This is a genomic window from bacterium, from assembly GCA_024226335.1.
GTDB lineage: Bacteria > Myxococcota_A > UBA9160 > SZUA-336 > SZUA-336 > JAAELY01.
The window spans coordinates 1-54,640 of record JAAELY010000358.1 but is presented as its reverse complement, the minus strand read 5'-3'; the positions used below and the strand labels follow the sequence as shown (position 1 = coordinate 54,640).

General features: G+C 61.6%; 48 protein-coding genes and 1 pseudogene. 17 read left to right on the top strand and 32 right to left on the bottom strand.

The window, feature by feature from the left end:
* From GY725_18930 to GY725_18920, 3 genes are all read right to left on the bottom strand, one after another.
* Window positions 1-2,272 (bottom strand): cytochrome C (locus tag GY725_18930; protein ID MCP4006263.1); only part of this gene is annotated, 2,272 nt, incomplete at its 3' end.
* On the bottom strand, window positions 2,269-3,852 hold the full coding sequence (locus GY725_18925) for a cytochrome C (GenBank protein MCP4006262.1): 1,584 nt from the start codon (window positions 3,850-3,852) through the stop codon (window positions 2,269-2,271). The genes GY725_18930 and GY725_18925, both read right to left, overlap by 4 nt.
* A complete protein-coding gene (locus GY725_18920) occupies window positions 3,827-4,651 on the bottom strand; it encodes a hypothetical protein (protein ID MCP4006261.1) in 825 nt (274 codons plus the stop codon). The genes GY725_18925 and GY725_18920 overlap by 26 nt, the downstream gene beginning before the upstream one ends.
* Before the next feature lie 290 nt (window positions 4,652-4,941).
* Between GY725_18920 and GY725_18915 the strand changes: the two genes are divergently transcribed.
* The gene (locus tag GY725_18915) at window positions 4,942-6,168 is read left to right on the top strand and encodes a VWA domain-containing protein (protein ID MCP4006260.1); all 1,227 of its coding nucleotides are present in this window, start codon (window positions 4,942-4,944) and stop codon (window positions 6,166-6,168) included.
* 34 nt (window positions 6,169-6,202) lie between these two features.
* Here the strand turns inward: GY725_18915 and GY725_18910 are convergent, their stop codons facing one another.
* Window positions 6,203-7,438, bottom strand: a complete 1,236-nt coding sequence (locus GY725_18910; protein MCP4006259.1) for a phytanoyl-CoA dioxygenase family protein — start codon at window positions 7,436-7,438, stop codon at window positions 6,203-6,205.
* Window positions 7,439-7,587: 149 nt separating this feature from the next.
* Between GY725_18910 and GY725_18905 the strand changes: the two genes are divergently transcribed.
* The 3 genes from GY725_18905 (at window position 7,588) to GY725_18895 (ending at window position 10,854) form a co-directional block, all read left to right on the top strand.
* Window positions 7,588-8,862 carry a hypothetical protein gene (locus tag GY725_18905; protein ID MCP4006258.1) on the top strand — a complete coding sequence of 425 codons (1,275 nt, stop codon included), beginning with the start codon at window positions 7,588-7,590 and terminating at the stop codon, window positions 8,860-8,862.
* A gap of 141 nt (window positions 8,863-9,003) precedes the next feature.
* Window positions 9,004-10,023 carry an NADP-dependent oxidoreductase gene (locus GY725_18900; GenBank protein MCP4006257.1) on the top strand — a complete coding sequence of 340 codons (1,020 nt, stop codon included), beginning with the start codon at window positions 9,004-9,006 and terminating at the stop codon, window positions 10,021-10,023.
* An 87-nt stretch (window positions 10,024-10,110) separates the two neighbouring features.
* On the top strand, window positions 10,111-10,854 hold the full coding sequence (locus tag GY725_18895) for an acetoacetate decarboxylase family protein (protein ID MCP4006256.1): 744 nt from the start codon (window positions 10,111-10,113) through the stop codon (window positions 10,852-10,854).
* Here GY725_18895 and GY725_18890 read toward each other — a convergent pair.
* Entirely contained in the window at window positions 10,842-11,288 is a 447-nt protein-coding gene (locus GY725_18890) for a methylmalonyl-CoA mutase (GenBank protein ID MCP4006255.1), read from the bottom strand. The genes GY725_18895 and GY725_18890 overlap by 13 nt on opposite strands.
* The gene (locus GY725_18885; GenBank protein ID MCP4006254.1) at window positions 11,288-12,907 is read right to left on the bottom strand and encodes a hypothetical protein; all 1,620 of its coding nucleotides are present in this window, start codon (window positions 12,905-12,907) and stop codon (window positions 11,288-11,290) included. Before GY725_18885 ends, GY725_18890 begins: the two co-directional genes overlap by 1 nt.
* A 213-nt stretch (window positions 12,908-13,120) precedes the next feature.
* On the opposite strand from GY725_18885, the gene GY725_18880 reads away from it, so the two are divergent.
* Genes GY725_18880 through GY725_18865 form a run of 4 tightly spaced genes read left to right on the top strand, consistent with a single transcriptional unit; the run spans window position 13,121 to window position 16,794 of the window.
* Window positions 13,121-13,777: a PaaI family thioesterase gene (locus tag GY725_18880; protein ID MCP4006253.1), complete on the top strand. Its 657-nt coding sequence runs from the start codon at window positions 13,121-13,123 to the stop codon at window positions 13,775-13,777.
* A 21-nt stretch (window positions 13,778-13,798) separates the two neighbouring features.
* On the top strand, window positions 13,799-14,392 hold the full coding sequence (locus tag GY725_18875) for a DUF4136 domain-containing protein (protein MCP4006252.1): 594 nt from the start codon (window positions 13,799-13,801) through the stop codon (window positions 14,390-14,392).
* A gap of 36 nt (window positions 14,393-14,428) precedes the next feature.
* Entirely contained in the window at window positions 14,429-15,961 is a 1,533-nt protein-coding gene (locus tag GY725_18870) for a M48 family metalloprotease (GenBank protein ID MCP4006251.1), read from the top strand.
* A gap of 50 nt (window positions 15,962-16,011) precedes the next feature.
* Window positions 16,012-16,794, top strand: a complete 783-nt coding sequence (locus tag GY725_18865; GenBank protein MCP4006250.1) for an SDR family oxidoreductase — start codon at window positions 16,012-16,014, stop codon at window positions 16,792-16,794.
* 107 nt (window positions 16,795-16,901) lie between these two features.
* Here the strand turns inward: GY725_18865 and GY725_18860 are convergent.
* From GY725_18860 to GY725_18840, 5 genes and pseudogenes are all read right to left on the bottom strand, one after another.
* Window positions 16,902-17,584: pseudogene (locus GY725_18860) on the bottom strand (RNA degradosome polyphosphate kinase).
* A 198-nt stretch (window positions 17,585-17,782) separates the two neighbouring features.
* Window positions 17,783-19,441, bottom strand: coding sequence for a Na/Pi cotransporter family protein (locus GY725_18855; GenBank protein MCP4006249.1), 1,659 nt, complete (start codon window positions 19,439-19,441; stop codon window positions 17,783-17,785).
* A gap of 32 nt (window positions 19,442-19,473) precedes the next feature.
* Entirely contained in the window at window positions 19,474-19,965 is a 492-nt protein-coding gene (locus GY725_18850; GenBank protein MCP4006248.1) for a universal stress protein, read from the bottom strand.
* A 23-nt stretch (window positions 19,966-19,988) separates the two neighbouring features.
* On the bottom strand, window positions 19,989-20,657 hold the full coding sequence (locus GY725_18845) for a TIGR00153 family protein (GenBank protein MCP4006247.1): 669 nt from the start codon (window positions 20,655-20,657) through the stop codon (window positions 19,989-19,991).
* Between the two features lie 4 nt (window positions 20,658-20,661).
* Window positions 20,662-21,873, bottom strand: a complete 1,212-nt coding sequence (locus GY725_18840) for an inorganic phosphate transporter (GenBank protein ID MCP4006246.1) — start codon at window positions 21,871-21,873, stop codon at window positions 20,662-20,664.
* 294 nt (window positions 21,874-22,167) lie between these two features.
* Between GY725_18840 and GY725_18835 the strand changes: the two genes are divergently transcribed.
* Window positions 22,168-22,863 (top strand): Crp/Fnr family transcriptional regulator, encoded by a 696-nt coding sequence (locus GY725_18835; protein MCP4006245.1) that lies wholly within the window; start codon window positions 22,168-22,170, stop codon window positions 22,861-22,863.
* 160 nt (window positions 22,864-23,023) lie between these two features.
* On the opposite strand, the gene GY725_18830 is transcribed toward GY725_18835, so the two are convergent.
* Both GY725_18830 and GY725_18825 read right to left on the bottom strand, forming a co-directional pair.
* A complete protein-coding gene (locus GY725_18830; GenBank protein MCP4006244.1) occupies window positions 23,024-23,233 on the bottom strand; it encodes a hypothetical protein in 210 nt (69 codons plus the stop codon).
* A gap of 90 nt (window positions 23,234-23,323) precedes the next feature.
* On the bottom strand, window positions 23,324-23,875 hold the full coding sequence (locus GY725_18825) for a histidine phosphatase family protein (GenBank protein MCP4006243.1): 552 nt from the start codon (window positions 23,873-23,875) through the stop codon (window positions 23,324-23,326).
* 125 nt (window positions 23,876-24,000) lie between these two features.
* On the opposite strand from GY725_18825, the gene GY725_18820 reads away from it, so the two are divergent.
* Window positions 24,001-24,459 (top strand): hypothetical protein, encoded by a 459-nt coding sequence (locus GY725_18820; protein MCP4006242.1) that lies wholly within the window; start codon window positions 24,001-24,003, stop codon window positions 24,457-24,459.
* On the opposite strand, the gene GY725_18815 is transcribed toward GY725_18820, so the two are convergent.
* From GY725_18815 to frdA, 4 genes are read right to left on the bottom strand one after another with little or no spacing between them, the layout of a single operon-like run.
* On the bottom strand, window positions 24,456-24,806 hold the full coding sequence (locus tag GY725_18815) for a fumarate reductase subunit D (protein ID MCP4006241.1): 351 nt from the start codon (window positions 24,804-24,806) through the stop codon (window positions 24,456-24,458). The two genes, GY725_18820 and GY725_18815, sit on opposite strands and share 4 nt — an antisense overlap.
* Window positions 24,807-24,810: 4 nt before the next feature.
* Window positions 24,811-25,200, bottom strand: a complete 390-nt coding sequence (locus GY725_18810) for a fumarate reductase subunit C (protein ID MCP4006240.1) — start codon at window positions 25,198-25,200, stop codon at window positions 24,811-24,813.
* Window positions 25,197-25,943, bottom strand: a complete 747-nt coding sequence (locus GY725_18805; protein ID MCP4006239.1) for a succinate dehydrogenase/fumarate reductase iron-sulfur subunit — start codon at window positions 25,941-25,943, stop codon at window positions 25,197-25,199. Before GY725_18805 ends, GY725_18810 begins: the two co-directional genes overlap by 4 nt.
* A complete protein-coding gene (frdA, locus tag GY725_18800) occupies window positions 25,936-27,702 on the bottom strand; it encodes a fumarate reductase (quinol) flavoprotein subunit (protein MCP4006238.1) in 1,767 nt (588 codons plus the stop codon). The genes GY725_18805 and frdA overlap by 8 nt, the downstream gene beginning before the upstream one ends.
* Window positions 27,703-28,084: 382 nt before the next feature.
* Here frdA and GY725_18795 point away from each other — a divergent pair, with 382 nt between their 5' ends.
* Both GY725_18795 and GY725_18790 read left to right on the top strand, forming a co-directional pair.
* The gene (locus GY725_18795) at window positions 28,085-29,734 is read left to right on the top strand and encodes an acyl-CoA synthetase (protein ID MCP4006237.1); all 1,650 of its coding nucleotides are present in this window, start codon (window positions 28,085-28,087) and stop codon (window positions 29,732-29,734) included.
* 154 nt (window positions 29,735-29,888) lie between these two features.
* Window positions 29,889-30,626 carry a hypothetical protein gene (locus GY725_18790; GenBank protein MCP4006236.1) on the top strand — a complete coding sequence of 246 codons (738 nt, stop codon included), beginning with the start codon at window positions 29,889-29,891 and terminating at the stop codon, window positions 30,624-30,626.
* A gap of 124 nt (window positions 30,627-30,750) precedes the next feature.
* On the opposite strand, the gene GY725_18785 is transcribed toward GY725_18790, so the two are convergent.
* The gene (locus GY725_18785) at window positions 30,751-30,993 is read right to left on the bottom strand and encodes a helix-turn-helix transcriptional regulator (protein MCP4006235.1); all 243 of its coding nucleotides are present in this window, start codon (window positions 30,991-30,993) and stop codon (window positions 30,751-30,753) included.
* 204 nt (window positions 30,994-31,197) lie between these two features.
* Window positions 31,198-33,414: a DUF3604 domain-containing protein gene (locus GY725_18780; GenBank protein ID MCP4006234.1), complete on the bottom strand. Its 2,217-nt coding sequence runs from the start codon at window positions 33,412-33,414 to the stop codon at window positions 31,198-31,200.
* 139 nt (window positions 33,415-33,553) lie between these two features.
* Between GY725_18780 and GY725_18775 the strand changes: the two genes are divergently transcribed.
* Window positions 33,554-35,164: a DUF4038 domain-containing protein gene (locus GY725_18775; protein ID MCP4006233.1), complete on the top strand. Its 1,611-nt coding sequence runs from the start codon at window positions 33,554-33,556 to the stop codon at window positions 35,162-35,164.
* A gap of 84 nt (window positions 35,165-35,248) precedes the next feature.
* Here the strand turns inward: GY725_18775 and GY725_18770 are convergent, their stop codons facing one another.
* A complete protein-coding gene (locus GY725_18770) occupies window positions 35,249-35,683 on the bottom strand; it encodes a hypothetical protein (GenBank protein ID MCP4006232.1) in 435 nt (144 codons plus the stop codon).
* 247 nt (window positions 35,684-35,930) lie between these two features.
* Between GY725_18770 and GY725_18765 the strand changes: the two genes are divergently transcribed.
* Window positions 35,931-37,607 (top strand): glutamine--tRNA ligase/YqeY domain fusion protein, encoded by a 1,677-nt coding sequence (locus GY725_18765; GenBank protein MCP4006231.1) that lies wholly within the window; start codon window positions 35,931-35,933, stop codon window positions 37,605-37,607.
* Window positions 37,608-37,611: 4 nt separating this feature from the next.
* Here the strand turns inward: GY725_18765 and GY725_18760 are convergent, their stop codons facing one another.
* Window positions 37,612-38,490 (bottom strand): hypothetical protein, encoded by an 879-nt coding sequence (locus GY725_18760; protein ID MCP4006230.1) that lies wholly within the window; start codon window positions 38,488-38,490, stop codon window positions 37,612-37,614.
* Window positions 38,491-38,591: 101 nt separating this feature from the next.
* Between GY725_18760 and GY725_18755 the strand changes: the two genes are divergently transcribed.
* The gene (locus GY725_18755) at window positions 38,592-38,945 is read left to right on the top strand and encodes a hypothetical protein (protein ID MCP4006229.1); all 354 of its coding nucleotides are present in this window, start codon (window positions 38,592-38,594) and stop codon (window positions 38,943-38,945) included.
* A 21-nt stretch (window positions 38,946-38,966) separates the two neighbouring features.
* Here the strand turns inward: GY725_18755 and GY725_18750 are convergent, their stop codons facing one another.
* From GY725_18750 to GY725_18740, 3 genes are read right to left on the bottom strand one after another with little or no spacing between them, the layout of a single operon-like run.
* A complete protein-coding gene (locus GY725_18750) occupies window positions 38,967-42,227 on the bottom strand; it encodes an efflux RND transporter permease subunit (GenBank protein ID MCP4006228.1) in 3,261 nt (1,086 codons plus the stop codon).
* Window positions 42,224-43,402 carry an efflux RND transporter periplasmic adaptor subunit gene (locus GY725_18745; protein ID MCP4006227.1) on the bottom strand — a complete coding sequence of 393 codons (1,179 nt, stop codon included), beginning with the start codon at window positions 43,400-43,402 and terminating at the stop codon, window positions 42,224-42,226. Before GY725_18745 ends, GY725_18750 begins: the two co-directional genes overlap by 4 nt.
* Entirely contained in the window at window positions 43,399-44,019 is a 621-nt protein-coding gene (locus GY725_18740) for a TetR/AcrR family transcriptional regulator (GenBank protein MCP4006226.1), read from the bottom strand. The genes GY725_18745 and GY725_18740 overlap by 4 nt, the downstream gene beginning before the upstream one ends.
* A 358-nt stretch (window positions 44,020-44,377) precedes the next feature.
* Between GY725_18740 and GY725_18735 the strand changes: the two genes are divergently transcribed.
* Window positions 44,378-45,898 (top strand): hypothetical protein, encoded by a 1,521-nt coding sequence (locus GY725_18735; GenBank protein MCP4006225.1) that lies wholly within the window; start codon window positions 44,378-44,380, stop codon window positions 45,896-45,898.
* 3 nt (window positions 45,899-45,901) lie between these two features.
* Here the strand turns inward: GY725_18735 and GY725_18730 are convergent, their stop codons facing one another.
* The 3 genes from GY725_18730 to GY725_18720 are packed head-to-tail and all read right to left on the bottom strand — an operon-like array spanning window position 45,902 to window position 48,246.
* Window positions 45,902-46,273 carry a hypothetical protein gene (locus GY725_18730; GenBank protein ID MCP4006224.1) on the bottom strand — a complete coding sequence of 124 codons (372 nt, stop codon included), beginning with the start codon at window positions 46,271-46,273 and terminating at the stop codon, window positions 45,902-45,904.
* On the bottom strand, window positions 46,270-46,866 hold the full coding sequence (locus GY725_18725) for an NUDIX hydrolase (GenBank protein ID MCP4006223.1): 597 nt from the start codon (window positions 46,864-46,866) through the stop codon (window positions 46,270-46,272). The genes GY725_18730 and GY725_18725 overlap by 4 nt, the downstream gene beginning before the upstream one ends.
* A 21-nt stretch (window positions 46,867-46,887) precedes the next feature.
* A complete protein-coding gene (locus GY725_18720) occupies window positions 46,888-48,246 on the bottom strand; it encodes an aminotransferase class III-fold pyridoxal phosphate-dependent enzyme (GenBank protein ID MCP4006222.1) in 1,359 nt (452 codons plus the stop codon).
* Window positions 48,247-48,335: 89 nt separating this feature from the next.
* Between GY725_18720 and lysA the strand changes: the two genes are divergently transcribed.
* Window positions 48,336-49,571, top strand: coding sequence for a diaminopimelate decarboxylase (lysA, locus tag GY725_18715; protein ID MCP4006221.1), 1,236 nt, complete (start codon window positions 48,336-48,338; stop codon window positions 49,569-49,571).
* A 1-nt stretch (window position 49,572) separates the two neighbouring features.
* Here the strand turns inward: lysA and GY725_18710 are convergent, their stop codons facing one another.
* The 5 genes from GY725_18710 to infA all read right to left on the bottom strand — a co-directional run bounded on the left by GY725_18710 (window position 49,573) and on the right by infA (window position 54,413).
* Window positions 49,573-51,000, bottom strand: coding sequence for a sodium:proton antiporter (locus GY725_18710; GenBank protein ID MCP4006220.1), 1,428 nt, complete (start codon window positions 50,998-51,000; stop codon window positions 49,573-49,575).
* A 130-nt stretch (window positions 51,001-51,130) separates the two neighbouring features.
* Entirely contained in the window at window positions 51,131-52,093 is a 963-nt protein-coding gene (locus tag GY725_18705; protein ID MCP4006219.1) for a calcium/sodium antiporter, read from the bottom strand.
* Window positions 52,094-52,103: 10 nt separating this feature from the next.
* On the bottom strand, window positions 52,104-52,631 hold the full coding sequence (purE, locus tag GY725_18700; protein ID MCP4006218.1) for a 5-(carboxyamino)imidazole ribonucleotide mutase: 528 nt from the start codon (window positions 52,629-52,631) through the stop codon (window positions 52,104-52,106).
* A gap of 42 nt (window positions 52,632-52,673) precedes the next feature.
* A complete protein-coding gene (nhaA, locus tag GY725_18695) occupies window positions 52,674-54,014 on the bottom strand; it encodes a Na+/H+ antiporter NhaA (GenBank protein ID MCP4006217.1) in 1,341 nt (446 codons plus the stop codon).
* A 159-nt stretch (window positions 54,015-54,173) separates the two neighbouring features.
* The gene (infA, locus tag GY725_18690) at window positions 54,174-54,413 is read right to left on the bottom strand and encodes a translation initiation factor IF-1 (protein MCP4006216.1); all 240 of its coding nucleotides are present in this window, start codon (window positions 54,411-54,413) and stop codon (window positions 54,174-54,176) included.
* Between the last annotated feature and the right edge of the window lie 227 nt (window positions 54,414-54,640).

Below are 54,640 nucleotides of genomic sequence, written 5' to 3'. Positions count from 1 at the left end.
GGCAAGTGGTGCAACCGCTCGTGATGCCCGCGTGGCTGAAGGCTGCGGGGAGCCAGGCCGAAGTCGTGTGGCATTGCTCGCAGGTGTTCGAAGTCTGGATATGCGTAGGTGTCTTGCCCGTGGCTTGCACACCGTTGTGGCAGCTCGAGCATCCGCTCGTAACTCCGGAGTGGCTGAAGCTCGCCGGAATCCAGGCTTGGGTCCCGTGGCAATCCTGACAACTGTTGGTGCTCTGGATGTGAGTTGGCGTTTTGCCCGGGGCCTGGACACCGTTGTGGCAAGTGGTGCAACCGCTCGTGATGCCCGCGTGGCTGAATGCGGCGGGGAGCCACGCCGAGGTCGTGTGGCATTGCTCGCAGGTGTTCGAAGTCTGGATATGCGTAGGCGTCTTGCCCGCGGCTTGTACGCCGTTGTGGCAAGTGGTGCAACCGCTCGTGATGCCCGCGTGGCTGAATACGGCGGGGAGCCACGCCGAGGTCGTGTGGCATTGCTCGCAGGTGTTCGAAGTCTGGATATGCGTAGGCGTCTTGCCCGCGGCTTGCACGCCGTTGTGGCAAGTAGTGCAACCACTCGTGATGCCTGCGTGGCTGAAACCAGCGGGAATCCAGGACGCCGTATTGTGGCAATCCTCGCAGGTATTGGAACTCTGGATATGCGTAGGAGTCTTGCCTGCGGCCTGGCTGCCGTTGTGGCAGCTGGTGCAATCACTCGTGATCCCGGCATGGCTGAAGTTGCCCACGATCCACGAGCTGGTGCTGTGGCAATCCTGGCAGGCATTCGAACTGGTAATGTGACTATTCGTCTTCCCAGTGGCTTGAATACCGTTGTGGCAGTTATTGCAGCTGAGCGTGTTGCCTGTGTGATCAAAACTTCCGCCGTTCCATGCGGCCGTCGTGTGGCAACTCTCGCAGTCATTTCCGCTCGGAATGTGGTTTGCAGACTTGCCTGTTCCCTGGATGCCATTGTGACAACTGCTGCAACCGTTGGTGATTCCGCTGTGAGAGAAACTACCGCCCGTCCATGCAGCCGTCGTGTGGCAACTCTCGCAGTCATTTCCACTCGGAATGTGGTTTGCAGACTTGCCCGTTCCCTGGATGCCGTCGTGGCAACTGCTGCAACCGTTGGTGATTCCGCTGTGGGAGAAGCTGCCGCCCGTCCATGCAGCCGTCGTGTGGCAGCTCTCGCAGTCATTTCCACTCGGAATGTGGTTTGCAGACTTGCCTGTTCCCTGGATGCCATCGTGGCAACTGCTGCAACCGTTGGTGATTCCGCTGTGGGAGAAGCTGCCGCCTGTCCATGCGGCCGTCGTGTGGCAGCTCTCGCAGTCATTTCCGCTTGGTAGGTGGCTTGGGGACTTGCCCGTTCCCTGGATGCCATCGTGGCAACTGCTGCAACCGTTGGTGATTCCGCTGTGGGAGAAGCTGCCGCCCGTCCATGCGGCCGTCGTGTGGCAGCTCTCGCAGTCGTTTCCGCTTGGTAGGTGGCTTGGGGACTTGCCTGTTGCAAGAGTTCCTTCGTGGCAGGTGGCACATCCGGTCGTGACACCTGTGTGGTCGAAGCCTTCGGCTGTCCAGGAGGCGGTGGTGTGGCAACTCTCGCAGTCATTTCCGGTCGGAATGTGCGTGGCGGATTTGCCGGTCGCCACGACTCCGTCATGGCAGTTCAAGCAACCCGTGCTCGTGCCGCTGTGGTCGAAACTTCCGCCGGTCCAGGCGGCCGTTGTATGGCAGTCCTGGCAGTTGCTCGAACTCTGAACATGCCCTGGCGATTTCCCTCCCGCATTGACTCCATTGTGACAACTCGAGCAGCTGCCACTGGTGCCGGCGTGGTCGAAGCGGCCAACCGCGAAACTCAGCGTTCCGTGGCAAGTCTCACACGCTTCAGAGCTCTCGACGTGGGTCGGGCCCTTGGCCTTTGCGAAGATCCCGTTGTGGCATTTCGCGCAACTCGCGCTGATTCCGCCGTGATCGAAACGGGCGTCGCTCCAGGCCATTGTGCGATGGCAGTCCTCACAGCCGCGATTCGTGGGGACGTGAGAGACGGTCTTGCGCGTAGTGGCCAATTCGCTGGCCGTGCCGTGGCAAACAGCACAATTCGTGGGTGTGCCTTCGAAGACTCCCCTCACGTGACAGGACTCGCACGGCACGCGCTCGTGTACACCTGTGAGCGGGAACTGAGTTCGAAAGTGGTCGAAGTCGCTGGCGGTACGCTCTTGAGCGAATGCAGAGAGGGTCCAGATCAGGCACGTCAGCGTCAGCGAGACGAACTTCACCGAATTCTCCGGATGACGTTCCAACGCTCATTGGTGTGACAGCGAGCGCAATCGATGCCGAAGCGGCTCAGGTGAATATCGTCGTCTCGGTGACAGCTATTGCAAGAAGAAGAACGCGAGAGCTTGCCCTGGACCCTGGTCGTGTGGCAGTCGTGGCAGAGTCGGCCTTCGTGCGCACCGTCCAGTGCGAAATCCGTCTGCTGCGCATGGTCGAAAGTCCAGAAGTTCCATCCATTGGGGTTGTGGCAGTGTGAGCACTCGGAGCCCATGGTGCCCTTGTGGAAGTCATGAGATGCGTGGCATTCCTGGCAACTCGTCGAAGTATCCTGGAAGCGGGAGTTCGTATGGCACTCCTCGCAGGCGGCTGCGGCGTGGACTCCGAGCAGCGGAAACCGGGTCAGGTCGTGTTCGAAAAAGACACGTTTCGTCCAACCTTCCGCGTTGTGGCATTGCTCACAACTCTCTCCCTGCTGGCCTGCGTGCACATCGTCTCCGGGATGACAGTTCTGGCAGGTCCGGGTGACTTCCGCCTTTTCGAGGACGCCCGTATGGCATCGCAAGCAACTGACGGAGCGGTGGGCTCCGTGCAGGGGGAATACCGTCTGTCCGTGATCAAACTTTTCGTCCTTCCACGATTTCTCGCTGTGACACTCGACACAGTTCTCGCCAAAGCGTCCTTTGTGTTGATCATCGGCCCGGTGGCATGTGGCGCAGCTTCGTTCCAGCTTGTCTTGAATTGAAGGGCCGGTGTGACACGAATCACATGCGAGGGAACGGTGGCTTCCGCGCAGTGCGAAGTCGGTATCTTTGTCGTGCTGAAACTCGATTCGATCCCAGCCATGGGCCGTGTGGCAGGTTCGGCAGTCCCGGCCGTAACGTCCAGCGTGCGGGTCGTGAACGCCGTCGTGACACGAAATGCAGTCCGTTGGCGTCGGGGAATAGTGCTCATCAGGGTGACAGGAGACACAGGGCACCTTGGCGTGACGACCGATCAGAGGGAACTCGGTCTTCGAATGCTCGAATTCGGCCTTTCTCCAACTCGACTCGTCGTGGCAATCGGCGCAGGTCTCTCCGAGTGCCCCGCGATGCGGATCGTCTTCTCCGTGGCAATCGGAGCATTTCGCGGGTGCTTCCCGGTGAGGCCGACCCGTCTCGTGACATTTCGCGCAGGAAGCAGTCCGGTGTCGGCCGCGAAGTGCGTAGTCTGTGAGTGAATGGTCGAAACTGCTCGGGTCGAGTCCGACGACGTCTGCTTCGCGGCCGATGTGCTCGGTATGACAGCGGCTGCACTCTACCGAGCGAACTGTGGCGCCGCCGTGGAATCCCGCAAGGGCATTGATGTCGTCCGCGATGGGAGCGTGATCGTGACAGTCCAGGCAGAGTTCTCGCTGCTCGAGTTTGCGAAAGGGTCGATGGCATTGGCTGCATTCACCTTCGAACTCTGCGTGGGCTTCGATCACCGGACCCGGCATGATCAGGCGTTCCCAGTTCTGAGCGGCCACTGCCGGAGCGTACAGCCACAAGACCGCGACCAGGTACGCACTGCCCAGGCGCCTAATACATGTGGACGGCGACGACATGGATCGCTAGCGAGAGGATGGTGGTTACGAACAATGGGACGTGCACGGCATGCCAGAGCCGAAACAAGCGCTCATAGCAGGCAAACTCACCGACGCGGCCCGCGAGACGCAGATACTCGCGAGCGGCCGCTCGCTCTTCTCCGAGTGGGGCTTCGAGCAGCCGATCGCATCGTTCGCGCGTGCGGCGCGAAGCGGGGCCCAGTCTGGCCAATTGAAGACCCGCTGCGGATGCGCCGGGAGGCGAACTGCTGAACTCCCGCTCGAATTCTCGCAGCGGTCCCATGACTTCCGGAAACGCGTCCAAAAGTGGGCGCAGCTTGCCGTTCGCCTCCGTGAACTCCGCCAGTTTCTCTCGCAGGTGCAGGCGGCGCCCGTATAGGCCGTAGTGGATCTTCGCGTAGATCACGCGACCGACGACACCGCTACCCGCGACCAGGAGCATGGCCAGAAGCGCGATCGAACTATTGAGTGACCCGAACTTGAACCCACTGTGCAAGATGATGAGCAGCGGACCCGCGAGACCGAGCCACATGTGGATGCGGAACCAGGTTCGAAGTGGGCCGGCAGAACTCAACCAGCGCGCCCGCTTGCGCACCGAGTAGAGCAGAAGGAGCAGCATCATGGACGCACCCAGAACACCGAGTGCATAGCCGAGACCGGCCTCGGCCTGTACGTAGCGCTCATCTCGTACCCACCACGCAAACGCGAGCAGGGCGAAGCAGAGAGCTATCAGGATTCGCGAACCAGCCCCCGCACGGGCCGGGGCTTCGATCGAGTCCGCGTCCATTCTCACCACCATCTGAGTCAAACTACCGAAAACTCGCCAGTCGTCGACGTGACCACCGTCACTGTCGCTTCGTCGAAATCCGGAATGAACTCGTGATGTCACTCACGCCTCAAGATTGTGTAGCCGCTTCGACTCAGCGGAAGAGGCTCATTCAGATGGCCGCGGTGCTTTCGGCGATCTAGTATCCTGTTGTCGTGTCTCGTCGCAGATGTCCATATCCACCCTCGGTGTTGCTGATCTGTTTTCTGGCAGGTGCGGCTTCATGTATTCTTAATCCCGGCTTAATCTCTGCGGATCCGAGTTTGAGGCTCGTGGTCGAAACGCCGGAGAGTGGGGCGAAGATCGATAGTGACCAGGCGCTCGCCTTCGTCTCCGGGCGCGCTCTACGTCTGGCGGATGGCAATCCGTCGAGCTGGCTGCAGGCGTTCGAAGTCCTGATCGTCATCGACACCTCGGCCAGTACCCGCGCACCATCGGGTGCGGACGTCGATGGAGATGGACGGCTGGGCCGGATGCCCTTTGCGCAATGGCTGCCGTTTCTGCCGCGCTTCATCTCGCTGGAAAGTGATGACCTCGGCGACAGCATACTGGCCGCCGAGGTCGCCGCAGCCCGCACGCTGCTTTCGCAACTCGAACCCGATACCTCGCGTGTCGGCATCGTTGCGTTCGCAGGAGACGACTACAGTGAAGAACCGGATGCCTTCACGGTCGTTCCGTTGACCGATGACTACGCACAAGTGGAGGACGCGCTCGACCGCCTGCTCGAAATGGGTTCAGCGGGCATGACGAATATTCCGAATGCGATAGATGTTGCCGTTGCCGAGCTGTCGACCTTTAGCCGACGATCGAGCGACCCCGAGTATCGCAGCCGCAGGGTCGTTCTCTTCATGACTGACGGACAGCCAACTCTCCCGGTGCCGAACCGTCCAAGTGAGAATGCTCGTCGTGCGCTCGAGGCCGCGGAGCGCGCAGCTCTCGAGACCGTTCGCCTGCACGCCTTCGGTATCAGTCCGGAATCGACGGAGCAACCCGAAGTCCTGGAGGCTTTGGCTCACCTCACAGGCGGAACCTACACGGCCGTACGGCATCCCCGCGACCTGGTTGCGACCTTCAGTGACATTCGCCTGGCCGAGATCGCCGAGATCGAGATCGTGAACCGCACCAATCACGTTCCCGCCGAGTTTACTCACCTGGCTGCCGACGGGAGTTTCTCTGGCGTCGTCGAATTGACCGAGGGAGTGAATCAGGTCGATGTTCGCGCTCTTTCGAGCGATGGTCTCGAAGCGATGCAGACGATTGATGTGCACCTCTTGTCCGGGGCGGGACGTCAACGCCTGACCAGCCGGTTGCTCGAACGGCGGAGACGGCTGCTCGAGAATCGTCTGGACGAACTCGGTGAGGAGTTTCGCGACGCGCTTGCAGCTCAGATGGAGCGCGAACGCGCAGAAAGGCGCAGAGAGAAGCAGTTGGAGGTTGAGCTCGAAGAGGATGAATCCGGCGCGATACAGCTTCCAGCGGAGATGGAATAGAGCGATTGTCAGGTGACTCCCGACCCCCCTTGCTTCAGCCCGACTCGGCCTGGCGCGCTTCTTGAGCTGCTACATCCGAGAGATGTTCGACCTGACCGTCGTCGCGGCCCAGCAGGACGTCGTTGTAGGCACCTTTACGAGGGTTCGAACGCGCTCCCTCCCGGATGAAAGAGGTGAGAGCGCTGATGCGGTAGGTGCCCGGACCGTGGCCCCGCGGCGTAGGAGCCGCGTGCATGCAATCGCCGTAGTGCAGCGAAACGTCACCCGGTTCGGCAGCGATCGCGACGCCTCTGGGAGCCTTCGGATCGTCGGCATCGATCGGAACGCAGGAGCCATTCTGTGAACCCGGAAGCATTCTCAATTCGCCGGTCTGTTCGTTCAGGGGTTGCACGAAAGTCGACGTGATGATGAGGGGACAGTTCAAGGCGTGTCCTCCCATGCCGCAATCGCGATGCCAGGGCAGGTTGGAGAGTCCTTCCGCCATGTCCGGGTTCTTGAAGATCACCGTCGCGCAGTCGTCGCCGGCCTTTTCTCCGCGCGATTCGAGCTTGGTGTCGGACAGATCGATCAGGCCCGTGATGCGGGGGTCCCGATAGAGGCCTCTGAAGGAGTCGGCCCTTCCGGCGTTGGTCACGCGACACAGCACGGAATCTCCCGCCGCGTTCTTGCCCCACCAGGATTTCCGGTCCCCCTGAACTGCTGTGCGCCGGAGTTCTTCAGCTTGCTCCTGAAAGAGACTGACTTCTTGTGCGGAGAAGACCCGTTTGACGACCAGGTAGCCCGCATTGCGCAGGAAGTGCGTCATGTCGGTGCGATCGTCATCGAGCGTGAATGCAGTCGCGGGATCGAGGGGGGCGCCGTGACGGTCGGTCAGTTCGAACTCTTCTGGATTGAAGATCGGGCGGCCGTTGTAGATCGCGCGTAGAGCGGGTTCCCAGACCACCAGGCGGATCGCCTTGCCTCGAAGGCAATTGATTTCTCCGCGATACAACAGTCCAGGCGCGGTCTGAATCTCGTGAACGATTTCCTGCCAGGCTTCATGGCTCAGTTCGAGAACGGTTCGAGCGGTCTCGTCACCGGGCAGGATGTCGATTCCGTTGGAGCCGGTCGTGTAGGTGTACGCGCTGCCGCCGGCGATACGGAAGGCGAGTGAGCCGCGACGCTTTACTTCTGCGAACGCTAGTGCCCCGTTGCCTTCAGCCAGAAGCCTCGGGAGTTCGACCTGGTGGTATTCGTCGAAGTCGAGTTCGGAAAAACCGTCGGGCAACATCTCGTTGTTTCCAATCCATGTGTTGCAGGGATCATGTGTCGCGGATGTGAATTCATCCTATCACGCACGATCACGGGCGAACCTGGATCTCGATATCCCCGCAAGTGCAGAGTCTGGCGTGATACTCTCGGCCCATGTGTGATTCAGTCGTGGCCAGCGGAGCAAATACGAAGAGCAGACTGACACTCTTCGGCAAGAACAGTGATCGCAAAGCGGGTGAGATCCAGCCCTTTGTCCAGTTTTCCAGAGCAGAACATCTGCAAGGCGCCGAACTTCGCTGTACCCATATTTCGATTCCACAGGTACCCGAGACCTACAGGGTGATGGGCCATTCGCCCTGGTGGGTCTGGGGATTCGAGCACGGTGTGAACGAGCATGGAGTCGCGATCGGCAATCAGTCGGTGTTTTCACACCAGGAAGTCGAAGAAACTCCTGGGTTGATCGGCATGGATCTCGTGCGTCTCGCGCTCGAGCGCAGCGGTGATCGCAACGAAGCACTCGACTGTCTCACGAGTCTGCTCGAAGCCCATGGCCAGGGCGGGCCGGGATTCGCGCCGGGCGGGGGCGGCTATCACAACAGCTTCAGTATCGCCGATCCGAACGGAGCGATCTTTGTGGAAACTTCGGGCCGGCACTGGGTCGCGCGACAGGTCGAACTCGATTCGCTGTCGAACCACATCTGCACGGGCTCCGACTGGGATCGCTGCTCCAAGGACTTGGATAGCTATGTCCGCGGCGAAGGCTTCTGGAGCGAAGTGGGTCCGGTGCATCTGGAACGCGCCCTGCGCAACCCGCACGTTCCAGCACGTCTGTCAGAGGGTCGCTTGCGGCGATCTCGGGAACTTCTACACGAGGCGAAGGGTGGACTCGACGTCGCTGACATCCAGCGAATTCTGCGAGATCACGGTGATGGTTCAGCCATACCTTCGGCCGACGCCACAAGCGAAGATGAGGAGTTCTTCACACTCTGCATGCATAACGATCCGCCGGGACAGACCACCGCCAGCATGGTTGCCCTACTGCCCCAAGACCGTTCACGGCCTTGGCCGGTGTGGATCTCCTTCGGAATCCCCTGTAGTGGCGTCTTCCTTCCCGTCTATATCGATGGGACGCTGCCCGCGTCAATGGCCCGCGGAGCCGAAGAGGATGAAGCCGCTGGAGTTTCGATGTGGCTGAAGTTTCAAGGGCTCGAACTCGCGGCGGCGAAGAACCTCGAACGCAATATTCCCTTTTTGCGCGACACGTGGAAGCCTTTTGAGGCGAACCTGGAACTGGAGCGAAACCTGGCGGAGAGAGAAGCTGGTGCGCTCGTCGGTGAAGGGGATGAGAACGGCGCATCGCGTCGACTCACCCGTTTCATGGAAGAAACAGCCGCGCAGGTTATTCGGCTCGTAGAAGAACTCACGCAAAAATGCCGCGGCTAGTGTCTCGTCCTGCGGATTGTCAAGCAACCCAGAGGTTTGTCGACGATCTGTGAAACTGCGTCCGCGAGCGTTTCCCGAGACACTCTGGCCGGGGCGATGAAGTCCCGATGACGAAACCCCAATGAGAGTGGAAAACTACCGATGACCGAACGCATCAATCGTCAGTGGCTTCTGGCCCGCCGGCCTGTTGGTATGGTGAGCCCTTTGGATTTCGAGTTCAGGCAGGAGCCGATTCCCGAACTCGCCAAAGGTCAGTACCTGGTTCGCAATCTCTACATTTCCTTCGATCCCACGATGCGCGGATGGATGGAAGACCGAGAGAGCTATATGCCGTCGGTATCGATTGGTGAGGTCATGCGCTGCAGCGCGGTAGGGCAGGTCGTCGAGTCGAAGAACCCCGCGTTTGCAGAAGGCGATATCGTCAGCGGTCTGCTCGGAATGCAGGAGTACGCGGTCGCTGGGCAGGGTTTCGTTCACGGAGCTCCGGTGCCCGATGGGACCCCGTCGACCTGGCCACTCGGAGTGGTGGGTATCACCGGGATGACGGCCTATTTCGGTCTACTCGAAATCGGCAAGCCCGCGCCCGGTGAAACAGTGCTCGTCTCAGGCGCCGCCGGGGCGACCGGCTCGGTCGCCGCGCAGATCGCGAAGCTCGAAGGCTGTCGCGTTGTCGGGATCGCGGGTGGCCCTGAGAAGTGCGCGCTCTTGATGGATGAGTTCGGTCTGGACGGCGCGATCGACTACAAAGCCGAGGATGTAGGGCGACGCATCAGAGAGCTCTGCCCCGAGGGTGTCCATGTCTACTTCGACAATGTCGGCGGTTCGATCCTCGAAGCGGCCCTGGCCCATCTTGCGAGAGGTGCGCGGGTCGTTCTCTGCGGTGGCATCTCTGGCTACAGCGAGACGAGCCCACCGCCCGGACCCCGCAATCTGATGAACCTCGTGCTTCAACGCGGTCGCATGGAGGGTTTCATCATCATCGACTACGTGGCGCGTTTTCCCGAGGCCACAGCGAAGTTGGCCAAATGGGTAGGCGAGGGGAAGATCATCCACCACGAGGATATCCAGGAGGGAATCGAAAACGCTCCCGAGACCTTCCTTCGTCTGTTCCGAGGCCAGAACACTGGCAAGCAGCTGTTGAAGGTCGGCGACCCGATGTAACGAGCGGCGGGCCGCCTTTGGACGGCGGGCGGTATTCTGGCGAACTCGATAGTCGTTTTCTGTCTGGTGCAACGAAGGGAGAGTCACATGGCCAAGAAACGCGCGAGCCACCCGAAGAAGCGAGGCTATAGCATGCCTGAGCTATCCGGTCTCTACGGCAAGCCGCCGTTTGAGTACCGAGAAGCCAAGCAAATCACAGTCGAGTTTCAGACCGATCCCCGCGTCCTGCGAAAACTGGTGCCGTCGCCTTTGACTCCAAACAGGGACGCGAAGATGTTCGTTTCATCCGCCGAGTTTCTGTGCTCCGGATTCGGCCGCTACCTCGAAGCGCACGTCTACACCCATGCTACCTTTCAGCGCCGACTCGTCAATTTCAGTATCTATCTCGTTCTCGACAGCGACGTGGCCATCGGAGCGGGACGCGAGATCTGGGGTTTCCCGAAGAAGTTCGGACGTCTGAGCCTGGACATGAAAGACGATGTCGTCAGCACCCGCGTCGAACGCGGTGGACGCACGATCATCGATGCAGCTGTGCACCTCGCCGAACTCGGCACGGCGGAGGACCTGGGCGGCACTCCGGAGTGGATTGCGCACCGCTTCATTCCAAACGTATCGCTTTCGGCGCCACCCGATATCGATCAGCTGACTTCGACCACGCTGACCAACGTCGTCACCCATGACGTTCACAAAGGCGCAGCGACACTCGCGTTCGGTTCCTCACCCGCCGATCGGCTCGAGGTGATTCCGATCCATAAGGTCACCGGTGGGTTCTATTCCGACTATCAATTCACTCTAGGCGACGGCGAAGTCATCCACGATTACCTCGCCTGATCCTGCCGCCGGGCCTCGTCCTGCCGGTGTCGGCGGACTTTGGCGAGACTGCGGATCTGCTCCACGATCTCGTCAGCGTCGGCCCCGGGGCCGAATGCTGCGGCGACACCTTTCGCCTGGATCTCGTTCTTGTCGTCCCGAGAAAGTACCGACCCCCCAACCACGACGGGGATATTCAGTGCACGGCTGGTAAGAAGTCCGAATAGTTCATCGAGGTAGTACAGATACTCCCACGAGTGGCACGACAGCCCGATGACGTCGACACCTTCTTCGAGGGCTGCAGCAGCCACCGATTCCGGTGTCGCGAAGCGGCCCAGATAGATCACTTCCATGCCCGCATCGCGCAGCAGTCGCGCAACCGCGAACGCGCCAGCTTCGTGCTGATCGAGTCCGAGGATCGCGAGCAGAATTCGCACCGGCCGGTCGGCTGTCATCAGACAGGAGGCTCCATGTGGCCCAGCGGATCGTAGGCTTCACCGACGCCGAGGCGTAACGCTCCGGCAATTTCACCCTGGGTGAGGTCGGCTTCGAGCGCATCTGCAATCGGCTCGATGAGCCGGGTATCCGTCGCCGCGCCGGCCTCTCGGATTCGCGCGAACTGCTCGGCCACTGCGCCCGCATCGCGACTGTCTTTGAAAACTCGAATCTCGTCGATGCGGTCCCAACAAGGTTCGATCTTTGCCTCGCTGGAGTCGCGGAGCAATCTGTCCTGGTCTTCGGGGATCGAAAAGGCGTTCAGCCCGACCTGGGTTTCCGAACCGTTCCGGATCGCCTCCGCGCGGCGGGTCATCGCATTCTGAAATAGCTGACGAAACCAACCGCTTTCCGATACTTCTTTCAACGTGCCCGCTGACTCGATCTTCGCCACCATGTCGAGGATGCGTCGCTCCAGTTCATCGGTTAGAGATTCAACGAAGTACGAGCCTCCGAGCGGGTCGGCCACGCGGTCGGCACCGGCTTCGAGTTGCACGATCTGCTGAGTGCGAAGACTGACCATATGAGAATCGTGACTGGGCGTGCGGTAGGCCTCGTCGAAACAAGAAATTTCAACCGCCTGTACACCGGCTAGTGCGAGCGCGAGTCCCTGAATAGCACCGCGCGCGACATTATTGACCGGTTGGGCCATCGTCATCGAAAGGCCAGAGGTGTGCGCCGTGATCGCACAGGACCAGGAACGCGGGTCTTTGGCCGCGAACTCCTCGCGCATCATGCGCGCAAAGATGCGTCGGGTTGCGCGGATCTTTGCGACTTCTTCGAACAGGTCCATCCGACAGTTGACCAGGATGGCGATGCGCGGCGCGAATGAGTCGACGTCGATGCCTCGGTCAATCAGAGCGCGCACGATCTCGCGGATTTCAACGAAGCCGAGCGCCATCTCCTCGACACTGTTCAGGCCGCCATCGCTGATGTAGTAGGTGTCTTCCAGGAATGCGTGAAAACGCGGCATCTCACGTGCGGCGAACTCGATCGAATCGAGCGCGAGGCGCATTCTCAGATCGTAGGGCATGTGGATCTGGTAGCTGCAGTCTTCGCAATATGCGGGCAGTAGAATGGTCGATCCGCGCAACTCCCTTGGATCGAACCCGCGCCGCCTGGCCACCCGGTGGAGGGATGCAATCGCAAACGCACCCGGTGGCAGAGAGTGGGAGAATGTCAGTTCATTCAATGGCAGATCCGCGTAGAGATCCTCGAAGTCTCGAAGTCGGCAGATTGAAACCCCGGTGTTGCCCACGGCGTGCTGCGCCAGTGGGTGATCGGGATCGATCGCCGACATTGTCGGCGCGTCGCCGATCACATCCAGACCGCGAGCGCCCTTTTCGATCAGTTCGTGAAACTGTTCATTGGAACGTCGGGCGGAACCCTCACCGGATAATTCCTGCGAGATCCATGAATCCCGGGATCGGGGATTTGCCAGTCGGCCGCGCGTAAAGGGATATTCTCCCGGGTCATTGAGACGTTCTTGCGCGGCTTCGTCAGCGCTATCGGTGGACACATCGGCGGTCGTATAGAACGGCTGTAACGGAAGGCCAGATTGGGTCGTGCGCTCGGTCATATCGAGAAGTTATCACTCCGCATGGCACGGCAGGGTATCAGTGTAGCGATCATCCCAATCGGCAGAGACACATACCGAACAGCAGTAAGGTCGTGGGCGTATATCGGGCGCCGGAGAGACGCTCCTGATAGACTGCCGCTCGTGCCGGAAAACAAAGACCCCGACAATTCATCCGGGAGCTACTGGGACACCACCAAGTCGTCGGAGAACGGCATGTGGGAGCAGAAGCGTCGCCTCGCCCGGGCGATGCGCGATGTGATCGAACGGCTCGTTCCCAGCATGGCGCCGGAGGCGGAGCTCGCGGCCGCAGCTGACGCCCTCGAACGCTACGCGGAGCGGCTCAAGCGGCATCCCCGTCTGAGCAGTGTGCTCGGACATGCGGAGTCCGCCATGGCGGGTGATGTCGGGGCGTTCTTCGACCAAAGCCCCATGATCGGTCTGGCCAATCCACTTGCGCCGCCCCTGCGAATCTTCGAGACCGGCGAGCGCACGGCGGAAGCGCTCGGCACCTTCGGTTCGGCTTACGAGGGACCTCCCGGTTCCTTGCACGGTGGTTTTGTCGCCGCGGCTTTCGACGAAGTGCTCGGCTTCGTCCAATCGCTTTCGGGCAGTCCTGGTTTTACCGGGACCTTGACCGTGCGCTACCGCAGCCCAACGCCGCTACACACCGAGTTGCGGTTCAAGGCCGAGTATTTGCGCATGGAAGGGCGCAAGATCTACACCGAGGCACAACTGTTTGGCGAAGGGGTTCTGTGCGCGGAAGCCGAAGGCCTGTTCATTTCGATGCGACCCGGCGGAGTGGATGAACTGAACGAGCGCCGGGCGAAACAGGAAGCCAGGCTATCCGGAGCCGCTTCTGAGGATGACTAGAGAGGGGAGGAGGCCGAGGTGATGGAAGCTCGCGCCCCTCGGTTTTCCCGAGAGGGTCTTTCGCATCCAATCCCGAGCCCCGCGCTCTGTCGTGTGTTAGGTCTGTCACTCTGTGTACTTCTATCGGGTTGCGCGCGGCTCGTGGTGTTTACGGACTTCGATCCGAAGGCGGATTTTGCCTCACTGCGCAGTTTTGCCTGGCTGAGTGCGCCTGCGTCCGACACTCGCGATCGACTCGATCAACCGCTCTTGAACGACGGGATCCGTGCAGCGATCGAACGCGAACTTCTGGCAAAGGGTTTCACGAAGATCTCCGGTGGACGACCCGACTTCCGGGTTGGGCACCATCTGTCCCTGGAGTATCGGGTCGAACCGGAGAGTTTGGATCGGCGTTTTGGCTATGGGCCCCATTGGCACAGCGACGGCCGTCCATTTGCCAATCAGGCGGATTTCAAGCTCGGGACATTCGCGATCGACATCATAGATACCCGGAAGAACCGGCTCGTCTGGCGAGGTGTTGCACCCGGTGGATTGCCCCCGCCGCATTCGCGTCGGGATGGAGTCCGAATAGATGCAGTCATAGCCGAAGTGCTTTCCGAGTTTCCTCCTCGTTGACGCTCGACCTGTAGGAGAGATCGTGCGAAGACCGGGTTGTTCTGGCCGCAACGCGAGGCCATCTTGATGGGAATGGATGCCAGGTGGACGGTCGGCACGGCCGCGGCGATTGCGGGTGGGTTGACTTTTCTCGTACTCGGCTGCGCGATCAACCCGGTATCGGGTCGGCCGCAGGCCGTCCTGGCCAGCGAGGCTTCAGAGATCGAGAGCGGGCGCAAGGCCGCCCTGGAACTGGAGAGCGCACTCGGTCTGGTCGAGGACCGCACCCTGACCGCGTACGTGGCCGCGATCGGACAGCGACTCGTCGTTCACTCGTCGCGCTCGCAACTACCCCATCGCTTTCGCGTGCTCGATATCCAGAATTCCAACGCACTGGCTCTGCCCAGCGGTGACATCTATGTATCGCGCGGGCTGCTGGCACAGATCAACACAGAAGACGAACTCGCCAATGTTCTGGCGCACGAGATTGCGCACGTCGCGGCCCGGCATGCGGCTTCGCAACGCGTACGCGAAGCCGCCTTCCTTCCCGTTCAGATGGCCGCGGCCGTTGCTGGAATGGCCGGCTCGATCCTGAGCCCGAACCTCGGGCGCGCGGTGTCGGGTGTCGCCGAGTTTCCAGGCAGGTTCCTGTTCGCGCAATACAGTCGCAATCAGGAAATCCAGGCCGATCGCCTCGGACAGCGATTCGTTGCTGCGGCCGGTTGGGATCCCGCGGGCCTGTCCGGGATCATGACGACGTTCGCGCGTGAGGAAAGCCTGCACTCCAGTCGCCCGCGAGCGAAGAGCTTCTTTTCTTCGCATCCAAACAGCGAAGAACGCAGCGCCGCCGCCGCGCTCAACGCCGATCAGCTGAATCGAGCCGGTGGACCGTCGATCGCGACGGATCGGCAGAATCTGCTCGCGCGACTGGAGGGACTTGTGGTCGGTGCGAGCGCGCATCAAGGAGTGATGGTTGGCAATCGCTTTCTTCATCCGGAGCTTCACTTCGCGGTGACGTTCCCGGAAGGCTGGGAAACGCGCAACAAGCGCAGTGCCGTGATCGCCCGCTCTCCGGACGGGAAGCGCTTTTTCACTTTGACGTTGCCTGGAACAGGCGACGATCCGCTGCTTCCAGCTCGAGCCTTCGAGCGTCGACGTGGCCTGCGGCACTCCCCACAGAGTCTGCGCATCGGCGGTTTTTCCGCGGCCCATGGCGTCCACGTGCCCTCGCGTGATCGCCAGGGGCCGGCGTTGCACCTGACCTGGATCGCGTATCGGGGAAGGATCTATCAGTTGACCGGAATCAGTCCTCGGACGTCGTTCCCGGGTGACGTCGCAATCTTCAATCGCGTCAGCCGCAGTTTCCGCAGGCTCGTGCGCGGTGAACGCAACGAGGTGCGCGAGTGGCGGCTGCGCTTCACGGAGGCACGACGGGGGGAGCCTCTGGCCCGGCTGTTGGCCCGAGCGGGTAGTGAGTGGACGGCCAGGGAGGCGGCCGTGGCCAACGGGCTGGAAGCCGATGTCGTTCTGTTCCGCGGCCAATACGTGAAGTTCCCTCGACTCGAACTCTACGGTCACCAGGGACCGTAGCATCGGGTACAGTGGTCACCGGCCTACAATCCAGGCCGTGGAGGCATGGGGTGATTCTGCAGGACAAGACAGTGATCGTCTCCGGTGTGGGACCGGGACTCGGCGGTGAGGTTGCACGACTGGCTCTGCGCGATGGAGCCAAAGTGATGATCGGAGCCCGTACCGAGACGCGTTTGAAGGAAATGGCCGAGCGTCTCGATCCCACCGGTGAGCGCGTCGGGTTTTTCGCGTTCGACATTACAGATGAGGCAGCCTGCGAAAGCCTGGTTGCAGCCGCGGAACAGCGCTTCGGTGGCGTGGACGCAATGGCGCAAGTGGCCGCCCTCGACGCTTTGTTCGGAACGCTCGATAGCACACCCGCGGAAGACCTGCGCAAGGCGATGGAGGTCAACCTGATTGGAAGCCTGCAACTCGCGCGTGCGGCGGCGCGGGCGATGAGGAAGTCCGGCGGCGGGTCGATTGTCCTGGTCGGCTCACAGTCTTTCCAACAACCGCCCCCGATGCAGCAGATCGCCTACGCTTCCTCGAAGGGAGCGCTGATCTCGGCCATGTATCATATGGCCGCGGAATTGGGTCCACACAAGATCCGTGTAAACACCGTGATTCCCACCTGGATGTGGGGGCCGCCAGTCGAGATGTACGTGAACTGGCAGGCGAAAGAACGCGGTGTTCCGGCCCGGGAAGTAATCGCCGAGATTACCGCGAACATGCCACTCGGAGAGATTCCGCCGGACGAAGATGTGGCCGAAGCCATCGTGTTCTTTTGCTCGGATCGTGCGCGCATGATTACCGGGCAGTCATTGCGCGTGGATGCGGGCGAGGTGATGGGGTAGGAGTCTGGGTGCCTGGTCGACTCAGTAGGTGGAGTTTCGTCCGCGCAGGCCCGTGGTTTGCGTCGCCTCAGCCGGGTCGCCTCGTGCAGGCGCTTCTCGGCGCGGTCGATTGCCATACCGGGAAAGAGCAGGTCCAGATTGTGAGCCATCACGTTTTCGAGGCTCACGAAGACATTCCGATCGCCGAGTTTCAGCAGGCGCGGGATATCCGCGCCCACGGGAACCTTGACGCGTGCGAGTGAGGCCACAGATTCGTTCGGGTAGCGCAGAGTTACGACGATATTCAGGGAGAGGTTCGAGACGAAGGGGAATGGATGCGTCGGATCGGTGGCCTGCGGAGTGACGAGCGGAAAGGTGTTTTCGCAATAGTAGTTGCGCAGGTAGTCCTGGTCTTCGCGGGAAAGATCGGAATAGGTGGTGAGGAGAATGTCGTGCTTGCGCAGATCGTCCCAGACTCGAAGCAGGGCGCGGCGTTTGCGCCCCTCGAGTAGAGCCGCGAACTCGTAGGATTCACCGATCTGTTGCTCGGCGTTCGACCACCTTTGGCGGGTTCCCGAAAGCCGCGTCCGACCTGTTGCTTCAAGCCGCCGATGGGCTTCATGAAGAATTCGTCCTGGTTTGAACTCGCGATTGCCAGAAACTTCACCCGCTCCAGAAGGGGCGTTCGATCGTCCTCTGCTTCGCGCGGAACACGGAAGTTGAAGTTGATCCAGGTCAGTTCGCGGTTCACGAAACACTCGGGTGCGCTCAAGTCGAACCCACCGGGCGCATCTGCTTGCGGTGACGAGATGCGGTCGGCGGGCGTTTCCGCGCCGTATTCCCATGCGGATTCCGGCTCACGTTCTCCGCGGGTTCCTCTTCCCTCAGGCTCGGTTCCGCAACCTCCGCAACCGACGAGGAAAGAGGGGCAATTCACCCGGGCATGGACTGAACTCGCTCTTGGACACGGGGTCTGTGCTCGGGAGGTTCTCGGGCTCTGAGGCCGACATCAATCCGTCTCTGGAGGAGGCTCAGTGGGAACGACGACCCGGGCCATTCGCTTGCAGAAGTAGTAGATGCGTTTCAGGTTCTCGAGGATGTCGATTTCCAAGGTGTAGGCCGGAAGCCGATTCGGTTCGGTTGCCACCAGGCGTTTCGCCTCGTGCATCGCCGCAGAATCTGCGAGTCGGTTGATTTCCCGTTTCATGTCGACGACGACGCGCGCGGCTTCCTCGTTCTTCTGCGTGATTGCGAGCAGGGATGCTTCGAAGGCCTTGGTGACACTGGCGTGGAACTCGTTGATCACTTCCCGGGTCGCTTCGCTTACGCGGACGTCGGTCGTGAGACGGCCGATCCCGAGTGCGACCAGGTTGGTTTCGATGATGTCCCCGATGTTCTCGAGAGCGTTGACGGCCTCCATGAGTTGCAGGAGTTCTTCAGTCTGCGAGGCGTTCAACTGCACCTGACTGATCTGACCCAGGTAGGTGATGATCTGGCCATGCAGGGCATCGACCGAGTTGTCCATCTCTCCGACCTCTTCGACGGTTTCGCGCGGGCCGTTCAGTACGGCGGGGAGAATCGAGCGGAGCATCTCTCGAACCAGATCTCCCATGTGCAGGATCTCCAGTCGGGCCCGGTCAAGCGCGAGCGACGGCGTGTCGAGGAGGTCGAGATCCAGGTACTTGGCCCGCACCTCTTCTTCCTCTTCGATCGGTCGGTCGGGAACCAGCCACTCGATCAGGCGAGCGAACTGTGTGGAGAAGGGAAGGAAGAGGAGCGCGTTGGCGACGTTGAAGACCGTGTGTGCGTTGGCGATCTGTCGGGGTGTCTCGGCCGCGGATTTTGCGAGTCCGGTAATGCCGGAGTCGGCCCTGGGCGAGAACCACGCGACCAGGTCTGCGAGCGGGTCGATGAAGGCAATCCAGAGGAGCACTCCGACGACCTTGAATACGACGTGCACGACGGCGGCTCGCAAGGCCTCTCGAGGTCGACCGACCGCCGCGAGAATGGCCGTAATGCAGGTGCCGATATTCGCTCCGAAAATGAGGGCGATGCCCGCCGGCAGGGTGATCAGACCCTGGCTCGCCATCACGATCACGACGCCTGTGGTCGCCGACGACGACTGGATCACCGCCGTAAAGAGTGCTGCAGCCAGGACTCCGTACAGAGGACTCTCCATTTGAGACATCAATGCGAGGAAGGGTGGATAGCTGCGAAGGGGATCCATGGCGTCGCCCATCACGCCCATCCCGAAGAAGATCAGACCAAGGCCCATCACTCCCGCACCGTGCTGTTTCCAGTTCTGACTCTTCGAGAAGAACATCACCGCAAAGCCGCTCGCAACCAGGAGCAGTGCGTACTTGGTGACCTTGAAAGCGATGATCTGGGCCGTGATCGTCGTGCCTATGTCGGCTCCCAGGATCACGCCGATGGACTGCGAAAGGGACATGAGTCCCGCAGAGATGAAACCGACGACCAGAACAGTGGTGACCGATGAGGACTGGATCACGGCGGTCACGAAAGCACCTGTGAACAGCCCCATCACGCGGTTAGTCGTGAGCTTGGCCAGGATGTTCTTCATCTGGTCACCGGCGGCCAGCTTCAAGGCGTCGGCCATTTTCTCCATTCCGTACAGGAACAGAGCCAAGCCGCCGAACAGGCCCATCATCAACTGAAAGACCGGAAGCTCTGGCGGTTCGATCACTCGAATTCCTCGAGCGGAGTCGCTGATTTCACGATCGTGACCGGGATTGGAGAGAGCTGGGCGACGCGTTCGGCCTTGGAGCCCAGCAAGAGATGAGCGAGCCCGGTGCGCCCCTGACTGCCCACCACGATCATGCTGGCACCAGCTAGCTCCGCCACCTCGAGGATGCGATTTGCCGGCAGGCCCACGACCAGTTCACTGCGGAATTCCTTCACGTCCTTGAATTCCGGATGGTCATGGCGAACTCGCGCGATGAATTCGTCGAGCATCTCCCTGGCGCTGTCCTCCAGGCGTTGCAGATGACCCTCGTCCTGCTTCTTGGAGTAGTAGCCCGGCGCGGCCTCGGGATCGTGGACTACGTGCAGTACGATCAGTGGGACGTCGAAGCTCCGTGCGGCCTTTGCTGCCCATAAAAGCGCAGCCTCGGAGTGGTCCGAAAAGTCCACAGCTGCGAGGATGGCACCCGAGATCGTCTGAGAATCGACCACGTGGTTTCCTTCATCACCTGGCGTCAAGTGGCCACTAGCAGGCGCAGTCGATTTCCGCACTTCTCTGCGTAGTCTGCGAGATCTCCGATCCAGTGACTCATCTGGTACCAGAGCATGATCGAGACGGGTGACATCTCCCCCTCGAGTTTGAAGAGTTCCCGGGTCAGAGTTGCACCCAGGCGATCGGTCTCACTCTCCATGTTTCCGAGGGTCACGATCATCGAGAGCACGTGATCCGCCTCGCGCCCGCGGAAACCCATCTCGACCAGTTCGTCCAGTTTCTCTATCACAGCACCGGCCTGCTGACAAGCCTTTGCCACGGAGCGCACCAGTTCCATGAGTGAGTACTGCAGGCTTTCAGGCACGCTCATATCGCGTTCGTTGAGCAGTCCGGCGATGTCCTGTGCGGTATCTGCGATCGAGTCCTGCATGTCGAGCATTTCGAGCAGGTCGCGGCGATCGACCGGAAGAAACAGCCGCTTGGGCAGGTGTTCGCGGATCTCATTCTTCTTGGTGTCGGCTTCACCCTCGAGGACGTCGATCTTCTGCTGAAGTTCCCGCAGGCGCTCGGTCTCCCCGGCGCAGAGCGCTTCGAATAGCGGCACGACCTCGAGCACGCACAGCTGGACTGTGCGCATGTGTTCCTGGAGCGGTTTGAAGGGGGAACGGGCGAACATGTCGAGAAGTGCCATCTCACTAACCTCCGTGGGACAAGAGTAGTCCCTTGAAGAAGTAGAAGAAGAAAATCGCCAGCCCGGCTCCGGCTGGAAGCGTGACTATCCACGATACGACGATTCGACCCACGACGCGGAAATCGAGGGCCGCGATGCCGCCGGCGAGACCGACCCCGAGGACGGCGCCGACCAGCACATGCGTGGTCGAGACCGGGATTCCCAGGCGACTCGCGAGTACGATCGTCGCCGCGGCCGCTGCTGTTGCCGCGTAGCCGCGCGTGGGCGTGAGTTGGGTGATTCGCTCGCCGACCGTCTCGATCACTCGATAACCCCACATCGACAAGCCGGCAACGATACCGACCCCGCCGATCACCAGGACCCATGTCGGTACGGGCGCGGCCGCTTCAAGAGTTCCTGTGCTGGAGATGTGCAGTACGGCGGCCAGGGGGCCGATGGCGTTGGCGACGTCGTTCGAACCGTGCGCGAAGGCGATCGCGCAAGCGCTCACGATCTGCATGATGCCGAACATCCGCTCGACCGTCGCGTAGTGAAAGTCCCGATCGGCTTCCGGATCGACGCGCACCCGGCTCACCAGTGGATAGGCGATCAGCGTCGTGACCAAACCGAGCATTCCCGAGAGGGCAACGGCTGTGCCGAGCTCGAAGTCGAGTCCGAGGTTCTTCAGGCCCTTGTACAGTGTCACCAGGCCCAGCACGACCACGAGAGAGAAGATATGGGGTGGCCCCCAGCGTTTGACCTGCGCAATCGGATCTGGGTGCTCGAGTATGGTGCTTCGGATCAGGACGAAAAGCAGGAAAGAGGCTGTTCCCGAGAGCAGCGGCGAGAGGACCCAGGACGCGACGATCGGGACCAGGCGGTCCCACTCCACAGCGTCCATTCCCAGCCCGACTGCGCCGAAGCCCACGATCGCGCCCACGATCGAGTGTGTGGTCGAGACTGGCCAGCCGGCGCGGGTCGCGAAAACAAGCCAGGTGGCAGCGGCGCATAACGCCGCGAGCATTCCGTATATGACGGTCTCCGGTGCTGCCGCCGCGATGGTCGGATCGAGGATGCCCCCGCGAATCGTCTTGGTGACGTGTCCTCCGACCAGAAAAGCTCCTGCGAACTCCAACACGCCGGCGACTACGACGGCGCCCCAAAGCGTCAGGGCGCCCGAGCCCACAGAGGTGCCCATGGCGTTGGCGACGTCGTTCGCACCGATGGCCCAGGCCATGTACAGCCCGAGCACGAGTGCGAGCACGACGGGCAGTTCATACCCTCCCACACACCTCTCCCAAAACGAAAGAACTCCGCGGCGTGTTGAACCTCAACATGTCACGGTCGAGCACTCGATTTCTGATAGGGACACTATTTCTAGCGGTTCCGGAGCGATCTGGATGTCACCGGGCCGACAGATGGTGGATTATGTCAGAGAGTTTCAGTCGGGGTTCAGCCGATCCCAGGGGCGCACCCGAGGGGGGGGCGCGGGAGAACAACGAGTCGGCAATCGTCGGAGAATGGCCGCCACATGAGCGATGCCCGACAACTCATTGGCTTCGACTGGCTGACGGGGCTTCCCGCCGAGGATCTGACGGCGCTGCGCGACGCCGCCACCGACCGCGACTACAAACCCCACCAGGTGATCTTCGCACCTTCAGCTGAGCCGAGGTCCGTATACCTATTGGAGAGCGGACTCGTGCGCATCTATCGGCTCTCGGAAGAAGGCGCGGAGATGACCTTCGGCTTTGTTTCGCCGGGAGAGGCTTTTGGCGAGTTCGCCGCCTTCGGTGACTACCAGCGCGAGAGCTTTGCCGAGGCGGTCGCATCCAGTTCGGTGATGAAAACCCGCAAAGGTGCGTTCCTGAAGGTGTTTGCCGACAACCCTGAACTCGTGCTCGAGCTGGCCCGGCAGATCGGCGAGCGCTTCAAGCGCATCGAGAGCCGTGTCGAGGACCTCGCCTTTCGCAATGTGCGGGCGCGCGTGGCTCACGTCCTCCTCGAACTAGGCGAGGACTTCGGAATCCCCGAACCGGGTGGGCTGGCACTCGATATCCACCTCACGCAGGCCGAACTTGCCACGCTCGTGGGAACCACCCGGCAGACGGCCAACACCGTTTTGCAGGAACTCGATCACGAGGGTCTGATCAAGCTGAGGAACCGGCGCACCGTAATCGCCCAGGGCGATGAATTGCACGCCACGGCCGGGCAGACGATCGGAAGCTGAATACCGCAAGAATCTTTCTCGGTGTCGGCTGCGTGACGGCGTCGGTCCACGTGTGGCGCTAGCGTGGCGGCGTAACAACCGACACGGCGGATCCGAGATGCCGAACGCCCTCAGCGAAGTCGAGTCTCAGCTGCCTTTTCCGCCGGCGTCCCGGGTCCCGCTACGCCTTCTGGACGGAGATCAATCCGGACTCGACTACGCGGGGCACCCGCTTGATCTGGCGACGGATTCCGCCCTCGCGACATCCGAACGCGTCTCCCACCTCCTGAAGTTTCGCCTTCACCTCGATCCGACAGAGCGCGAGGGGCTCTCGGGTGTTTTCGAGGACGAGATCCTCTTCATGCTGACGCCCGTGGCTCTGGATTCCCACCGGCCGACCTCGTCCCATTCGCGCGGACATAGTCGGGCGGCTTTCTCAGGCCGGGGATTGCTCGCACCAGAGTACGATCGACCGCCTCCTTCATGTTTTCGGCAACGCGCGCGGGCGCATCAGGGCGATCAGTTGTGCGGCACCCGGTCGTAGATCACTCCAGTCCTCGGGCAAGCGCAGCAGCGCGGCGGCGCCGGTCGGGAAGGTCTTGCCGACCGGCGGAAGTTCCAGCGGTTCACCAACCAGGAACGTGGTGAGTTGCTCGAGTCCGGGACTGTGCCCGACGATCAATACCCGGGCGCGCTCTGCCGGGCAGTCCTTGAGGACGGCGAGCAGATCTTCGAGGTCACCGAGGTAGAGGCGCTCGTCCGAATGGATCAAGTCCGGTTCGCTCTCGAGTTCCTCCAGAACGGTCACGGCCGTCTGCTGGGTGCGGTTGGCCGGCGAACTCAACACCAGATCGGGCACCAGCCCGCAGTCCTTCAGCCAGCGGCCCATGTGCAGACTGTCCCGTTTGCCACGCTTTGCCAGCGGTCGCCCCAGATCGGATGACGTATCCGTGTCCCATGTGGACTTGGCGTGTCGAAGCAGGATCAGTTCGCGTGTCGCGCTGCTCTTTTCGACTTTTTCAGCGCTCGTGATCACGATCGAACTCCCACTCGCGGCTTCCAATAGGATATCGGATGTCGGGGAGATGAGGGCTCTGAGTTGCCTTCTCTCTGGGGTGGTAGACTCGCGAGCCGAAGTGCTGAAGAGGAAGCAATCAGATGGGATTTCATTTCGACACGGATCATATCGAGTGGCAGACGATCGTCGGTCCACCTGACTTCGACGAATTCAAGCTTCGCTACGACTACTCGATCCTCGGTTACGATCGCAAGAGCGGCTCGCTGGATATGATGATGCGCTGGGCGGGGGATGGCGGACATTGTGAGCGTCACCGCCACGTCGGCATTACCTCGACACTGGTTCTCCAGGGCGAACAGCACCTGGAAGAACTGCTTCCCGATGGAAGCGTGAGGCACAAGGTCCGCAAGGCCGGGGACTACGCACTCTCGCTCGGTGTCGAACCGCCGCATCTGGAACGCGGCGGACCCGACGGCGGGATCGCGCTTCTATCCCTGCAAGCGGCGAATGGTCTGCTGTTCGAATTACTCGACGCCGATCTGAAGGTTCTTGCCGAGGTCTCGCTAGACGTTCTGGTTGCTCGCTGGGATGCGCGTTAGATCGGAACGATTGTAACGATCGCGAGGATCGAGCAGACCAGGGCAAAGCCGTAGCAGACTACGCCGAAAGCCGTCTTGGCTCCATGCGGGCCCAGGTCGACCATCACGGCGCGGAAGCGGTGAGCGCAATGCCAGAGGGGCAAGATCACCAGGCCCAGGAGGATCAGTTTGCCGAGCGGATTCGCCGCAAACGCATGAGCGCGTTCGAAGCCGATGGCATCGCTGCCAATGACGCCCAGGGGAACGGTGATGCCGGTAATCAAGATCAGCACCGGTGTGACCAGGGCCGAGATCATGCCGCCGGCGGAAAATAGCGACCAGACCATCGGTTCGTTGGATTTCGCCATTTCGTTACCTCCAGACCACGAGGGCGATGACCACTAGCGAGACCACCACCCAGGCGCCGTAGGTCGCGCCGGCGACGATCGCCGGTGCGACCTTGTTTTCGCCGATCTGCAGTGGCAGCGCTGCCGGTGCCGCGAAAAAGAACGTGGCGGAATGAAGCACTGCAAAAAGCAGCGCAAGCACGTGAAGCCCGATCGCCAGGGGCGAGGTCAGCGCAGCCAGGAACCCTTCGTAGGCAGCCTGGCCTTCACTCAGGCGTATCAGGCCAAGCAACATCACCACCGCGTATCCGCCGACAAACAGGCTCGTCAGTTCGCGGAGCATGTAGACCGTGTATTCCGGTTTTTCCAGCCACCACGTGTTCGACATCGGGCGGACATAGGGTTTGCGACTCATTTCTTCCCCCATGGCATCAGCTTTTCTTTCATCCAATCATTCGTGGCTGCGATCTTGATCTGCTGGATCGCGCCCGCCGGATCGACGTCTTTCGGGCACGCCCGCGAACAGGCGCCTACGAACGTGCAGCCCCACACGCCTTCCTCGGCCGCGAGTACCTCCATGCGTTCTTCACGGCCTTCGTCGCGGGAGTCGTTGTTATAGCGATGAGCCATCGACAAGGCCGCCGGACCGTAGAACTCCGGATTGAGTCCGTACTGCGGGCAGGCCGCGTAGCACAGCAGGCAGTTGATGCACATCGTGAACTGTTTGAACTTGATCAACTCAGCTCGAGATTGCTTGTACGTGCCTTCATCGATCGTATTGTGGTGTTCGCGGATGATGTACGGCTTGATGTCCGCGAACTTGTCGATGAAGTCGTCCTGATCCACGACGAGATCGCGTTCGATCGGGAAGTTGGCCAATGGTTCCACCCGGACCTTGTTCGGGTAGTAATCGCGGATGAACGTCTTGCAACCGAGATGGGGTTCGCCGTTGACGTTGTATCCGCAGCTGCCGCAAACCGCCATATGACACGACCAGCGAAAGCTCAAAGACTGATCGATGTTGTCTTTGATGTGGTTCAACGCATCCAGAACGACCCAGTGCTCTACGTACGGGACTGTGAAAGTCTGAAAATGCGGCTCGGAATCCTTGTCCGGATCGTAGCGCAACACTTCGATTTCGATCGTTTTCTCAGACATCCTCTGTCTTGCCTCCATAAGAGCGCACGGCCGGTTGCGAGCGGGTAATCACGACGGGTTCGTACTCGATCCTCGGCGTGTCCTTGCCGTTGTAATGCGCCAGCGTGTGCTTCAGGAAGTTCTCATCGTCGCGTTCCGGATAGTCCAGGCGCTGATGGGCGCCGCGGCTTTCCGTGCGTGCGACGGCGCCTTCCGCCAGTGTCTGGGCGACGTCCAGAAGATTGCCCAGTTCCAACACGGAGAAGAGATCGGTGTTGTAGACGTTGCTCCGGTCTTCCAATTTCACGTTCCCGTAGCGTTCACGCAGTTCGGCAATCTTCGCGCAGGTGGCTCGGCTGGACGCGTCGTCGCGATAGATGCCGACACCTTCCTCCATGGTCTCGTGCATTTCCTTCTTGATGGTGACCGGGCGCTCATCGCCATCGGTCTTGCGCACCCAGGAGAAGACACGTTCTTCCGCGTCTGCGGCTTGTTTCAACAACACGGATTCGTTCGCCTGGCCCGCCTTTTCCTTCGCGAACTCGGCAGCGCTCTCTCCACACTTCAAGCCCATGACCGTCAGTTCCGTGAGCGAGTTCGATCCGAGTCGATTGGCTCCGTGCAGCCCGCTGCTGGCACATTCGCCCACTGAATAGAGGCCCGGCATGGGGGTCGCTCCGGTGAGATCTGTCTTGATGCCTCCCATCGTGTAATGCACGACGGGCCGTACGGGAACGGGTTCGTCCACCATGTCGACACCGATATAGGTCTTGGCCAGCATCCGCACCATCGGAAGCCGATCTTCGATCTTCTTCTCGCCCAGGTGCGTCATGTCCAACAGGACGCAGTCGCCGAACTGGGTTTCGACTGTCCGGCCCTTCTTCTGCTCGTGGTAGAAGGCCTGGCTGAGGCGGTCGCGGGGCCCGAGTTCCATCGTCTTGGGTTGGGGATCACCGAGCGGAGTTTCCGGACCCATTTCGTAGTCCTGGAGATAGCGATAGCCGTCCTTGTTGCGAAGTACCCCGCCTTCGCCGCGACAGCCTTCGGTCAGCAGAATGCCCGTACCCGGAAGCCCCGTCGGGTGGTACTGAATGAATTCCATGTCGCGCAGCGGCACGCCCGCTCGATAGGCCATGCCCATGCCGTCGGCCGTCTTGATGCCTCCGTTGGTGGTAAACGGGAAAATCTGACCCGCGCCACCGGCCGCCATGATGACCGACTTGGCGATGAAGAGTTTCATCTGGCCCGTGCGCATCTCGATCGCCACCACTCCCTGACAGCGCCCGTCGTCGACGATCAGGTCGGTTGCGTAGTACTCGTCGAAACGCCGGATCGACTCGAACTGGATCGAGGTCTGAAACAGTGTGTGCAGCATGTGAAAGCCGGTCTTATCCGCGGCGTACCAGGTTCGCGCGATCTTCATGCCACCGAACTTGCGCACGGATACGCCGCCATCGTCATCTCGGCTCCAGGGACAGCCCCATTGTTCGATGCGTGTCAGCTGGCGCGGTGCTTCCTTCACGAACATGTCGACCATGTCCTGGTCGCACAGCCAGTCACCACCGGAGACCGTATCGTTGAAGTGGTTATCCAGTGTGTCGATGTCCTGGGCCACACCGGCGGCGCCGCCCTCCGCTGCAACCGTGTGGCTGCGCATCGGGTAGACCTTGGAAATCAACGCAATGTGTAGCGACGGATCAGACTCGGCCACTGCAATCGCAGCGCGCAGACCGCCTCCGCCAGCGCCGAGGATTGCGACATCGGTCTTGATTACTTCCATGCTCGATACTCCACATGACCCGGGGGGGTCTCAACAGGGGCGGATGCTCCCGTGCCCCCGGCCATCAGTCGTTGCTCCGCCTCACCCGATCTGAATTCGGAGCCTACAGTAGCCCATCAGCGTCGTCCGGCTTGGCTGCGTACCCGCCACTTGTGGCTGCACGGGTCGCCACGCGACCCGGACCGGGCCGGCCTTCCGAATCGGCTCTTTTCCGCGCAGGGGATGGACTGGGCCAGAGGTTCAGAATGTGGCAAATTCCACACAGTCGATCTTCTCGGTCTCGCACCGGGGGATCGGCGCCAGTAGTGCCATCAGTCTAGAATCCCCACCCGGAGTCGTTTTCGGCGCTCCCTTCCACTTGCCCCAGGAGGTACGCACGACCATGGAATTCAGCTTTGCAGAAGTGCACGAGGCGATTGCCGACGCGGTTCCCGAGCGCGAGGTGATCGTATTTCGCGATCGGCGCTTTACCTACGAGCAGTTGCGGAATCGCAGTCGACGTCTGGCGAACTACTTGCTGAGCCGCGGGCTGAAGGTCCATCGGGATCGCAGCGAACTCCAGGGTCACGAGTCCGGGCAGTGCCACCTGGCGCTCTACCTCTACAACGGCAACGAGTACCTCGAAGGCATGCTCGGCGCGTTCAAGGCGCGGTTGGGCCCGCTGAATGTGAACTATCGCTACGTGGAAGAGGAACTGCTCTATCTGTTCAGGGACAGTCAGGCGCGGGCGGTGATCTACCACGCCGAGTTCGCGCCGAACATCGCCCGTCTGCGCGATCAGCTTCCACAACTCGAAGTTCTGATCCAGGTCGCCGACGATTCGGGCAACGAACTTCTGGAGGGAGCGGTGGATTACGAGGAGGCGCTGGCTTCTTCCTCAGCGGATCTACCCGATATCCAGCCTTCTCCTGACGATCTCTACCTGCTGTACACCGGCGGTACGACGGGCATGCCCAAGGGCGTGCTCTGGCGTTCGGCCGACATCTACTGCGCAGCCATGGGTGGGCGCAAGGTCGACCACAGTGAGTTCGAGTCACTGGAAGAGGTCAAGCAGGCGACTGCGTTCGGAGCGGACATGCGCGCGCTAGTCGGTCCACCGATGATGCACGGAGCGGCGCAGTGGGTCAGCTTCATCGGGATGGGCGTCGGAGGGACGCTGATCTTCGGAAGTGAGAACAAGAAGCTCGATCCAAAGGACTTCCTGACGGTTGCCGCGCGCGAGCGCGTCAATACGATCATGATCGTAGGCGACGCGTTTGCCCGACCGATCCTGGACGAAATCGAGGCGGGGGACTACGACCTGTCGAGTCTGCGAATCGTCGGGTCGGGCGGTGCGGCACTTTCTACCGCGAACAAGAAAGCCTTTCTCGAGCTTCTGCCCGATGTGACCATCATGGATTCGATCGGTTCCTCGGAAACCGGAGCTCAGGCCAGCAATCCCAGTACCAAGGACTCCGGGGTCTCGACCGGAGCCTTCAAGCCGAATGCCTGGGCCTGCGTCGTTTCTGCCGAGATCGATCGCGTTCTTCAGCCGGAGGACCGCGACATGGGCTGGTTTGCTCAAACGGGTCGGGTACCACTGGGCTATCTGGGGGATCCGGAGAAGACCGCCAAGACCTTTCCAACGATCGGGGGCGTGCGCTACGCGGTACCCGGAGACCGGGCGCGTTACGCCGCCGACGGTTCGATCGAGGTGCTCGGTCGAGACTCCGTCACGATCAACTCCGGTGGCGAGAAGATCTTCGCTGAAGAGGTCGAGCAAGCCCTCAAGCAACACCCCGAGGTGTTCGACACCGTGGTCGCGGGGCGTCCCAGCGAGCGCTGGGGAAACGAGGTCGTGGCGATCGTGCAATTGCGGGAGGGGTCGAGCATCGGCGATGTCGAGTTGCTCGAAGAAGCCGCGCGGCATATCGCGCGTTACAAACTCCCCAAGGTGTTTGTGTACAAGGACCGCATCCAGCGCAGTCCGAGTGGCAAGGCCGACTATCGCTGGGCGAAGGAACAGGCGACCGGCCCCGAACAAGGGAAATAGCTCGGGACGGGAATCCCGTCGGCCCGCAGTGGAGTTCTGTGGAGAGTTGCGTGCGCACGAAGGTTTGGGCGCTCGGGTGTTCTGATCGCGGATGGTGTTCTGATCACTGAGGTTGAGTGGGTGTACCGCCGATAGGGTCAGCGGGGTACCTATCTTGCGCAGAACTCACTGGACCACAGCCGCCGTATGTGTAGCGGTCGCAATTACCGCCCAGGTGGGCTTCATAGGCGTGCGCGAAAGCCGACGCTCAGGAGAGCTGGAGCAGGAACTCGCCGAGTACGATTCCCGCAGCCGGCGTTCCCTCGAATTGGTCCAGGGTCGCCTGGAGCAGGAGCGCGACGTCTCGGGTCAGCTTCGAGCTCAGCTTCTCGAGGCGGAGGTCTACACGAATCTCCTCAGTTTCGAACTCAACGAGGCGACCGTCCGAGCGGCCCTGCTGGAGAACATGGCCGATGAACCTCCCGCTCTCGAGGTTGCCATTACACCGCTCGAGGGACTCGAGCGTTTCGTCGCCTGGGCGCGAAATCCGGGCAATCGTCCGATTCGCATCGTCGAGGCGGAAGGTTCCGTCTGGATCGATGGAGCTGCTTCGGGTTTCGGTCGGACCGCTGAGACCATCTCGATTGCTCCGACCAGCGATGCCGAGTTCTTCGAGTTCAGCCTCTTCGGTCGCGAGCCCATTCAGGTTGCGGGTGGAGAGGCGCTTTTCCGCGGCGCACTCTGCCTGACGTATGAACGCGACCTGGGTGAGTTGACGAGCGCGTGGTCCGCTCTTTACTGGTTCGAGTACAACCGCGACGTCAAGCGCATCGCAATTCTCGCCCGTGACGGATGGGCGATCGAAGCACCCGGGCAAGGCTGCGATCTACGCTCGATCGAACTTCCCTGGTAGTTTGCGCGCCGGTTGGACCGGTACGGGGAAGACGTACCGGTCCGTGTAGGCAGAAGGGGTGTGTTCGGTCTCTGGCTCCTCCTCTTTGACTCCGCGTAACGGTCAGAGCGGAACTCGATCTCGCCTAATAATCCGGGAAGACTTCATGTCGCTCGTCGAAACTGCGACCGAGAGCCACTACGATCTTGCGCTTGGTCGCCATGCGACAGATCTGTCCTTTTTCGACCGAGTGAATCGTTCGCAAGGCGAGTTGCGCTTTGTACGCGAGCTGCTCCTGGGTCATCAGTTCCTTCATTCGCAGCTCTCGAACGCGATTGTGTCGGGTCTGGCCAGCGTCCCGGTTGATTCCGTAGGTTGCCATGTCCATGTCTGCTCCTCTGCTGGTGATGCTCAACGGGTCCATGCCTGCAAAAAGAGCAACTGCCGTGCCAACTGCGCCACGAGGCGACAACTGGGCGTTCGAGCTGGCCTTTTCGGGATTCCAGAGACAGCCCGATGCCCCGTCGACCCGTAAACTCCAGGTTGCGCCTGGAACGCGAGGTGGACACGATCACCACCGCTTGCGCTTGGCTCAGGCGCCCCAGTCCACCCAGATCGGTGACGACCACGCCCGCTCCTCTGTGAGCGAGAGACAGTTGTCGCCGACCGTCGCTGCGGAACCGCAGCGATCCAGGCTCGTGCAGCGGCCCTGTTCATCATACGTGCAGCGCAATCCACCGCCATTGACCGCGTTGCTCGGCGCTTCGATCGCGCGCACGTAGTAAAGGGCGGTTCGTTTCCCAGCCCTGAACTCCGTGTCCTGGAACGTGACGGAACAACCGGAGGGATCGGGCTTGCAGCCGTAGATGCGCCACGGATCTTCAATCAATTCGGAGAGGTCCTCGTCGGGGGAGTTCTGCGGGCGAATCCGCACGACTTCGATGCGTGCGATCTGTCTGCGCCGATCCGACGGGTGGTAGCACTCACTGCGACATAGACGCTCCAATCGGTGAGGGGACAGGCCGGTCGCCACGTAGTCCGGGCAGCCCGACTGCTGTTCCAGCGATCCGATCGCGCGTGCGCGGAACACGGGCACATCGTTGCTGCGCACCGCTGTGCCCATGGGTAATGCCGTTCCCGAAGCGGTCAGGAAGTCGAACCACAGCAGGATGCGGGGACCGCTGGTTGCATAGACCTCCTTGCGTTCGAGTGCTTTCCAGATGGCGTCCCGATCGCGCCCGCTCGCGTGTGCGGCAACCAGTCCTCCGGTCATGAAGAAGGACGACTGGCGCTCCATCTCGAGCATCTGCAGGCCGCGCAGCTTGCTGGTCGCTCGCTCAAAGGCTCGCGCCTGGGGTTCCGCGGGAGTCGCCGGTGCACTGAACATGGACGGCACTTCGTTGCGCGATTCGCTCATCGACGTGCGGCCGAATTCCTTGTAGCCGGTGCCCGGTCGCGCCGTGTGGGTGTCACTCGATGCCAGGAAACCCAGGCGGAAATGTTTCGGCTTTTCGGGCTGATCGAAATTTCCGACGGCCGAGATGAACTGCGCGGAGCCGCCGGGACGGTGGTTCATGGCGGGCAGGGTGCAATCCTTGCACTGGCCGGCGTCGAGCCAGTCCTCGACGGATGTTCCGCCGACCGTCAGGTGAGCCTGGGCGGAGGCCTCGGCGGCGAGTTGGCGTGCTTCCGCAGCGCGGCGATCGCATTCGAACTGGTCGATACCTGCGACCTGGCAGCGTTTCTCCACGATCTGTCCGGCTCGCTGACAGGTCGTCAGGTGACCGGCGCGTTGAGCCGGGCAATGCGGTTTGCCTTCGGCGTCGAACTCGACCGCGTGGAAGTCGCGGTATTCCTCCGCGTTGCCGTGTCCGGAATAGATTTCGATCAGCTTCTGTCGAGAGGGATCGTGCTGCGCGGCGACCAGCTGGTTCTGCCACGTCGAACCCGGCGGAGTGTAGAGACCCCATGTGGTTCCGTGGGGAATCACGATGGAGTCGTGGCCCCAGTCGTTCAGCTTGGCAAACAGATCCCGGGGAGTTTCCGCCCATTCCGAGCAGTTTGCGGGCAGATCTCGCACAGGTACACCCGCCGGGCAGTTCACCCTCTCGCCGAGTTCCTGGAAATACCGGGCGAGATCGAACATGCGTTTGTGTCCGCCTGAAGCCAGCGCGAGTAGCGCGCGTTGCAACGGTTCGGGCCCATTTGAATTGCGACCCTCGATACGGCCGGCTGCGATCGGACGCGCGGGAATGCGCGCTTCGTCCAGATTTCGCAGCACCACGTTCTTGTGACCGTAGTGGTTCTGAGGAAGCGTTCCCGACTGAGACCACTCCCAGCCCAGAAAAGGCACGACGTCGGGATTGTTGGGATCTCCCGAGATCTGGTCGCATCGCCGCATCGTCTCGACAGTTTCACGCCAGTGCTGCGGCGTAAGGCTCTCGGCGTGGTCGTTGATCGACCAGAAATCGAGGGCCGAGCAGAATCGCGCGAAGTCGCAAGCGTCTGCGGGAGGGTGCGCACCTTCCCCGTTGCTGATCGGCAAGCTCCCGATGAAAGCGTCGCTCGAGAATGTGCTGTGGACGTGAAGATCGCCGAAGAGAATCTGCTTGGGCTTCTCGATCTCGATCGAACTCGTCGCCAGGTTCTGGGTGACGGCCCTGGCGCGGACTGCGCCCGTGGGTAGCGCCACGCCTTCGATGGTGCCGGGCCCTTCGTGATCGCCCATCCAGCCCAGGCCGATTGCGTAGACCCCCGAAAAGACGAATGCGAGGATCAGCGCCAGTCCGATCAGAATACGCACGTGCATAGAGTTCTCCGCGGGGGGCGATCACCGTAGGCAATATCAGGTCCCCTGATCAAGCAGCGCAGGGCTTTGAAGATCCCATCCCGCAGCGGGTTCGCTTTCCAGGTGCTATCTGATCGGAGATGCCTACACCGCGCGATACATGCGGCTGCTGATTGCCGCCCTGGCGGTGATCTGCGTGGCGTGCGGCGAAGCTGAGTCGCCGCGATCCGCTCAAGGTTCTTTCGAAGGCATACCGGGGCGGCTCGATAGCTCGGATCCAAACGTCCCTCTCTTCGGAGTGTTCGAGCTGGCGCTGGGTGCGCAAAACCCGGGAACTCAGCCGTATGTGGACGGTCCCGAGGTCAGCGCACGTTTCGAAGGTGCATCGGGGCCGGCCAAGAGCAGCTACTTTGAAGTGCAAGGTTTCTGGGACGGGGACAACGTCTGGCGGATCCGCTTTTCGCCCATTCTTGAAGGCGACTGGATCTGGGCGACGAGCAGCCAGGACATGGGCCTCGCTGGCGTTTCCGGCCGAATCCACGCGCTCGCTCCGGATGAGGCTGCGCTGTCGGGAAACCTCTTGCGGCGCGGTTTTCTGGAGCGTGACGGCTACGGGTGGGAGCTTTCCGATGGCAGTTCGTTCCTGCCGGTCGGTGAAGTGCAGTGGGGATTTGCGGAGGAGTTTTCTCTCGAAGAGGTGAAGAACTGGATCGACGCGCTCCACGAGTTCGGACTGAATGGATTCCTGGGATCGGTGTGGCGGGCCCGGTCGGACCGGGGAGGTCTGCAGCCATTCGACAATGCCGACCCGAAGACTGAACGGGTTGAACTGGCCTACTTCGAGCGTCTAGATGCGATCGTTCGCTACGCGAATCAGCGAGGTGTGATTCCGGGACTCGCGATCGGAGGCTTTCCCGGCGACTCGGACTGGTATGCGAAGTTCGGTACGCAAGAACGCCACGACCGCTGGTTTCGCTACGTCGTGTCGCGCTATGCGGCTTTCAATGTGCGCTGGATCTTGTTTGGCGATGTCGATGCGGTGAATCCCCCTTGGGATTCTACCTGGCAGGAGAGTGTCGCCTACTACGCGCGTCTGGCGAAGGATGTCGATCCCTGGGATCATCCACTCGGAAGTCATCACAGCAAGATCGATTCGAGCAGCGCAAGCAATCCCGATATCGACTATGTCCAGGTTCAGACTTCGAGCAGCGGCGGAGACCCACTCGAGAACCGACGTTGGGGAAAGCCGATCTGGTCGACGGATCGGCCGGACGGAGGGCTCGAAGATCCGAACGCGCTCCGGCAGGCACTGAGAGCCACTCATCGGCACTTCGTGGCTGGGCTCGCCTTTCCGACACTCGGCAGTCGCATGAACGTGCCTGTCGCGAACCCGCAGTTTCCGCCGGCCCGCGCGGTCCAGCAGGGAGTCGAGCTTCGGGATTTCCTATTGGAATACGATCTCGGCTTGCGCCGACTGGCCGAGTTCAAGCGTTTCTACGAGGAACTGGATCGTCGACATTTTGAGCCCGCGGCCGAGCGTTGTAGTCGCGGAATCTGCGGTCGTTTTGGTGAGAGCCTGGCACTGATGCTCGAGGGGGGCGGGAGTGTTTCGGTCGATCTGCGCGACATGCCTGGCCAATTCCGCGTCCGCGCGCTCGAGATCTCGACTGGGCAGCTACGCACACTACCGCGCATCCGGGGGGGCGAGGTGCGCACGATCGACACGGGATCAGACCGGGACACGGCCCTTGTCCTGAGCCACCAGGGGTAGAGGTCGGGGCGAGTCTCCTGGGCTTTCTCTCCTGGGCATTCAAAGAGGCTCAGCGGTTCGCGACGCTCTGTGAAACCGGCTGCGTTATTCCAAAGGCGGCGCGGCGCGCGCGCTCCGCTTCAGGTGATGCAGTTGGCGCCGTACGGTGCGCAGTCTGCGCGGATCCTTTGCCTCGCTCGCGTCGCTGCGCTCGAGTTTCAGCTGGCGGATCATCTCCTTGATCTGGGACCTGTGGAGTCCACGGGTCTGTAGGCGACGTACGCCCAGACTCCGCCGGCCGCCTGCAGGGGCGAGCTTTCTCGCGCTCTTCCGGGCAGGGCTCGAACTCGTGGCCTGCGCTGGAGTCACTGGCGTGTCGGCAGTACTCGCGCTCGATCCGCGCGCGTTCGCCAGGGCTGCGACCAGCTCGCCTTTGCGCATGGAGCGGAAGCCCTTCAGGGCATCGTGCTCGATCTCCGCCGCGAGGTCGCGTAGCTCGGCGACCTTCTTGCCGTTCAGTTCCTCGATCGAAAAACTCATGCATTCCCCCTGTTCACGCCGCAGGTCTTCAGGGGGCATAGCCTCCGGCAGGTTCCAGAGCCTATCACTCCTTCGGGTGAAAGCCCGTGCCCCGGGAGTGTCACGGTCGCCAGACGTAACCCCCTGTGTTCGGAAGGGTCCGAGAGTCCAGCCCCGGCCGCATTCCGCACCGCGCTGGGAAACGCGAGCCGGGGGGACTCCACACGACGGGTCGCTATACTGCTCGCTCAACCGGGAGTTCGTCGGAATGGCTGAGATCGAGAATGCGCCGCCCCTGCACTTTGTTCGCGCCATCGTCAAAGAAGATGGCGAGACGGGGAAGTTCGACGGTCGGGTCGTCACGCGCTTTCCTCCCGAGCCCAACGGCTACCTGCATATCGGTCACGCGAAGGCGATTTCGCTGAACTTCGGGATCGCGAACGAGAACGATGGCGTGTACCACCTGCGCTTCGACGATACGAATCCGTCCCGGGAAGAAGAAGAGTTCGTCGAGTCGATCAAACGCGACATCCGTTGGCTGGGTTTCGATTGGGGCCAGCACCTGTTTTTCGCATCGGACTACTTCGAGCAGTTGTACGAGTACGCCGAACAGTTGATTCGCGCGGGAAAGGCGTATGTCTGTGACCTGGATGGCGATCAGATCCGGGAATACCGGGGTACGTTGACCGAGCCGGGTCGCAACAGCCCTTTTCGTGAGCGCAGCGTGGAAGAGAACCTGGAACTGTTCCGGCGCATGCGCGCCGGTGAGTTCGAGGAAGGATCGCATACGCTGAGGGGCAAGATCGATATGGCTTCCCCGAATATCAAGCTGCGCGATCCTGTCTTCTATCGCATCCAGAAGGTGACCCATCACCGCACTGGAGACCGCTGGCCGATTTATCCCATGTACGATTTTGCGCACGGGCTCTCCGATTCGATCGAGGGCATTACCCACTCGCTCTGCACGCTGGAGTTCGAGGACCATCGGCCGCTCTACGATTGGATTCTCGACGAACTCGCCATCTATCACCCCCAGCAGATCGAGTTTGCGCGACTGCGCCTGACCCACGTCATGATGAGCAAGCGCAAGCTGCGCGCGTTGGTGGAAGAGGGCATCGTTTCGGGTTGGGATGATCCGCGCATGCCGACGCTTTCGGCGATGCGTCGGCGCGGCTACACCCCTGAGGCTATTCTGGATCTCTGTGATCGCGTCGGCGTGGCAAAGCGCGAGGCGACCAATGAGTTCTCGCTACTCGAACACTGTCTCCGCGAGGACCTGAACCGCCGTGCCCCGCGTGTGATGGCGATACTGCGCCCGCTGCGCGTCGTGATCGAGAATTATCCCGAAGACCAGGTCGAAGAACTCGACGCGATCAACAATCCGGAGGACCCGAGTGCGGGCAAGCGCAAGGTTCCGTTTTCCCGCGTCATCTACGTCGAGCGCGAGGACTTTCGCGAGGATCCACCGCGCAAGTTCTTCCGTTTGTCACCGGGCCGAGAGGTGCGCCTGCGCTACGCCTATTTCATCACCTGCAAGGAAGTGATCAAGGACGAAAGCGGAGAGGTGATCGAGTTGCGCTGCACCTACGATCCCGAAACGCGCGGCGGCGATTCGCCCGATGGTCGCAAGGTCAAGGGAACCCTGCACTGGGTGGCCGAGGCGACGGCGCTCAACGCGGAGGTCCGGCTCTACGACCACCTCTTCAGCGCCGAGAATCCCGATGACGGTGATTTTCACGACAATCTCAACCCGAACTCGCTGGAAGTGTTGAGCGGTTCTCGCGTCGAACCAGCCCTCGCGGACGCGGCATCGGGCATCACCTATCAATTCGAGCGACAGGGATATTTCTGTATCGACAGTGCTGACTCGACGCCGGAACACCTGGTGTTCAATCGCGCCGTGACGCTGCGGGATACCTGGTCCAAAGTCCAGAAGAAGGGCTGATCCGTCAGTCCAAAGGCTCCGGGCGCATTCTGTGCGGTTTGACCGACACGCCGATGGGGCCTCGCGGTATGTACAGCGTTTCTCGCTTGCCGCTTCGCCAGATGATCACGCGCACCAGGTCGCCGACGCGCCCGCGAGTGGTGATATTGAGCAGATCCGTCTGCGTGAAGATGCTCTCCTGAGCGTAGCTCGAGATTACGTCTCCGTTGCGGATGCCGGAACGCCAACCCGGTGAGCTTTCGAGCACCCTGCGAACGGCGATGCGATTGGGTCGCCCGCTGGCGTACAGCATCCAGTCGTAACTCTCATCGCCCAGTTCCTCGCGCAGGGTGAGCAAGCGATCGGCGAGTTTCTTGGCTTCGCGTGCGTAGCGTCCGGATTGCCTCCAACCTTCACGGGCGGAGCGATTCCCGAGATTGAGCCGCTCCATCTCGAGTTCTTCGTAGTTGGAGCGGATGCCTTCGATCTCCGCTTCCCCGAGGCCCGAGCCCGCCAGAACTTCGAGATCGAGCCAGGTGATTCCGGGTCGATGAACCTGCGAAGGAGGAAGCTCGCCGGCTTCATCCCGAAGGTCCTCCAGTTCCTCGACCAACTCGTCGACGCGTTCACTCAGTCGATCGACCGCCGAGCTCAATTCTGTGCGTCTGGCGCGTTCGGAGTCGAGTTCTTCCCGCAACGCCAGTAACGCTTCATCGCGCCCCGCCCGTGGTGCGACCGACGCACTGACCGGTGGGCTGGTCGGCGTACGGGCGATCCGTTCTTCGACTCGGCGCGGGGGTTCCACATCGGTGCGGGCGCCGAAATACCAGGTCGAAGCGGCCACTCCGGCCAGGACGGTGGCGAGGGTCGCCACGGGCAGCACACCTCGTTGTAGCGTCGGCACAGATCCTCCAGATTGGATTGCCTCGCAGCCAGGGAGTATATCGTGATACGCTCCCGGCCGGCTAATCTGTCGAGCGATCGATCCCTTGGGAGGGCAATCCGATGCAATCAAGTATGCGTTTTCTGGCCGCTGGTCTGGCTTTGGTCCTGCTGGTCTCTTTTGCGACTCCGGCGCGCGCCGACGGTGTGAACAACTTCCTCGCAGGTATCATCGGTCTGATGACCTTCCCGGCCGATCCTGTCATGGATGTGATCACCCCTCCCGACGATTACGAAGATCTCCCGGCCTTTCCGGTAACCGGCCGCATCGTAGGATTTTTCCAGGGCACGCTCCTCGGCGTCTACCGGGCTCACATGGGGATTTTCGATGTCGTCATGTCCCCGCTGTGGATCTTTCCGACGATGAGTCCCGAGGCCCGCTGGGAGATCATCGAGGGCATCGAGTACGAAGAGTAGTTCCAGAAGCGGAGTTCTGGATCAGCCGAGCGAATCGAAGCTCGCGCCTGCGACCTGGCCTTCCAGAGGCCCGTCCTGCGCGCCGCCGAAGTTCTTGCGCCCGAAGAATCCGCCCACGCGATCGAGCCCGTGGATCAAAAGCGTGTAGAACAGTGGAACGCAGAAAAGCGTTCCCAGCATGCCGACCATGAGGCCGAAGCTGATTCCAACGGCGAATGGGCCGTAACTCTTCGAAGAGCCCGCCAGTCCGAAGGCCATCGGCATGAGGGCCAGCACGGTCGTGAGGGTCGTCAGGAGAATAGGGCGCACCCTGGCGGCTCCCGAGTTTTTCACGGCTTCGAGTAGAGGCATTCCCTCGGAGCGGGCTCGATTGATGAAGTCGACCATCACCAGGGAATCGTTGACCATGACACCGGCCAGTCCGATAAACGCGTACAAGAGCATCATTCCCACCGAATACCCGAATATGTGCAGTCCTACAACGATTCCCATGAAGGCGAAGGGGACTGCTGTGATCACGACGAACGGCTGCACGTAGCTGCGGAAGACGGCGGCCAGGATCATATAGACCAGCAGTAACGCGATTGGCAAAGCGGCCAGCATGTCCGCGAACGCCTTTTCCGTAGCCTCGAACTCGCCAGCGAAGGTCACGCTGACTTCGGGGTAGCGCAAGCTGATGTCGGCAAACTCGACGGAAAGCGCCGTGTTTGTCGATTCCGACGTCGCCTGCTCGTGGTCGACGTCCGCGTAGACGGTGATCGCGCGTTCGCCGTCGTGATGCGAGAGTGAAAGCGGGCTGCGACGGACCTCGAGTTCGGCGACGTCTCCAAGACGCACCAGGTAACCCGCAGGAGTGCGCACCTGAGTCTGCAGGATATCCGTTGCTCCGCGGCGATCTTCCCTGGACAGTAGAACGCGGATGTCCCGGTTCGCGTCCGAATCCTTTTCGCGGAAGCTGGAAGCGATCACGCCCTCGTTTGCGCCTCGCAAGGCCAGCGCCAGATCGCGAAACGTCAGCCCATGTCGATGTGCGCGTTCGGTATCGAGTACGAGACGAACCTCCTCGGGGCCGATCTCGAAGTTGTCTTCGATATTGAACACACCCGGAAGCGTGTGCAGATAGGCCTGCATTTCCAGGGAGATGGACTTGTTGCGCTCGTAGTCGTCACTCTGGATGCGGGCCGAAACGGGACGGCCGACGGGCGGACCGGATCTCGGGATGGGAACCCGCAGATCGACGATCCCCTCCGGATGGGCCTTCCGGTACTCCTGGAGTTTCTTCGCGATCGTCTGCAGGGCGTGTTCGGGTCGCAGTCGGTTCTCGAGTGTATCCGTCATCGTGACATAGGACATCGCGAGGTTTGCAGCTGAGTGCTGCATATCAGCTCCCGAAATGCCGCTGCCCACATAGGTCGTGTAGTTCTGGGCCACGCTGCCGAGTTCGCCGTCGAGTACATTTTTCTCGATGCTGCTGACGATCTCGTCGGTCTGCTCCAGGCTGAAAGCTCGAGGTGTCTTCAGACTCACGAAGAAGTTGTCGAACTCGGTCGGGAAGAGGTTGACCTCGAGTTGTGAAGCCGCGCCACAGGAGAACAGCCAGGAACACAGGATCAGTGTCGTGAAGGCTGCACGATGGTTCAGTACGACATCGAGTGCGCGCACATACCAGGCACGCAGATGCCCGATCCCCCGATCGACATGTAGATGCAAGCGGCTGAACGTGCGAACCATCCTGATGCTTGTCTGGACAAGGCGTCCGGCGCCGCTCGGTGCCTCGGGCATCTGTCCCGGTAGCCGCCGACTTCCGAAGTCCAGGTAGTGAGCGGGAAGGATGATCAGGCACTCGAACAGAGATGCGGCCAGGCAGATGATCACAGTCTTGGGCATGATCGAGAAGAACTCGCCCGACGTACCGGAGATCAGCAGAAGCGGAGCGAAAGCTGCGGCCGTCGTCGCGACTGCGGCGATCACCGGCCACATGACCTCTTCCGTTCCTTCCACGACAGCATCGCGCAGGTCCTGACCCGTTTCGATCCGGCGATAGATGTTCTCCAGAACGATGATTGCATCGTCGACGAGCATGCCGGAGACCAGAAGCATGCCGACCAATGTAATCGCGTTGATGGTCATGCCCATCAACGGAAAGAGGATCATCGCAAACAGGAAACTGAACGGGATCGCGATGACCGTCAGGGCCGCATTTCGGAAGCCAACGGTGAACCAGAGGATGGCCATGACAAACGCGATACCCGTCACCAGATTGCTCGCCAGCACTCCCATGCGCGATTTCACATAGCGCGAGGTGTCCAGGGTTTTGACCACGTCGATGCCCTCTGGCAGGAACTCAGTGGCCGTAGCGAGCCATTCATCGACCCGGCCGGCCATTTCGATCAGGTCCGAGTCGTTCTTCTTCGCGATGTTCAGGATCAGTGCCGGCTGGCCATTGAAGCGGCCGCGGAAGCGCCGCTTCTCGAGGTCGTCTTCGATGGTTGCCAGTTCCGATAGTCGTACAAGCGAGCCGTCCCGGTTTCTGCTCACCACCGTGCCTGCCAACTCTTCGAGGCTGGAGAAGTTCCCCGTAGCCCGCAGAGTCGTTTCACCACGATCGCCGCTGTTGAAGGTCCCGGCGGGCAGGTTCAGATTGGTGCTGTTGATTGCATCGGCGATATCGGCGACGACGAGTCCGTGACGTGCGGCGGACTCGCGGTCGACGTGCACGCGCACCTCGCGTTCGTGCTCGCCGCGGACGATCACCTTGCGAACGCCTTCGATCTTTTCCATTCGCCGGCGCACCCGATCCGCGGCTTCCAGTAGCGCCTTTTCTCCGACGTCGTCGGTGTCGGTCACGGCGATCAATACGGCGGGGGAGATCTCACTGTAGGACAGTTCGCGGAGGAAGGGTTCCTCGGTATCGTCTGGAAGGTCGCTCACGCGGTCCAGGGCGGCGCGTACGTCGTTGAGTGCGGCCTGATAGTCGCTATCGCTGAGCGTCTCATCCCATTCGATCATCACCGCAGAAACGCCCGCGCTCGACTCGCTGCTGATCTCCTTGATGCCGTCGATGCTTTCGACCTCCTTCTCGACCTCCGTGGTCACCAACTGCTCGACCTCTCGGGCAGAGGCTCCCGCCCAGGTAGTCGTGATGATCGCCATGTTGAACGATATGTCGGGATAGAAGTCGATCGGTGTGCGCAGATAGGCCAGTACACCGGCGAAGATGCAGACAAAGAACAGCAGATTGACCAGTACGACCTGCCGGACGGAGAAGCGGACGACGCTCAAGGCGTTTCCTCGATGGATACCGTGAGCCCTTCTCGAAGTCGTTCAACGGATGAACCGGCGATGCGATCCCCGGTCGAGAGTCCGGCGACGACTTCGACGAACTGGGGACGGAAGGGCACGGGGCGCAGCGATATTCGGCGCCTCTGGACGCTATGCCGACCGTCCTTCTCCACCAGTAGAAAAACGTAGTCGAGTTCGAACTCGCGCACGGTAGCCCGGCGCGGAATGCGAATGCTCGGCCGTTCAGCACCGATCTGAATTACGGCGTCGGCGAGCATTCCGGGTAGGAGTCGCTCCTGTTCATTGGCCAGGAGGATCTCGACGGGATAGCGCTGTGAAATATCGTCCGGTGCCTTGCCGATGCTCGCGATTCGGCCGTCGAAAGTCTCTCCTGGAAAGACGCCGACCTGCACCTGCACCAGATCGCCTGTGTGAAGCGCCACGACCTGTTGATCGCTCACACCTACCTCGAATTTGATTTCGCTCAGGTCCAGGATCTCGGCCACCCGGTCACCGACGCGCACGTAACTGCCGGGTTCGAGATCGAGCCAGTTCACGGTGCCCGCAAACGGCGCCGTGATGCTGCTCTTGATCATGTGTTCTCGGGCTTCGGTCAGGGCCGCCCGGGCTTCGGTCAGACTCGCAAAGCTGGCTCGCTCCTGATTCAGCGCCCGGTCCAGTTCGGAAGCACTCGCGACCTGTCGATCTGCCAGACCTCTCTGGCGTTCCAGATCGGTTTTTGCGAGTCGATGTGCGGCTCGCGCTCTCAGTACGCCCGCTTCGGCTCGGCCGACCGCAGCGCGTCGCAGGGTCGTATCGAGTTGCAGCAGAACCGCGCCCTTTTCCACGGCGCTGTGCTCGCTTGCCAGGATCTCGACCACGGCGGCTTCGACTTCCGCCGACAGGCTGACGGAGCGTTTCGCTGCGAGGACGCCGGACAGTCGTGCGATCGAATGTGTAGCCGCGTTGTCGATCAGGATCGGACGAATGGATACCGTCGGTCTGCGTACGGTCTCCGCCTGTCCCGCCCCGACCTGTTGCGACGCCTTCCGCGCTTCCGCGCGTTCACGCGCGGCGACAGCCGAGTCCGAGGTCATGAAAAGTACGACGGCCGCAACTGCGAGCACAGCTGCGATGCTGAAGACGATGACATTGGCGCCAATTCGCGAACTCACGAGTGGCCTCCAGCGCCGCGCGACAGAGTGGAACCGGACTGGCACAGACCGGTTTCGAGCAGATTCAAGATCGTGTCGAGAACGAGTTCGGCGTTTACGCGTTCGGGATCGAACATGGCGCGGTACACCAGGCCGTCGAAGACCGCCAGAAGAACGAGTGTGACTTCGTTCGCATCGAGATCCGATCGAAATGTTCCGGCTGCCTGTCCCTCTTCCAGGGTGTGAGTGAACTGCTCCTCACTCGCGCGATAGGCATTGTGGAATTCACTGAAGATTCGCTTGCGAACGGCCTCGTCGCGCGCCACCAGCGCCCAGATCTGATACGAAAGTGACTGGGCCTGGCCGCTGATCGTCGGGAAGATTTCCACGAACAGCCTGCGCAGGTGGTCGACCAGTGCGGAGTTGCTCTTGCGGTCCGCGGCTGCAAGCCGACCCACCTGCAACCGGCCCTCGGACATCGCCTGCAGGACCGCTTCCACCAGTAGCGATTCCTTGGAGCTGAAGTGGTTGTAGACCGTTCCCTTGCTGACCCGGGCGCGGCGGGCCACCTCGTCGACGGGCGCCGCGTCGAAGCCCCGCTCCGCAAATACGCTGCGAGCCGCCTCGAGGATGCGCATCCGAGCCCCCCCCTCGCGTCTGGCGGATTCTTGTTCCCGAGGGCGGGTCGTCTGTTCCATTTCGCGGTCCCTCTCAGGATTCTCCCCGAAAACACAAGTCTTTTCGAGCAGGCCAGGGGCGGGAGGGGAGTACTGACTGGTCAGTTCTCGTCCAGCCTACCACCGCCTCCTGCGGGCGGCAAACGGGCGAATGGACGCGCCGTCGCAGACGGCGGGCCCGGGGGCGAACGGACACAGAAGAGCACGAGAGGCGTTCCCGGATTCCCGGCAGATCGGCTCCAACCCGAAGGCGAAAGGGCCGTGGCGTGCGCACGAGTGTCGCCTGCAGAAGAGGCCGCTCTCCGCCGATGCCCATAGCGTGGAAGAGTCGACGAGCGACACCGGAGAAGCTGGGGAGAGCGAACGAGAAGGCCCTCGTTCCGCCTGGATCTGGCTGTGGGTGGGCGTGTTTTTCGCGTTCACGGGCGGCTTCCAGCTCTGCCTGCCGTACTTCTTCGACGCGGATACCGGTTACCACCTGGCGGTGGCGCGTCTGATCCGGGAATACGGGATCCTGCACGCCTTTCCCTGGACCCCTTATAGCTGGCTCGCAGATCACTACGCCGACAAGGAACTCGCATTTCATCTGCTACTGGTACCGCTGAGTTCGCTCCCGGCCAATGTTGCGGCACGCGCAGCCGGAACTCTGCTGGGTGCCGGACTGCTGACGGTGTTTTTCGCGATCTGTGTTCGGGAGCGCGTTCGTTTCGCCGGTCTGTGGACTCTGATCGTGCTCACCTCTTCGAGCGCGTTCATCTGGCGCTTTTCAATCGTCCGACCGCACCTGATTTCCATTTCCCTCGTGCTGATTCTCAGCTGGGCTGCGGTGCGGCGCCGTTGGGCCCTGCTGTTCGTCGTCTCTGTGTTGTATCCGCTGTGCTACACCGCCTGGCATCTGCCTCTGATACTCCTGGCGATCGTCGAAGCCGTGCGCTGGCTGGCGGAGGGCCGAATCGAGTGGCGCGTGCTCGCTCTGACGACATTAGGTCTGGCACTCGGCATTGCCTTGCATCCCAACTTCCCCGAAACGCTGGAGTTCTTTTGGGTACAGAACATCGACGTGCTCTTCGGTACGGCGTGGGCTGGTGTTTCGGGCTTCGAACTCGGTGGTGAGTTCCGTCCCTTTTCGCCCTCCGGAATGGTTCGCTACATGGCCTGGCCGGCGCTCCTGACACTGGGTGCGGCGGTCCTCGCGTGGCGGGATCGCCAACGTGATGTCCTGCCGTTGGCGATCGCGGCCATCGCTGTGGCATTCCTGGTGCTGACCCTGCGCTCTCAGCGCTTCATCGAATATCTGGCACCCTTCGCGGCATTGGCCGCGGCTCTGGCCTGGCGGCCCATCCGCTGGTCCGGACTCGCGCCGGGGTTGCTCTGCGCATCGGCCATCTACCTCGCCCTGATCGCGCCTCAGCCGATTCAGCGCATGCTGAAGCGCAGTGTGCTGTTCCCGGGCCCGGTCGCCGAAGAGCTTCAGCGGATCGTGCCTCGCGACGCACAAGTGTTTACCTGTGACTGGCACTTCACCGGAGAGATGATGCTCGCGCTACCCGAGCGACGCTTCATGGTCGCGCTCGACCCGGTGTTCTTCTGGAAGCGCGATCCGGATCTGTACACGCTCTGGTTCGATACCGTGCACACGCCGCCGCCTCGACCGGCAAGCCTGATTTTCGATTCCTTCGACGCGCGTTTTGTGGTCTGCGACCGGCGCCTGCGCTGGCTGCCCCTGCTCAAGGCCCTGGAGGAGGATCCTCGGGCGCACCGGCGTGCAATTGTGGGCTACTGGAGCGTGTACGAGATCGACGAGGTCGCTCGCCCCTCGGCTTCGCTGACCGCCGATTGACGCTCAGTCCTGCTCGTCGAGCACACTGGCCATGGGCCGCAATAGCACTGGGAACCAGTGGGGTTCGTCGTGCCCCTCGGGTGGAATGGTCTTTTCGACGGGCAGAGTGAGGACGCGTCCGTCGGTCTTGTAATCCGACTTGTGACCGGGGATGGCGGCAAGCGATTGCTCTTCGAGGAGTTCGAGGATCGCGTCGACCAGGGGCCTGGGCATGCCGCTCCAGATGATGCGATTGCCCGGAAGTGCAATCTGGGTCTCTTCGCGGGAATCACCGGCAAACTGCTTGTGCAGCGCCGCAAAGCTCACGAAGTCGTTTTCGGCAACGTAGGCGAGCACCTCGACTTTGTACTCCGCGACACTGCGCCACTGGCTCACGTCGTTCTCCCGGGTGTTTCGTCCAGAACTCCGAGAGGTCGAAGCCGTTCCCAGGCCTTTCCCACCTTGCGCAATTGACTCGGGTCGTGCAGACGGCGCCGCGCTTCCCCCCAGTCGAACCAGGCCAGGTCGGTGGACTCGTCGCTGATCACGAGCGGCTGACCGGCGGCCGCGATCAGAAGGTAGTTCACATCGAGGTGCAGGTGTTCTGGATCGCGATCTCGCGCCGGGATTCTGTGCACGTCCAGATCGAGTACCTGCATTCCGTCCGCATCGGGCATGAACGAGAAGGCCCGCATGCCGGATTCCTCACGCGCTTCCGTCAACGCGACCCGCTCGGTGTCGGGATCTCCATCGGCGTGACCTCCGAGCTGCAACCAGACACCGAGCTTGCGGTGGTGCGTGAGCAGAATTCGCGAATGATCGTGAGAGACGATCCACGCTGAAGCCGTGATGTGCCCATCGACGCAGCTGCGTTCGAAGCAGTCGGTATTTGCGCGCACGAACTGGCGCAGATGATCTGTCGCGACACGCTCTTCGGGGAACCGGCTCAGGTATCGCTGGAGAAGCTGCAGAATCGGCTCGCGGTGCATGGACCCTCCTGTCGCGGCTCGTCAGAGTCGATCGAAGACCGTCTGCAGGGCGGTCATCAGCTCGTCGAGTTCGCTCGTGTTCAGGATCAGCGGAGGTGAAAGGGCGATGCATGTTCCCGCCACGGCACGCGTGAGGATGCCCGCGTCGTGCAAGGCCTGTTGGGCGCGGGCGGTGTCTCCGGGATCTCGAGGTTCGATCGCCGCCATCATGCCGATGCCGCGCACCTCGCGAACTTTCGCATGGCCCGTAAACGACTCGCGCAGACGTCGCTGGAGTTCGGCGCCTGTCTTGGCTGCAGCGGCCACCAGGCCTTCCCGTTCCAGGATGTTCAGGTTCGCGAGTGCTGCCGCAGCGGAAGCTGGATGCCCGCTGTAGGTGAAGCCGTGCGTGAACGGTCCCATATCGGCGGGTGCGTCTCGCAGTACCTGCCAGATCGGTTCGGAGATCAGACAGGCGGACATCGGCAGGTAGCCGCTAGTCAAGCCTTTGGCCAGAGTCATGAGGTCGGGACGGATGCCGAAAGCCTCCGAGCCAAACCAGTGGCCGAGACGGCCGAAGCCGCAGATGACCTCGTCGGCGATCATCAGTACATCGTGCTCGCGCAGGACTTCCTGGATGCGCTCGAAGTAGCCCGTCGGTGGGACGATTACGCCGCCCGCACCCATGACCGGCTCGGCGATGAAGGCCGCGACACTCTCAGGTCCTTCGGCCCGGATCCGCTCGTCCAGTTCGTTCGCGAGCTGGTCCACATAATCTGATTCCGAGAGTTCTGCCTCACCCGCGCGGAAGTGCGGCGTCGAAACGTGCAGGAATCCGGGCAGGGGCAGGTCGAAGGCCCTGTGGATTGCGGGCAGTCCCGTAAGGCTTCCGGCGCCCAGAGTGACTCCGTGGTAGCCGCCGTGGCGTGAAACGATCTTCTTCTTGTCCGGCTGGCCGCGCAGATTGTTGTAGCGCCACACCAGTTTGATCTGTGAATCGTTGGCGTCGGAGCCCGAGAGCCCGAAGAATGCACGCGCCATCGGCACCGGTGAGAGTTCCAGCAGCTTCGCGGCCAGGCGCACGGAGGGTTCGTTCCCCATCGACGCGAACGAGTGGAAGAAGGGCAGGCGTCGCACCTGCTCGGCAATCGCCTCGGCGATTTCATCTCGGCCGTAGCCCACGTTCACGCACCACAGACCCGCCATGGCATCCAGGTAGCTGCGCCCCTGCGAGTCGCGCACGCGTACCCCGTCTCCTTCGACGATCAGGGTCCCGCCGCGCTCCAGATGCCCGGAGAGGTTCGTGAATGGATGCAAGAGTGAGTCGCGGTCGAGCTGATCGAGATCGGCGGGCGCTCCGGCCAAGGGCGTTCTCCTGTATCTGGTTGAGGCATTATGCATGGACGCGCTGCTTCCGCGCAGAGGTGACCGGGCAGTGCGGCCGACGGCTTGCTACCGTGGGCCGCGGCTCGATTCCGGAGGAGTCTTAGATGAAGCCTGTCGATGGAGCCCTGCTCGCGCGCCTGGCCCGAGAGCAGGGCACCCCCGTGTACGTATACGACGCGAATGTGATCCGCGAACGCATCGAAGCTCTGCGCGGATTCGACGTGATCCGGTACGCGCAGAAGGCGTGGAGCAATCTCGCCGTGTTGCGTCTGATGCGCCAGGAGGGCTTGCGGGTCGATGCCGTATCGGCTGGTGAGATCCAACGCGGGCTGCGCGCGGGCTTCAGTGGTGCGGGCGAGCCCGCTTCGATGGTCTACACCGCAGATATCTTCACGGCCGAGGCGCTCGATCTAGTGGTCGAGCACGATATTCCTGTGAACGCCGGCTCCACGGATATGCTCGAACAACTCGGTCGACGCAAACCCGGACACCGGGTATGGCTTCGTGTGAATCCGGGATTCGGTCATGGCCACAGTCGCAAGACCAATACCGGCGGCATCTGGAGCAAGCACGGAATCTGGTACGAGTACCTCGAAGAGGCTCTGCGCAGTATCGAGAAACACCGTCTGGATCTGGTCGGGCTGCATATGCACATCGGATCGGGGACCGATTTCGAGCACCTCAAGGAGGTCTGCGAGGCGATGGTCGCGCAGGTGAGTACGCTCGGTGTCGATGTTCGCTCGATCTCGGGGGGCGGCGGCCTGCCGATTCCCTACGAAGCGGGTCAGGATCTATTCGACACCGAGTCGCTGCATTCGCTCTGGAACGCGGCGCGCAAGCAGGTCGAGAAGATCGTGGCTCACGAAGTCTCGCTCGAGATTGAACCGGGACGTTTCCTGGTCGGCGAATCGGGAAAACTCCTGGCCGAGGTTCGCGCGATCAAACGCGAGGGGCCCAATCGCTTCGTCCTGGTCGATGCCGGGTTCAATAATCTGGTGCGGCCCGCCATGTACGGCAGTCGGCACGAGATTTCGTTTCTCAAGAAGTCCGGTGAAGTGGCTTCGGGCGAGACTCAACCCACGATCGTCGCTGGCCCGCTGTGCGAGTCAGGAGATGTGTTTACCCAGGACGAGGGCGGCATCGTCGTGCCCAGGGATCTTCCCGATGTGGAGGTCGGTGACTACGCCGTTTTTCACGACACGGGCGCCTATTCAGCGGTCATGGCGATGAACTACAACTCCCATCCGTTCGCACCCGAGATCCTGATCGATGGCTCGGAGGTGACGCTGATTCGCCGACGCCAGACGATCGACGATCTGATCGGGCTCGAAGAAGTCTGAGTCAGACCAGCGCCGCCGCGATCGTCGAGCAGAGCATGCCCAGGATCGCCGCGGTCAGGGCCAATGGGATCTGAGTGTTCACGTGATGCATCATGTCGCAGCCCGTGAACATGCTCGAGAGGATCGTCGTGTCGGAGATCGGTGAGCACTGGTCGCCAAAGACGGCACCTCCGAGCACGGCGCCGAAGCACACGCGCACGTACTCGGGGTCGGGATTGAGTGCCCAGGCCAGAGGCATCGCGAGCGGGAATACCACCGCATAGGTTCCCCAAGAAGTTCCCGTCGCGAACGCGATTCCCATGCAGAGCAGAGTCAGAGCGGCGGGCAGTAGTACGGGCGGGAAACCCGAGCCCACCAGTTGCACCACGTAGGCGGCCGTCCCGAGTTGCTTCGACACAGTCCCGAGTGTGACGGCCAGCCCGAGAATGATCGCGCCGATCGTCATCTTCTGGCATCCGCGCAAGAATCCGTCGAGTACCTCGGGAAGCGGCATGCCGCGTGCGCCCGCAATCAACATTGCAGACAACACCGCGCACATGAATGCCTCGTTGATCCAGCTTTCGTCGAGCAGGTAGTAGGGAATGATCGCCAGACCGAGCAGAACGCCGATGGGCACGAAGAAGTCGACGAGGCTGGCGGAATAACCGGTTGACTCGATGGTGGGTTCGGGTTCGACGACGAGCATGGGCTTGGCATCGTCGGCGTCGAGCAGTCCGTGGTTGATCGAACGTTCGCGCGCGCGTCGCATGCCGGAGCCGATCCATGGCAGGGCTCCGAGTGAAAGCAGCAGTGTCGAGGTCACCGCGAACCAGGCGTAGAAGTTGAACGGGATCGAACTCCAGAAGAAGCGCGCTCCGCTCAGGTCGTCCGGGAACAGCGGGATGGTTCCCGCAACCAGACCTGCCACGTACAGCGGCCAGGCGTTGAAGGCCGCCAGCGTTGCAACGGGAGAGGCCGTTGAGTCGACGACATAGGCCAGTTCTTCGTGGCTCACCTTGTGCTTGTCGGCGATGGGTTTGACCGTGGAGCCGGTGAGTACGGTGCTGACCGTGCCTCCCTGGTGGAAGACCACGCCCAGCAACCAGGCGGAAACCAGGGAAGTGCGCCGATCGCGAGCGAATCGGCTTCCCACTGTTTTCGCGAAATGGGCCGCTGCGCCAGTCTTTTCCCAGAGTCCGATCAAGCCTCCCAGGCTCCACAGATAGATCAAGAGGATCTGGGCGTAGTTCTTGGATCCGATCGAGGGAAAAAGAAAACTCGTGATGGGATTCGCCTTCGATGGGTCTCCGGTTTCCAGGTAGAAGACCAGACCACCGGTCAACACACCGGCGAACAGGGATGCGATGACCTGACGCGTCGCGAACGCGAGTGCGATCGTCACCGCGGCCGGGAGGAGCGAAAGAACGCTGGGTTCGAAGCCTTCGGGCATCGCCGGAGTCTACTGCGCCAGACCGGAACTCCGCCAGCAATCCCTGGCAGGCTGCGGAAAAACCCATTCCCGTCATCACGCGGCGTCTTTCATCCGCGCTCTTCATTGCTGAAACTCGCTGTAGAGCCCGTCAGAAGATCCCGGTCCAGAACGCCGGAGCCAGATCGCTACTCCAGCGCAGCGCCGCCATGCCCACGAGCAACGCGCCTTCGATGCGTGAGAGTCGCCAACCACTGCGCATGAACACCACCATGAAGGCGAACATGCCCGCCATCATGAACAGGCTCGTTTGTGCGGTATCGACGATGGTAAGCGGGTGTAGAAACGCGGCGAGCCCGAGCACACCCAGAAGATTGAAGAGACTGCTCCCGATCAAGGTCGCGGCCATGATTGCCGAGCGACCGCGACGCGCGGCCGCGATTGCGGTCGAGAGTTCCGGCAAGGACGTTCCGCCGGCGACGATCGTCACCGCGATTTCCCATTCGCTCAGCCCGATGGCCAGTGCGAGACTCGATGCCGCCTGGACCAGGAGATGAGCTCCGCCGATCACGCAGCCCAGCGCCGCGCATAGAAAGAAGAAGTCGATCCCGCGTCCCGGGTCCACCTGGAAATCCTCTTCCATCTCCTCCGCTGGCTCTTCCTCGTGGCGCATCAGGTACACCAGGTAGGTCACCAACAGCGTGACCATGAGCATGCCTTCTCCCCGAGAGAGCGTGCTGTCGTACAGGAGGAAGAGTACGAGGACGGACCCCAGAAGCAGAATGCTCCCATCGCGCAGGACCAGGTAGCGTGTCGTGGGGATGGCTCGTGCGGCGGCACAACCGCCCAGGATGAAGCCGATGTTGAAGATGTTGGAGCCGACGACGTTGCCAACGGAGATGTCGTGATGCCCGCTGAGTGCAGTGATCAGCGTGACTACGATCTCCGGTGCCGAGGTGCCCAGCGCGACGACGGTCAGCCCGATCACGACATCGGAGACATCGAGGCGGCGCGCGATGCGCAGAGCCGAAAGGACAACCCAGTCCCCGCCTTTCCACAGAAGGGAGACCGAGATCAGGACGAGTCCGATGTCTGTGAGAACACCCGAACTCATGCAGATCGAGTCACTTTCGCGCCCGGCGGGCCTTCTCGATGGCCGCGGCAACGTGCTCGGGTGCGTAGCGTTCCTTGTTGCGTTCGCCGAATTCGCGCAGGCGGTCGCGCAGTTCTGAGTTCGCAACCGCGAGGATCCGTGCGGCGAGTAATGCGGCGTTCTTCGCTCCGTCGATCGCAACGACGGCCGCGGGAGTTCCCGGGGGAAGTTGTAGCGAAGCCAGGGTTGCGTCGATTCCGTTGAGCGGTCCGACCGCACGCGGCACGGCTATGACCGGCAGAAGGGAGTGGGCCGCTGCAACGCCTGCCAGTTGGGCGGATAACCCGGCAAAGGCGATCAATACCTGGAAGCCGTTCTTCTGCGCGTTCTCGGCGCAAGCTGCAGTTTTAGCCGGTGTTCGATGGGCGGACAGCACGCGGATATCGCACGGGATGTCGAGTTCTCGCAGCGTATCTTCGCAGTCCAGAACCAGATCGAGATCGCTCGGGCTACCGGCCAGCAACAAGACGACTGGATCGGAGAATCCGCTTGTACTCATGAGGGCTCGAGTTCCTTCAGTTGGCGTGATCAGCGGACCTGATCAGCGGGCGTGATCGGTTGGTTTGGGCAGGACGACGATCAAGATCGCACTGCCGACGATTGCGCTGGCCAGTGATCCGACGAGGATGCCGATTTTTGAAGCATCGAGCATGTCTCCGTCAAGTGCCAGGCCTGCGATGAACAGGGCCATCGTGAAGCCGATGCCCCCGAGAAAGCCGCCACCGATCACGCCGCTCCAGCCCAGACCCGAGGGCAGGCGGGCCACTCCCAGGCGTACCGCGACAAAGCTGGTCAGGAAGATGCCGATGGGTTTGCCGAGCAGCAGGCCCGCGATCACGGCCAGCCCGATCGGGTTGGAGAAACCCGAAGAGTCCAGATGAACGCCCGCATTCGCGAAGGCGAAAACCGGCATGATCGCGAAGCTCACCCACGGGTGTAACAGGCTCTCGAGCCGTTCCAGGGGCGGGATGGTCTCCCGCGCGGCCACCGCCATCTGGCGCAGCATATCGTGCCGTTGCGTCGATCCGTTCGAATCGTTGCCGCGAATGAGGCCCGCTGTCTTGCGCACCGCGTCGCCGAATAGACCGTCGTCGATCCAAGGGCGTCCGGGGGTGATCAGGCCGAGGACTACTCCTGAAACCGTAGCGTGTATGCCCGACATCATGAACGAGTACCAGATGGCGATGCCCACGACGATGTAGACGGCCACGCTGCGAATGCCGATGCGATTGAAGAAGACGCACACCAAGAAACCCGCGCAACCGATGAAGAGCGATCTGAGGTCCAGGCCCTCGGTGTAGCCGATTGCAATCACGATGATCGCTCCGATGTCATCGACGATCGCGAGTGAGAGCAACATGATGCGCAGGCCGTGAGGGATGCGCGGGCCGAGAACGGCCATGCATCCGACGACGAACGCGATGTCGGTCGCCATCGGAATTCCCCAGCCCCGTGCTGCCGGTCCGCTTCCCTGAAGGAGCAGATAGATCCCGGCGGGGGCCACCATGCCGCCTATTGCGGCGGCGAGCGGAAGCGCCGCTTTCTTGGGGTCACGCAATTCCCCGAAGACGAACTCGCGCTTGATCTCCAGGCCGACGACGAAAAAGAAGATCGTCATCAGTCCGTCGTTGATCCAATGGTGCAAGCTGTAGTTCAGGGCGAAGGATCCGATCGAGATGCCGATCGGGGTCTCGAGCAGATGGTGGAAATCACCTGCGATCGGGGAGTTTGCGAGGATCAGTGCGGCGATCGTGAACAGGATCAACACGGCACCACTGGCTGCCTCGATATGCAGAAAGCGGTTCAGCGGTCGTGTGATGGCATCGACCGGAACGCTCGGCATCGGAGGAAGCGGAGGTGGCTTTGAGGTCGTGTCCGACATTGCTCTCACCCGAGACTTGGTATGGCCAGAGCGTGTACCCTATCTCAGGGCCACGGCAAGCGGTTCGGCTAGACGCGAATCCATGCGTGACGCTGGCGCCCTTTCCCGACACGAGCGCCAGTTCGCCGCGGCTTGCTGGGATAGCTGCGATTCAAGGTACTAGGGCTTGGGACGTCCGCCCAGCGGTTCCCTGTACGTGATGAAGCCGTGTGTGGGGTCATAGGGGGAGATGCCGCATTGCACGCGGTCTCCGGTGATGACGCGGATGTGGAAGCGTCGCATACGGCCCGAGAGTTGGGCCGTGATCACGTGCTCGTTGTCGAGCTTTATCTGGTAGCGCCCACCGCCGAGAATCTTCTCGACCTGGCCGCTAACGGTCACGAGGTCCTTTTTTGCCATTCAGTCTCCCGTTCAGGGCTGGTGTTTCGCGCGGGCGGCATTATAGCCATGCGGAGACTGGGGAACAGGGCTGCGGGCAGATATCCGCGCTAGGGAACCTCTGCACAGGGAGGCTGCGGCTGCGAAGCGCGATGCATCCGCCTGCGCTGCGTCGCGCGACCCTCTGCAGATCTACGGATCTGCGATCGGATCACGCTGCTTGCTCAGGCGGCGACTCCCGCTTCTCG

What these genes read in the sequence shown, in the direction of transcription:
- GY725_18880 (MCP4006253.1), top strand. Translation starts at nt 13,121, where the DNA reads ATGTGGGAGCAGAAGCGTCGCCTCGCCCGGGCGATGCGCGATGTGATC.
- GY725_18815 (MCP4006241.1), bottom strand. Translation starts at nt 24,806, where the DNA reads ATGGCGAAATCCAACGAACCGATGGTCTGGTCGCTATTTTCCGCCGGC.
- GY725_18725 (MCP4006223.1), bottom strand. Translation starts at nt 46,866, where the DNA reads ATGCACCGCGAGCCGATTCTGCAGCTTCTCCAGCGATACCTGAGCCGG.
- GY725_18780 (MCP4006234.1), bottom strand. Translation starts at nt 33,414, where the DNA reads ATGCACGTGCGTATTCTGATCGGACTGGCGCTGATCCTCGCATTCGTC.
- GY725_18890 (MCP4006255.1), bottom strand. Translation starts at nt 11,288, where the DNA reads ATGACAGCCGACCGGCCGGTGCGAATTCTGCTCGCGATCCTCGGACTC.
- GY725_18835 (MCP4006245.1), top strand. Translation starts at nt 22,168, where the DNA reads ATGAGCGATGCCCGACAACTCATTGGCTTCGACTGGCTGACGGGGCTT.
- GY725_18900 (MCP4006257.1), top strand. Translation starts at nt 9,004, where the DNA reads ATGACCGAACGCATCAATCGTCAGTGGCTTCTGGCCCGCCGGCCTGTT.
- lysA (MCP4006221.1), top strand. Translation starts at nt 48,336, where the DNA reads ATGAAGCCTGTCGATGGAGCCCTGCTCGCGCGCCTGGCCCGAGAGCAG.
- GY725_18845 (MCP4006247.1), bottom strand. Translation starts at nt 20,657, where the DNA reads ATGGCACTTCTCGACATGTTCGCCCGTTCCCCCTTCAAACCGCTCCAG.
- GY725_18720 (MCP4006222.1), bottom strand. Translation starts at nt 48,246, where the DNA reads ATGCATAATGCCTCAACCAGATACAGGAGAACGCCCTTGGCCGGAGCG.
- GY725_18910 (MCP4006259.1), bottom strand. Translation starts at nt 7,438, where the DNA reads ATGTTGCCCGACGGTTTTTCCGAACTCGACTTCGACGAATACCACCAG.
- frdA (MCP4006238.1), bottom strand. Translation starts at nt 27,702, where the DNA reads ATGGAAGTAATCAAGACCGATGTCGCAATCCTCGGCGCTGGCGGAGGC.
- GY725_18795 (MCP4006237.1), top strand. Translation starts at nt 28,085, where the DNA reads ATGGAATTCAGCTTTGCAGAAGTGCACGAGGCGATTGCCGACGCGGTT.
- GY725_18810 (MCP4006240.1), bottom strand. Translation starts at nt 25,200, where the DNA reads ATGAGTCGCAAACCCTATGTCCGCCCGATGTCGAACACGTGGTGGCTG.
- GY725_18740 (MCP4006226.1), bottom strand. Translation starts at nt 44,019, where the DNA reads ATGCGCATCCTCGAGGCGGCTCGCAGCGTATTTGCGGAGCGGGGCTTC.
- GY725_18770 (MCP4006232.1), bottom strand. Translation starts at nt 35,683, where the DNA reads ATGAGTTTTTCGATCGAGGAACTGAACGGCAAGAAGGTCGCCGAGCTA.
- GY725_18855 (MCP4006249.1), bottom strand. Translation starts at nt 19,441, where the DNA reads ATGATGGGCCTGTTCGGCGGCTTGGCTCTGTTCCTGTACGGAATGGAG.
- GY725_18895 (MCP4006256.1), top strand. Translation starts at nt 10,111, where the DNA reads ATGGCCAAGAAACGCGCGAGCCACCCGAAGAAGCGAGGCTATAGCATG.
- GY725_18840 (MCP4006246.1), bottom strand. Translation starts at nt 21,873, where the DNA reads ATGGCCTGGGCCATCGGTGCGAACGACGTCGCCAACGCCATGGGCACC.
- GY725_18805 (MCP4006239.1), bottom strand. Translation starts at nt 25,943, where the DNA reads ATGTCTGAGAAAACGATCGAAATCGAAGTGTTGCGCTACGATCCGGAC.
- infA (MCP4006216.1), bottom strand. Translation starts at nt 54,413, where the DNA reads ATGGCAAAAAAGGACCTCGTGACCGTTAGCGGCCAGGTCGAGAAGATT.
- nhaA (MCP4006217.1), bottom strand. Translation starts at nt 54,014, where the DNA reads ATGTCGGACACGACCTCAAAGCCACCTCCGCTTCCTCCGATGCCGAGC.
- GY725_18710 (MCP4006220.1), bottom strand. Translation starts at nt 51,000, where the DNA reads ATGCCCGAAGGCTTCGAACCCAGCGTTCTTTCGCTCCTCCCGGCCGCG.
- GY725_18875 (MCP4006252.1), top strand. Translation starts at nt 13,799, where the DNA reads ATGGAAGCTCGCGCCCCTCGGTTTTCCCGAGAGGGTCTTTCGCATCCA.
- GY725_18920 (MCP4006261.1), bottom strand. Translation starts at nt 4,651, where the DNA reads ATGGTGGTGAGAATGGACGCGGACTCGATCGAAGCCCCGGCCCGTGCG.
- GY725_18775 (MCP4006233.1), top strand. Translation starts at nt 33,554, where the DNA reads ATGCGGCTGCTGATTGCCGCCCTGGCGGTGATCTGCGTGGCGTGCGGC.
- GY725_18705 (MCP4006219.1), bottom strand. Translation starts at nt 52,093, where the DNA reads ATGAGTTCGGGTGTTCTCACAGACATCGGACTCGTCCTGATCTCGGTC.
- GY725_18885 (MCP4006254.1), bottom strand. Translation starts at nt 12,907, where the DNA reads ATGACCGAGCGCACGACCCAATCTGGCCTTCCGTTACAGCCGTTCTAT.
- GY725_18785 (MCP4006235.1), bottom strand. Translation starts at nt 30,993, where the DNA reads ATGGACATGGCAACCTACGGAATCAACCGGGACGCTGGCCAGACCCGA.
- purE (MCP4006218.1), bottom strand. Translation starts at nt 52,631, where the DNA reads ATGAGTACAAGCGGATTCTCCGATCCAGTCGTCTTGTTGCTGGCCGGT.
- GY725_18765 (MCP4006231.1), top strand. Translation starts at nt 35,931, where the DNA reads ATGGCTGAGATCGAGAATGCGCCGCCCCTGCACTTTGTTCGCGCCATC.
- GY725_18820 (MCP4006242.1), top strand. Translation starts at nt 24,001, where the DNA reads ATGGGATTTCATTTCGACACGGATCATATCGAGTGGCAGACGATCGTC.
- GY725_18755 (MCP4006229.1), top strand. Translation starts at nt 38,592, where the DNA reads ATGCAATCAAGTATGCGTTTTCTGGCCGCTGGTCTGGCTTTGGTCCTG.
- GY725_18925 (MCP4006262.1), bottom strand. Translation starts at nt 3,852, where the DNA reads ATGTCGTCGCCGTCCACATGTATTAGGCGCCTGGGCAGTGCGTACCTG.